This is a genomic window from Paracoccus alkenifer, assembly GCF_900108405.1.
GTDB lineage: Bacteria > Pseudomonadota > Alphaproteobacteria > Rhodobacterales > Rhodobacteraceae > Paracoccus > Paracoccus alkenifer.
In genome coordinates this window covers 395,470-438,081 of sequence record NZ_FNXG01000003.1, presented here as the reverse complement: position 1 = coordinate 438,081, position 42,612 = coordinate 395,470, and the positions used below count along the sequence as shown (strand labels likewise).

General features: G+C 65.9%; 39 protein-coding genes (1 of these 39 only partly in view). 24 read left to right on the top strand and 15 right to left on the bottom strand.

Going from position 1 to position 42,612, the window contains the following annotated elements:
- Nucleotides 1-8: 8 nt before the first annotated feature.
- From BLW83_RS16090 to BLW83_RS10475, 4 genes are all read left to right on the top strand, one after another.
- Nucleotides 9-146 (top strand): polymorphic toxin type 15 domain-containing protein, encoded by a 138-nt coding sequence (locus BLW83_RS16090; protein WP_425433949.1) that lies wholly within the window; start codon nucleotides 9-11, stop codon nucleotides 144-146.
- Nucleotides 147-167: 21 nt separating this feature from the next.
- Nucleotides 168-899, top strand: coding sequence for a GAD-like domain-containing protein (locus BLW83_RS10480; protein WP_090848136.1), 732 nt, complete (start codon nucleotides 168-170; stop codon nucleotides 897-899).
- 1,077 nt (nucleotides 900-1,976) lie between these two features.
- The gene (locus BLW83_RS15835; protein WP_218139114.1) at nucleotides 1,977-2,243 is read left to right on the top strand and encodes a hypothetical protein; all 267 of its coding nucleotides are present in this window, start codon (nucleotides 1,977-1,979) and stop codon (nucleotides 2,241-2,243) included.
- A 628-nt stretch (nucleotides 2,244-2,871) separates the two neighbouring features.
- Entirely contained in the window at nucleotides 2,872-3,675 is an 804-nt protein-coding gene (locus BLW83_RS10475) for an IclR family transcriptional regulator (protein ID WP_090848135.1), read from the top strand.
- Nucleotides 3,676-3,702: 27 nt separating this feature from the next.
- Here the strand turns inward: BLW83_RS10475 and BLW83_RS10470 are convergent, their stop codons facing one another.
- Nucleotides 3,703-5,097 (bottom strand): FAD-binding oxidoreductase, encoded by a 1,395-nt coding sequence (locus tag BLW83_RS10470; protein WP_177172547.1) that lies wholly within the window; start codon nucleotides 5,095-5,097, stop codon nucleotides 3,703-3,705.
- A 207-nt stretch (nucleotides 5,098-5,304) separates the two neighbouring features.
- Here BLW83_RS10470 and BLW83_RS10465 point away from each other — a divergent pair, with 207 nt between their 5' ends.
- From BLW83_RS10465 to dmpG, 5 genes are all read left to right on the top strand, one after another.
- Entirely contained in the window at nucleotides 5,305-6,309 is a 1,005-nt protein-coding gene (locus BLW83_RS10465) for a DctP family TRAP transporter solute-binding subunit (protein WP_090848194.1), read from the top strand.
- 72 nt (nucleotides 6,310-6,381) lie between these two features.
- Entirely contained in the window at nucleotides 6,382-6,864 is a 483-nt protein-coding gene (locus BLW83_RS10460; protein ID WP_090848133.1) for a TRAP transporter small permease, read from the top strand.
- Nucleotides 6,861-8,144, top strand: a complete 1,284-nt coding sequence (locus BLW83_RS10455) for a TRAP transporter large permease (RefSeq protein ID WP_090848132.1) — start codon at nucleotides 6,861-6,863, stop codon at nucleotides 8,142-8,144. Before BLW83_RS10460 ends, BLW83_RS10455 begins: the two co-directional genes overlap by 4 nt.
- 16 nt (nucleotides 8,145-8,160) lie before the next feature.
- Complete coding sequence (locus BLW83_RS10450; RefSeq protein WP_090848131.1) at nucleotides 8,161-9,072, top strand: acetaldehyde dehydrogenase (acetylating); 912 nt, start codon at nucleotides 8,161-8,163, stop codon at nucleotides 9,070-9,072.
- 12 nt (nucleotides 9,073-9,084) lie between these two features.
- Nucleotides 9,085-10,113 (top strand): 4-hydroxy-2-oxovalerate aldolase, encoded by a 1,029-nt coding sequence (dmpG, locus tag BLW83_RS10445; protein ID WP_090848193.1) that lies wholly within the window; start codon nucleotides 9,085-9,087, stop codon nucleotides 10,111-10,113.
- A gap of 223 nt (nucleotides 10,114-10,336) precedes the next feature.
- On the opposite strand, the gene BLW83_RS10440 is transcribed toward dmpG, so the two are convergent.
- Nucleotides 10,337-11,068 (bottom strand): substrate-binding domain-containing protein, encoded by a 732-nt coding sequence (locus tag BLW83_RS10440; RefSeq protein ID WP_177172546.1) that lies wholly within the window; start codon nucleotides 11,066-11,068, stop codon nucleotides 10,337-10,339.
- 101 nt (nucleotides 11,069-11,169) lie between these two features.
- Here BLW83_RS10440 and BLW83_RS10435 point away from each other — a divergent pair, with 101 nt between their 5' ends.
- Genes BLW83_RS10435 through BLW83_RS10425 form a run of 3 tightly spaced genes read left to right on the top strand, consistent with a single transcriptional unit; the run spans nucleotide 11,170 to nucleotide 14,037 of the window.
- Nucleotides 11,170-12,219: an ABC transporter substrate-binding protein gene (locus BLW83_RS10435; protein WP_090848129.1), complete on the top strand. Its 1,050-nt coding sequence runs from the start codon at nucleotides 11,170-11,172 to the stop codon at nucleotides 12,217-12,219.
- Nucleotides 12,216-13,256 (top strand): FecCD family ABC transporter permease, encoded by a 1,041-nt coding sequence (locus tag BLW83_RS10430; RefSeq protein ID WP_245728779.1) that lies wholly within the window; start codon nucleotides 12,216-12,218, stop codon nucleotides 13,254-13,256. Before BLW83_RS10435 ends, BLW83_RS10430 begins: the two co-directional genes overlap by 4 nt.
- Nucleotides 13,249-14,037: an ABC transporter ATP-binding protein gene (locus BLW83_RS10425; protein WP_090848127.1), complete on the top strand. Its 789-nt coding sequence runs from the start codon at nucleotides 13,249-13,251 to the stop codon at nucleotides 14,035-14,037. The genes BLW83_RS10430 and BLW83_RS10425 overlap by 8 nt, the downstream gene beginning before the upstream one ends.
- 224 nt (nucleotides 14,038-14,261) lie before the next feature.
- Here the strand turns inward: BLW83_RS10425 and BLW83_RS10420 are convergent, their stop codons facing one another.
- The 5 genes from BLW83_RS10420 to BLW83_RS10400 form a co-directional block, all read right to left on the bottom strand.
- The gene (locus BLW83_RS10420) at nucleotides 14,262-14,855 is read right to left on the bottom strand and encodes a VOC family protein (RefSeq protein WP_090848126.1); all 594 of its coding nucleotides are present in this window, start codon (nucleotides 14,853-14,855) and stop codon (nucleotides 14,262-14,264) included.
- Between the two features lie 53 nt (nucleotides 14,856-14,908).
- On the bottom strand, nucleotides 14,909-16,588 hold the full coding sequence (lpdA, locus tag BLW83_RS10415) for a dihydrolipoyl dehydrogenase (protein WP_090848192.1): 1,680 nt from the start codon (nucleotides 16,586-16,588) through the stop codon (nucleotides 14,909-14,911).
- Between the two features lie 10 nt (nucleotides 16,589-16,598).
- On the bottom strand, nucleotides 16,599-17,876 hold the full coding sequence (locus tag BLW83_RS10410) for a 2-oxo acid dehydrogenase subunit E2 (protein ID WP_090848125.1): 1,278 nt from the start codon (nucleotides 17,874-17,876) through the stop codon (nucleotides 16,599-16,601).
- Between the two features lie 14 nt (nucleotides 17,877-17,890).
- On the bottom strand, nucleotides 17,891-20,572 hold the full coding sequence (gene mdeB / locus BLW83_RS10405) for an alpha-ketoglutarate dehydrogenase (protein ID WP_090848124.1): 2,682 nt from the start codon (nucleotides 20,570-20,572) through the stop codon (nucleotides 17,891-17,893).
- Nucleotides 20,573-20,762: 190 nt separating this feature from the next.
- Nucleotides 20,763-21,230 carry an Lrp/AsnC family transcriptional regulator gene (locus tag BLW83_RS10400; protein WP_090848123.1) on the bottom strand — a complete coding sequence of 156 codons (468 nt, stop codon included), beginning with the start codon at nucleotides 21,228-21,230 and terminating at the stop codon, nucleotides 20,763-20,765.
- 214 nt (nucleotides 21,231-21,444) lie between these two features.
- On the opposite strand from BLW83_RS10400, the gene BLW83_RS10395 reads away from it, so the two are divergent.
- Nucleotides 21,445-21,825, top strand: a complete 381-nt coding sequence (locus BLW83_RS10395; RefSeq protein ID WP_090848122.1) for a nuclear transport factor 2 family protein — start codon at nucleotides 21,445-21,447, stop codon at nucleotides 21,823-21,825.
- Nucleotides 21,826-21,850: 25 nt separating this feature from the next.
- Nucleotides 21,851-22,717: a fumarylacetoacetate hydrolase family protein gene (locus BLW83_RS10390; protein WP_090848121.1), complete on the top strand. Its 867-nt coding sequence runs from the start codon at nucleotides 21,851-21,853 to the stop codon at nucleotides 22,715-22,717.
- Between the two features lie 43 nt (nucleotides 22,718-22,760).
- Here the strand turns inward: BLW83_RS10390 and BLW83_RS10385 are convergent, their stop codons facing one another.
- Nucleotides 22,761-24,470: an FAD-dependent monooxygenase gene (locus tag BLW83_RS10385; RefSeq protein WP_177172545.1), complete on the bottom strand. Its 1,710-nt coding sequence runs from the start codon at nucleotides 24,468-24,470 to the stop codon at nucleotides 22,761-22,763.
- Between the two features lie 482 nt (nucleotides 24,471-24,952).
- On the opposite strand from BLW83_RS10385, the gene BLW83_RS10380 reads away from it, so the two are divergent.
- From BLW83_RS10380 to paaZ, 9 genes are all read left to right on the top strand, one after another.
- Nucleotides 24,953-25,768: a PaaX family transcriptional regulator C-terminal domain-containing protein gene (locus BLW83_RS10380; RefSeq protein WP_245728777.1), complete on the top strand. Its 816-nt coding sequence runs from the start codon at nucleotides 24,953-24,955 to the stop codon at nucleotides 25,766-25,768.
- Between the two features lie 166 nt (nucleotides 25,769-25,934).
- Entirely contained in the window at nucleotides 25,935-27,140 is a 1,206-nt protein-coding gene (gene pcaF, locus BLW83_RS10375) for a 3-oxoadipyl-CoA thiolase (protein ID WP_090848118.1), read from the top strand.
- Nucleotides 27,141-27,157: 17 nt separating this feature from the next.
- The gene (paaA, locus tag BLW83_RS10370) at nucleotides 27,158-28,156 is read left to right on the top strand and encodes a 1,2-phenylacetyl-CoA epoxidase subunit PaaA (protein WP_090848117.1); all 999 of its coding nucleotides are present in this window, start codon (nucleotides 27,158-27,160) and stop codon (nucleotides 28,154-28,156) included.
- A gap of 79 nt (nucleotides 28,157-28,235) precedes the next feature.
- Entirely contained in the window at nucleotides 28,236-28,520 is a 285-nt protein-coding gene (gene paaB, locus BLW83_RS10365; RefSeq protein ID WP_090848116.1) for a 1,2-phenylacetyl-CoA epoxidase subunit PaaB, read from the top strand.
- An 11-nt stretch (nucleotides 28,521-28,531) separates the two neighbouring features.
- Complete coding sequence (gene paaC, locus BLW83_RS10360) at nucleotides 28,532-29,296, top strand: 1,2-phenylacetyl-CoA epoxidase subunit PaaC (protein ID WP_245728775.1); 765 nt, start codon at nucleotides 28,532-28,534, stop codon at nucleotides 29,294-29,296.
- A gap of 4 nt (nucleotides 29,297-29,300) precedes the next feature.
- On the top strand, nucleotides 29,301-29,825 hold the full coding sequence (gene paaD / locus BLW83_RS10355; RefSeq protein WP_090848114.1) for a 1,2-phenylacetyl-CoA epoxidase subunit PaaD: 525 nt from the start codon (nucleotides 29,301-29,303) through the stop codon (nucleotides 29,823-29,825).
- 28 nt (nucleotides 29,826-29,853) lie between these two features.
- Nucleotides 29,854-30,930, top strand: coding sequence for a 2Fe-2S iron-sulfur cluster-binding protein (locus BLW83_RS10350; protein WP_090848113.1), 1,077 nt, complete (start codon nucleotides 29,854-29,856; stop codon nucleotides 30,928-30,930).
- Between the two features lie 7 nt (nucleotides 30,931-30,937).
- Entirely contained in the window at nucleotides 30,938-31,687 is a 750-nt protein-coding gene (locus BLW83_RS10345; RefSeq protein ID WP_090848112.1) for a Phenylacetic acid catabolic protein, read from the top strand.
- Nucleotides 31,688-31,744: 57 nt separating this feature from the next.
- Nucleotides 31,745-33,808: a phenylacetic acid degradation bifunctional protein PaaZ gene (gene paaZ, locus BLW83_RS10340; RefSeq protein WP_090848191.1), complete on the top strand. Its 2,064-nt coding sequence runs from the start codon at nucleotides 31,745-31,747 to the stop codon at nucleotides 33,806-33,808.
- Between the two features lie 233 nt (nucleotides 33,809-34,041).
- Here the strand turns inward: paaZ and BLW83_RS10335 are convergent, their stop codons facing one another.
- The 7 genes from BLW83_RS10335 to paaN all read right to left on the bottom strand — a co-directional run bounded on the left by BLW83_RS10335 (nucleotide 34,042) and on the right by paaN (nucleotide 42,242).
- Nucleotides 34,042-35,988, bottom strand: coding sequence for a 3-hydroxyacyl-CoA dehydrogenase NAD-binding domain-containing protein (locus BLW83_RS10335; RefSeq protein ID WP_090848111.1), 1,947 nt, complete (start codon nucleotides 35,986-35,988; stop codon nucleotides 34,042-34,044).
- Nucleotide 35,989: 1 nt separating this feature from the next.
- Nucleotides 35,990-36,691 carry an ABC transporter ATP-binding protein gene (locus BLW83_RS10330; RefSeq protein ID WP_090848110.1) on the bottom strand — a complete coding sequence of 234 codons (702 nt, stop codon included), beginning with the start codon at nucleotides 36,689-36,691 and terminating at the stop codon, nucleotides 35,990-35,992.
- Nucleotides 36,685-37,482 carry an ABC transporter ATP-binding protein gene (locus BLW83_RS10325; protein ID WP_090848109.1) on the bottom strand — a complete coding sequence of 266 codons (798 nt, stop codon included), beginning with the start codon at nucleotides 37,480-37,482 and terminating at the stop codon, nucleotides 36,685-36,687. The genes BLW83_RS10330 and BLW83_RS10325 overlap by 7 nt, the downstream gene beginning before the upstream one ends.
- Complete coding sequence (locus BLW83_RS10320) at nucleotides 37,479-38,435, bottom strand: branched-chain amino acid ABC transporter permease (protein WP_090848108.1); 957 nt, start codon at nucleotides 38,433-38,435, stop codon at nucleotides 37,479-37,481. Before BLW83_RS10320 ends, BLW83_RS10325 begins: the two co-directional genes overlap by 4 nt.
- Nucleotides 38,436-38,439: 4 nt before the next feature.
- Nucleotides 38,440-39,312: a branched-chain amino acid ABC transporter permease gene (locus BLW83_RS10315; RefSeq protein WP_090848107.1), complete on the bottom strand. Its 873-nt coding sequence runs from the start codon at nucleotides 39,310-39,312 to the stop codon at nucleotides 38,440-38,442.
- Between the two features lie 96 nt (nucleotides 39,313-39,408).
- On the bottom strand, nucleotides 39,409-40,554 hold the full coding sequence (locus BLW83_RS10310; protein WP_090848106.1) for an ABC transporter substrate-binding protein: 1,146 nt from the start codon (nucleotides 40,552-40,554) through the stop codon (nucleotides 39,409-39,411).
- Nucleotides 40,555-40,592: 38 nt separating this feature from the next.
- Entirely contained in the window at nucleotides 40,593-42,242 is a 1,650-nt protein-coding gene (gene paaN, locus BLW83_RS10305) for a phenylacetic acid degradation protein PaaN (protein ID WP_090848190.1), read from the bottom strand.
- 115 nt (nucleotides 42,243-42,357) lie between these two features.
- Between paaN and paaG the strand changes: the two genes are divergently transcribed.
- Nucleotides 42,358-42,612, top strand: partial view of a 2-(1,2-epoxy-1,2-dihydrophenyl)acetyl-CoA isomerase PaaG gene (gene paaG, locus BLW83_RS10300; RefSeq protein WP_090848105.1) — the start only. The gene runs 534 nt beyond the window's last position; only the first 255 of its 789 coding nucleotides appear in the window; it begins with the start codon at nucleotides 42,358-42,360; its stop codon lies off the right edge, out of view.

The following is a 42,612-nucleotide window of genomic DNA, read 5'->3' as shown; positions in this document are numbered from 1 at the left end:
TATCCGGCATGGGCGGTGCGGTTGAGAACAGTTCGATCGGCCCGCAATGGACGGCGGATCGCCGCAGTGGGGCGCTGGATCGCCATGCAGCGGAACTGGCCCGAAACGGCTGCCCGATGATGCGGGTCGATCTGGTGGCACAATAGCACAATAAGGGGAACTGGTTTATGAGACCGAAGCGCTACCCGTTGCAGGAAGTTCTGGATGAATTCGGACCGCCGCAGGGCGATGGCCCGATCAGCCAGGCCGAGGCCGAACGTTACCGGGGCCGGATCCCGGATGCCATGATCGAGTTCTGGCTGAACCACGGACGCGGCAGCTGGCGCAATGGGCTTTACTGGTTGTGTGATCCTGAACAGTTGAGGCCGGTCATGGAAACCCTGTTCAAGGACGATCCCGAAATCCGTCCGGGCGAAGTGATCCCCTATCTGCGGGATGCATTCGGATATATCAAGGCCTGGCATCCCAGGTTGAAACTTGTCTCCATCGCGACGAATCTCGCTGAAGTATCCAATACCGATATCACGGTGCAGGTCATCAACGGTGAACGGCCGTTCGATGACGATCTGGCCGTAGCCGGTCCTGTTTACAGGGCTGTCGCCCGGGATGACAGCTGGGCCAATGCGGTGGACGGCACGCCGGTGTTTGACGCGGTTCTGGCGCGGCTTGGGCCAATCCGCGAGGATCAGGTCTATGTCATGACCCCGCATTTCCTTTTGGGCGGCGATGGCGTCGCCGAAGATTTCTCGATCGGCGGGCTGGTCGAATATCTGGGCTTCCTGATCCAGACCCAACCCTTCACACGGACACGCTACATTTCCCCCGACGAGGGCGGACGCAAACCATTTGGTCAGCTCGAGCCGGTTCGGACAATCGGCCATGACCGGCTGATCGAGTGAAGCCGAAGCCCCTCACCGGAAACCTGGCGGAAAGCGCATAAGACGCAGCGAGTTTCGCAGGAAGTCGCAAACAGGGTGTTTGTCGCTGTGGCGGGGATGGGTGGAGTTGATTAATAGCCCCGCTGGGGATTGCGGTGCGTATATTTGCGGAAAATTTCTCGACAGGTGTAGCGGGTATTGAATTGAATATTATTTTAAATTGTTCACGGTTCTTGTTGTGGTTGATAGATTGATGCGAAAATGCGACGCCGTCGCGGTCATGCGCAGCCCCGGCATGATCTCGGGCGGGGCGGGGGCTCGCAAGGGCTGAAAAATTACGCCAGAGAGCAATAGTGTAATGGTTGCCCTTTGGTGCGGGTTAGTCTTGAGATTTACGTCGATCCCGCGCCCAAAAGGGAATAAAGGTGCCTGAATGCAGGAAGATGAGCATTTTAACTAGTTAGTCGCAAAGCAAGCGGCACCGTCTTATCCGAACTATCCGACGGGAGGGCAACTTATCCGCTGGCGTACCTCTTGTCGGGTTTTCTTCTGAGCTACTGGACTGAGCAAGGTAGAGGGTCGTTCAGCGGTGGTTAGGATTGAGTTTTAGATCTCGGCCAGTTGCGTCTGGTTATGGCGGCGGTTTCACTAACGGTCTTAGCTATAAAGTGAATGACCTGATTCCATTCGCCTACAATGCCGTGGCATGGTCGCCGTGTTCCTGGGTGGGTGCATGGCCGTGACGATTAGCCTGTTTTGGGGGCGGTAGTTTGACGCTGCTCGGGCCGAGGGCGGTATTTACAATTTGTCGCGCCAGAAATGGCATCAGGAAAGGGTCGAAGGATGGGCGCAGCTAATTTGGATTGTAAGCTCTACAGGCGGGTGCTGACTCTGAAACAGATCCACAAGTTCCTGTATGTAATTGGAGGATGAATTTATCTCATTTGGGGGGCGTAAAAAAGAGGATTTTTGAAGGCTTCCCTGCTGCTTGATCCAGAAATGGAAAGCAAACGGAAACCAGATGCAGAAGGGCTTCTTTCGCAGGATTGGATAGAGTGGGCGACGTAGACGGTCGCCTGCCGTGCATGTCGCAACATCATGTTCCACGACATACCGAGCCCGTCCCGAGACGCCCTCTACACCTGCGGCGAGGCCGGGCCGGGCACAGGTTCGGTGCTGTGCTACTGGAATGGTCAGGCCCCAGAGGAACTCAACTTGCCCGTCGAAGAAGCCGCCCTGACCCGCATCTATGTCGAAAATCGTAAAAGCGTCTGGATCTGTGGCCGCGTAGGGGGCTGCTGCAAGGCAGTCAAGCGCACTTCGGCTTGCCTCTGCAACGGCCGCTTCGTTTCCTGTGGCGCTTGACCAGGGGCGTCGCGCCGGCGGGATCAGGGGGCCGCGACGCATGGGCCAGCCTGCTGATCTTTCCGCCCCGGCGCTGCGCGGTGCCGCGGGCGTCCTAAACCGAAACCGAGGCCGGGTTGCGCAGGGTCCGGGTCGGCTGGCCGTTGGCTGTCAGCCCCCTTTGGCGGGAAGGATCCCGAGCGGCACAGTGATGGCGCGGTGGCAAATGTCATGCACCGCCTTGTCTGTGTCCCGCGTCCCGCAGGGGCTTTGGTGCTCCCCGAGGCGTGGCAAGTCGTCGAATCGTTACTTGGCCATTCGACCCCCAAGGCCGTTCAACGGGATGGCTGATCGAGCGGCTGCAACCTCTTGCAGTATGGTGGCCTGCCTCTGCCTGGCAAGGCATATATGATTGAAATCATATGAATACCTGATGGGCTTTCGTTCGGGTCATCAGAACGGACCGGGTATTCGGGATGCAGCCCCCTGGCGCCAAGGCAGGCGAAAACAGACCCGCCGCCGGAAAGAGGATCAGCTTTGCGACCCTCAACGGGCAGGCCGATGCAGGCCGGACATCGGCCGGCATCGGCGCGGGTCTTGGAACTTTCTGGCCGAGTGCCTAGGATATGCTGAGTTCGCCGAGGCCATCATGCAGCATACCGCGCCCCGCCATGGATCCCTTGAAAAGGGCGCGACGGCCAAAGAGCCGCAGCGCAGCCAGACCCTTGTGCGCGGGCTTCAGATCATCGACGCCGTGGCCGATGGGCCGGCGACAATCGCGGATATCGCCAGCGCGACGCGGCTGACCTATTCGACGGTCCACCGGCTGGTGTCGGTCCTGGTCGAGCGCCGTTACCTCAAGCTGACCGACATGCGCAGCGTCGCGCTTGGGCCGCGCCTGATCGAGCTGGGCTTTGCCGCCCATTCCCGCATCGACCTGGTCCGCCATGCCCGGCCCTGGCTTGAGGAACTGTCGGGCAAGACCGGGGACACGGTCCATCTGGCGCGGATGGAAAACGGCGAGGTCAGCTATCTCGACAAGCTGCGCGGCAACCGCGCGGTCGAGATTTCATCGCGCGTGGGCGGACGCAAGCCGGTGGTCTCGACGGGGGTGGGCAAGGCGCTGATCCTCGACTGGGGGAAGGCACGGCTTGCCGAGCTGTATCGCAGCGACCATCACCTGATGAACTACCCCGTGCCCGAAAGCCTGTGGCTTGAACGGCAAGAGCAATATCAAAAGGGCGATTTCACCTTTGATCTGGGCGAAGACGAGGCGTCGATCCGCTGCGTGGCGGCCCCCCTGCGCGACGCGACCGGACAGATCATTGCGGCGATCTCGGTTTCCTCGACCATCGAACACATGAGCGAGCAGCGGATGCAGGATCTGATCGAGGTCGTGAAATCCGCCGCGCTGCAAATTTCCACGGGCCTGGGCTACAGGCCGGGAAAATAGGGCAGGCCGCGTGGCTCGCCCCGTTGTTCAAATCACCTTGCCGGGGTTCAGGATCCCCTTGGGATCCAGCAGCCCTTTCATGTGGCGCAGCAGATCCAGCTCTGCGTCGCTGCGGGAATAGGACAGCCAGGGCTTTTTGTGCAGCCCGATCCCGTGTTCCGCTGAAACCGATCCGCCATAGCTGCGGATCAGGTCATAGACGGTGCTTTCGATGCCGTGGCCGGTCGGATCCACGGTCTCGATCGGGCCGGCTACCAGATGGATGTTGCCGTCGCCGGCGTGACCAAAGAACATGAATTGCAGGGCCGGAAAGCGATCCTTCAGGGCGGCGCGGATGTCATCGACGCAATCTCCGATCCGGGCCAGGGGGACCGAGACATCGAAATTGATCGTGGTCGCCCAATGCGGCAGGATTTCGGCCACCCCGTCGCGCAGCGCCCAGAAATCATCGACCTCGCGCTGCGACATGGCGATGGCGGCATCCTGGATCAGCCCGGCCTCGAATGCCTGTTCCATCATGGCCTGAAAGTCGTCGCGTTCCCGGTCGGGATCCGCGCCCTGCATCTCGATCAGCGCATAGACCGGATGCCCCCTGGTCACGGGCGGCCGGCGGCCGGTCACCGCTAGGACGGCGTCATAGTAGTCGGCCCACATCAGTTCGAACGCCGTCACCCGCCCGGACAGCGTCTTTTGTGCATGGGCCAGCAATCCCGCAGCCTCGGCAAAGCCTGAAATCGCCACCAGGGCGGCATTGGCGCCTGCAACGCGGGGATGCAGCCGCAGGACCGCCCGCGTGATGATCCCCATCGTGCCTTCGGATCCGATGAACAGATGCTTGAGATCCAGTGCCGCGTTGTTCTTGGGCATCCGGTTCATCATCGGCAGCACGGTTCCGTCAGCCAGCACGACCTCCAGCCCCAGAACAAGTTCGCGCGCCATGCCATAGCGGATAACCCGGTTTCCACCGGCATTGGTGGCGATATTTCCGCCGATCTGCGCCGATCCCCGCGCGCCAAGATCAAGCTGCAAGCTGCGTCCGGCGGCCTCGGCAGCCTCTTGCAAGACCTGAAGAACGCAACCGGCCTGCACCACCATCAACCCCGAGGCCGCGTCGATTTCTTCGATGCGGTTCATCGCTGCCAGCGACAGAAGCACCGCCCCCTCGCTGGGCACGGCGCCCCCGGCAAGCCCCGTCCGTCCGCCCTGCGGCACGACCGGCACGCCCGCGTCATGGCAGATGCGCAGGACGGCAGATACCTGATTCGTATTTTCCGGGGTTGCGAGGGCCAGCGGCATTCCGCCGCGTTCGGCGCTCCAATCGCGCAGGCAGGCATCGGGAATCGCCGGCGCGGTTTTCAGCCCGTCCTTACCGAGGGCTGCGACAAGTCTTTCAATAACAATACGCTTGTGGCTTTGCGGCATCGTTCCAGTCCCACCCGTTGATGGCGTCTGCTCACATGATTTCTCATATATTGCAAACGCGTTGTAGAAGTTGACATTTATGCGAAGTTTCGGCATTGCCGATGGCAAGAGACGCTGCGGGCGCGGAGGAGCCGGGCATTTGCGATGTCTCGCAACAAGGGTTTCGGGACGGCGGAAGGGAACCGCACCCCGATCAGGGAGAACAACATGTCGCTTCATACTTCTCGGATTGCCCCGGCATTCCTGTCCGCCGCACTGGTCTGCGCGATCACCGCCGCCCCCGCCCTGGCCGAGCCCGAGGTGCTGTTCCGTGCAGCCCATGCGTCGGCCACCACCTCGACCGGCCACAAGGCGCTGGAATTGCTGGACAAGGAATTGCGCGAAAAGACCGAGGGTCGGGTGGGGCTGGAAATCTTCCCCTCGGCGCAGCTTGGCGGCGAACGCGAGGCGGTCGAGAATATCCAGTTCGGCAATATCGACCTGACCTTTGTGTCATCGGCCCCGGTTGCGGCATTCTCGCCTGCGTTCTTTGCCTTTGACATCCCGTTCCTGTTCGACAACCGCCAGCAAGCCTATGAGGTGCTGGACGGAGAGATCGGCAAGGAAATCCTGGCGGGCCTGGACAGCTCGGGCATCGTCGGGCTGGGCTATTGGGAAAACGGCTTTCGCCAGCTGACCACCGCCAGCAAGGAAGTGCATTCGCCCGAGGATCTGGCGGGCGTCAAGATGCGCACCATGGAAAACGAGGTTCATATCGCGACCTGGCGCGAAATCGGTGCAAATCCTGCGCCGCTGGCCTTCAACGAGCTGTTCACCGCGTTGCAGCAGGGCACCTTTGATGCGCAGGAAGGGCCGATCAACCTGTTCTACGACATGAAGTTCAACGAAGTTCAGAACTATATCGTCAAGACCAACCACATCTATTCGCCCTGGCCGCTGCTTGCCAGCCCCGAAAAACTGTCGGCGCTGTCGGATGAGGACCGGGCAATCTTCGATCAGGCCGTGATCAACGCCACCGCCTATCAGCGTCAACTGGCCGCCGAGGCCGATGATACCGCCGAAGCCGCCATGACCACCGTGACCTTTGTCGAGCTGGAGCCGGCGCAGAAAGAAGCCTTTGCCGCCAAGGTCGCACCCATTGTCGATCTGGTCCGCCAGAAGGCGGGTGCCGAGCTGGTCGACCGCCTGCTGGCAGCCACCGGCAAGAACTGATGCTTCAAGGCTCCGGTCCTGCCGGAGCCTTTCTTCTGCCGCCCGGCGGGGCCAGGGACATCGGGACACAACATGATCAAGCTCATCAACGAGCATTTCGAGGAGGCGATCATCGTCCTTCTCATGGCGGCGATGTCGCTTCTGATCGGACTGCAAATCTTCATGCGCTATGTCATGGGGGCGTCGCTGTCGTGGTCCGAGGAACTGGCGCGCTATCTGTTCATCTGGGCGACCTATCTGGGCATCGCCTATGGCGTGCAAAAGGGCGCGCATATCCGGGTCACCATGGTGACCGACCTGCTGTCGCAGCACAGCCAGGTTGCGGTGCGGATCCTGACCCATCTCATCTTTGGCGCCTTCGCGCTTTATGTGATGTATCAAGGCTGGTTCATGGTCGAAAAGACCTTTCGCTTTGGCCAGAAATCGGCCTCGCTGGGGATTCCCATGGGCTATGTCTATCTGGCGCCGCTGACAGGCTTCAGCCTGACCGTGCTGCGGTTGATCCAGCGCATCTTCCTTGATTTGCGGACCATGCGCGCAGAGGGCCGGGCATGATCTCATTCATCCTTTTCGGCCTGCTGGCCGTCCTGCTGCTGCTGTCGGTCCCCATCGCCATCTCTCTGGGCATCGCCTCGACGGTGGCGCTGCTCGTTTCGGGCAAGGTCTCGGGGTCGTATGTCCCGCAGGGGCTTGTCACCTCGATCGACAGCTTCCCGTTGATGGCCGTGCCGTTCTTCATTCTCGCCGGCGACCTGATGGGCCAGGGCGGGCTGTCCAAGCGCCTGGTCGACGTGGGCCGGATGTTCTTTGGCCGCTATACCGGCGGGCTTGCGATCATTGCGGTCGTGACCTGCATGTTCTTTGCGGCGATCTCGGGTTCGGGTCCGGCGACTGTGGCAGCCGTGGGCACCATCCTGCTGCCGGCCATGGTCAAGGACGGCTATCGCCCGGGCAGTTCGGCCGGCCTTGTGGCCAGTGCCGGCTCGCTGGGGGTCATCATCCCGCCGTCGATCCCCATGGTGATCTATGCGACCTCGGCCAACGTCTCGGTGTCAAAGATGTTCATGGCCGGGGCGATCCCCGGCCTGATGATCGGTGCGGCGCTGATCCTCTATGCGTGGTATGACGCCCGCCGCCAGGGCCTGACACCCTCGGACGAGCGGCTGAGCGGACGCCAGAAACTGGCGATCCTGAACGAGGCAAAATGGGCGCTGCTGGTCCCGGTCATCATTCTGGGCGGCATCTATGGCGGCATCTTCACCCCGACCGAGGCCGCTGCCGTCGGCGTCATCTACGGCTTCGTCGTCGGCGCCTTTGTCTATCGCGAGATCTCGGTCGCCTCGCTTTATCGCATCATCGCAGGCTCGGCGCTGACCTCGGCCACGATCATGCTGATCGTCGGCACCGCCACCATCTTTGGCCGCGCGCTGGCCATCGAAGGGGTGCCGATGGCGCTGTCGAATGCCATCACCTCGACCATCGACCAGGCATGGCTGCTGCTGCTGGCGGTCAACGTGATCCTGCTGATCGTCGGCACATTCATGGAAACGATTGCCGCGATCATCATCCTGACGCCGATCCTGCTGCCGCTGGCCACGGCCCTTGGCATCAGCGCCGAACATTTCGGCATCGTCATGATCGTCAACCTTGCCATCGGCATGGTCACGCCGCCGGTGGGGGTGAACCTGTTCGTCGCCTCGCGGATCTCGGGTCATCCGCTTGAATCCGTGGTCAAGGGGGCGGTCGGCCCGCTGGTGGTCATGATCCTGCTGCTGCTGCTGATCACCTATGTCCCCGCGCTGTCGCTGGGCCTGCCCGCATTGTTCGGAATGTAATGAAAGGGAAACGCCAATGAGCAGGAAACTCAGGGCTGTCATCATCGGTCCGGGCAATATCGGCACCGATCTGCTGATGAAGATGAAGCGGTCCGACTGGATCGAGCCGGTCTGGATGGTAGGGATCGACCCCACGTCCGAGGGGCTGAAGCGCGCCGAAGCCATGGGTATCAAGACCTGCGCGACGGGCGTGGACGGAGTTCTGGACCATGTGCTGGCCGACGACATCCGCGTCGCCTTTGACGCGACATCGGCCTATGTCCACGCCGAGAATTCCAGAAAGCTGAACGATCTGGGCGTGATCATGATCGACCTGACGCCCGCTGCCATCGGGCCGTTCTGCGTCCCGCCCGTCAACCTTGCGCAACACGCGCGCGAGGTAGAGATGAACGTGAACATGGTCACCTGCGGCGGCCAGGCCACCATCCCGATGGTCGCCGCCGTCAGTCAGGTCCAGCCGGTCGCCTACGGTGAAATCGTCGCCTCGGTTTCGTCGAAATCGGTCGGTCCGGGCACCCGCCAGAACATCGACGAATTCACCCGCACCACGGCCAACGCCATCGAGGCGGTGGGCGGCGCGAAACAAGGCAAGGCGATCATCATCGTCAACCCGGCCGAGCCGCCGCTGCTGATGCGCGACACCGTCCACGTCCTGACCGAGGACGAACCCGATCAGGACAAGATCACCGCCAGCGTTCATGCGATGCTGGAGCAGGTGCAGAAATACGTCCCCGGCTACAAGCTGGTGAACGGGCCGGTCTTTGACGGAAACCGGGTCTCGATCTTTCTCGAGGTCGAGGGGCTGGGGGATTTCCTGCCGAAATACGCGGGCAACCTGGACATCATGACGGCGGCCGCACTGCGGACGGCCGAGCTGTTCGCGCAAGAGGCGGACAAGGGTAATTTCGTGCTGCCGGCGCGAAGCTGAAGGATGGCTGACATGTCGAATATCAAAGGCCGCAAGGTCACCTTGCACGAGATGAGCCTGCGCGACGGGATGCACCCGGTCCGCCACCAGATGTCGCTGGACCAGATGGTGGCAGTGGCGACGGCCGCCGACGATGCGGGCGTTCCCTGGATCGAGGTCAGCCACGGCGACGGGATCGGCGGGTCGTCGGTCAACTATGGCTTCGCCGCCCACAGCGACATGGATTATCTGCGCGCCGTGGTGCCGCAGATGAAACAGGCCCGGATCTCGGCCCTGCTGCTGCCGGGGATCGGCACCGTGGATACGCTGAAAGAGGCGATGGATTGCGGCATCTCGGGCGTGCGGGTCGCCACCCACTGCACCGAGGCCGACTGCGCCGAGCAGCACATCACCTATGCGGCCAAGACCGGGCTTGATACCGTGGGCTTCCTGATGATGGCCCATCGCGCCGAACCGGCCCAGCTGGTCGAACAGGCGCTGCTGATGGAAAGCTACGGCGCACGGACGGTCTATTGCACCGATTCCGCCGGCTATCTGCTGCCCGACGGCGTGACCGCCCGGATCTCGGCCATGCGCGAGGCGTTGCAGCCGGAAACCGAGCTTGGCTTTCACGGCCACCACAACCTGGGCATGGGCATCGCGAACTCGGTGGCTGCGGTTGCTGCCGGTGCGAACCGCATCGACGGCGCGCTGGCGGGTCTTGGCGCGGGTGCGGGAAATGCCGCGACCGAACAGCTTGTCGCCGTTTTCAACCGCATGGGCGTCGAGACGGGGATCGACCTGTTCAAGGTTCTGGATGCCGCCGAGGATCTGGTGGTGCCGATGATGGAGCGCCCGATCCGCGTTGACCGCAGCTCGCTGATCCTGGGCTATGCGGGGGTCTATTCTTCCTTCCTGCTGTTCGCCGAGCGTGCGGAAAAGCGTTACGGCATTCCCGCTCGCGATCTGCTGTTGGAAATGGGCAAGCGCGGCATGGTCGGCGGGCAGGAAGACATGATCGAGGATCTGGCGCTTACATGGTCCAGGGCTGCCTCGCAGTAGCCCCTTGGCATCACCTTGCCGTTGCGGCGGCCGGGTCCGTGCGGATCTTTTGGTCGGGGCCGGCCGGGTTCTTTCGTCATGTATCGCCAGGCCTCGCGGAAAGCCGGGGGTCTTGCGGCATCGCTGGCTAATCCCTGTCGGTGGGCCAACCGCCACGGCCAAGCCTGGCTGCCCCTGACCGGCCCGCCCGCCTGTTTCAGCCGGCGCTGGGCGGTGGCCGGGATCAAGGGGCCAGAAATCCGTGGCTGTGCAGCAGGGCGGCCACCTCTGGGCCCTGCAATTCGTCAAGCAGCCGGCGAGCGGGCGCGTTGGGCCCGCATCGCACGCAGGCACAGATTTCGGTCAGGGGTGCCAGCTCCAGCGGCAGCGGCAGGATCCGTGTTCCGGGAAGGGCCTTCGCGATCCGGTCGGCCGTGGTCGCATAGACGATCAGCATGTCGGCGCGGCCTTTGGACAGCGCCGCAAGCGCCGGGCTGCGGGGCGGCCCGTCCGGGACCGGCAGCACGGCGCCGTAAAGGCCGGTGCAGCGGTCGCGCAGGTCGCGCCAGCGCCCCGGATCGGTCGCGACCAGCCGGTCGAGAAAGGCCGCGGCATAATCGCCGCCGGGATCCGCGCGGGGCGTCGACATGCCGATGCGCCAGCGCGGGTCGGCCAGCAGCGCCAGCGCATCCCCCGCGGGTGCATCCAGTCCGGGACGGGCTGCCAGCACCATGCGGTTCCGGGCGATGATGCGGTGCGGACCGAACAGGCCCGACCGATGCAGCGCTTGCGGCCCCTCAGGGCTGGCCGAGACGAAGACATCGACCGGCAGACCCTCTTGAATCGCCTTGGTCAGCAGGCCGGCGGGACCATGGTGAATGTCAACGCTATCCCGGGTCCGCACGGCAAAGCCATGGGCGAAACCCGTCAGTGCCCCGGCCAGGCTGCCCGCCACGGCAAAAGTGATTTTCGGCATTCCCATCCTGCCCTGCTTCGCGCGATATGCTTAACTGGATATATCGAATCGCCTGTGCATGACAGGCCGGAGGGACATCGATGACATGTTTTGATCGCCGGATGGCGTCGCGGCTTACGCTTGGCCTGGGCTTGTCGCTGGTCTTGGGGGGGCTTTCGCCCGCGCTTGCCGACCGCACCGTCACGGACCAGATCGGGCGCGAGGTGACCATTCCCGACACCGTCGGGCGTGCCGTCGTGCTTCAGCACCAGACGCTGAACATCGCCGTGCAGCTTGATGCGCAAGGCCAGATCGTCGGCGTGCTGGACGAATGGCAAAAGCAGCTCGGCCCCGGTTTCGCGCGGCTGGCGCCGGGCATCGAGGATCTCGGCACGCCCGGCGGCCTGACCAGCGTGAACATCGAGGAACTGCTGGCGCTGGATCCCGATGTGGTCTTCGTCACCAATTACGCCCCGGCCGAGATGCGCGAGCAGATCGAATCCGTCGGTCTGCCGGTGGTGGTGATCTCGCTTCTTGAGGTGTCGCCCGACGAGGCGGTCAAGCAAAGCCCCGTGGTCGGCGGTGACGAGGCCGCGGCCTATGACGCCGGCTTTCGCAACGGCGTGCGGCTGATCGCCGAGGTCTTCGGCAAGGCGGAGGCCGGCGAGGAACTGATTGCGGCCGCCACCGAGTCGCGGGCGCTGGTCGCCGAACGGCTTGCCGACGTGTCCGATGGGGATCGCGTTCGCGCCTATATGGCGAACCCGGACCTGACCACCTATGGCACCGGCAAATATACCGGGCTGATGATGGCCCATGCGGGGGCAAGGAACGTCGCGGCACAGTCCATCCAAGGCTACAAGCAGGTCACGATGGAGGAAATCCTGGGCTGGAACCCGCAGGTCATCTTTGTGCAGGACCGCTATCCGCAGGTGGTGGACGAGATCAGGTCCGGCGCGGCCTGGCAGCCCATCGACGCGGTCGCGGCAGGCCGGGTCTGGCTGATGCCGGAATACGCCAAGGCCTGGGGCTATCCGATGCCCGAGGCCATGGCCCTGGGCGAGCTTTGGATGGCCAAGGCGCTTTATCCCGAACGCTTCGAGGATATCGACATGGATGCCCGCGCCGACGACTATTACCGCCGCTTCTACCGCGCGCCCTATCAGCCGTGACCGTTGTGCTGTCCGTCGCAGCCTCGCGGCGCGAAACCCGGGTATTATGGGCGATGGCGGCAGTGCTGGCCGCCATCGCCATCGCTTCGCTCGGCGTCGGGCGGATCGACATTCCGCCGGGGCGGGTGATGCGGATCCTGCTGTCGCCCTGGCTTGCGCCGGCCGAGCCGGTGACGCCCCTGGAATGGAGCGTGGTCGTCGTGGTCCGCCTGCCGCGTGTCGTCATGGCCGTGCTGGCCGGGGCGGGGCTGGCGCTGGCGGGGGCCTCGCTGCAAGGGCTGTTTCGCAATCCGCTGGTCGGCCCGCAGGTGGTGGGCGTCTCGTCTGGCGCGGCCTTTGGCGGGACGCTGGCGATCCTGCTGGGGTGGCAGCATCTGGGGCTGGTGGGCGCCGCCTTTGCCTTTGGGCTGTCGGCGCTGGTGCTGGTCTGGCTGTTCGCCTCGGTCGTGTCGCGCAGCAATATCCTGGTGCTGGTGCTTGCAGGGGTCGTGGTTTCGGGCTTTTTCGGGGCGCTGGTCAGCCTGGTGCAGTTCACCGCCGACAGCCACGACAAGCTGCCGGTGATCGTGTTCTGGCTGCTGGGCAGCTTTGCCACCGCCGATGTGGACAAGGTCATGCTGCTGGCAGGGCCGCTGCTGCCCTGCGCGGCAGGGCTGCTGGCGCTGCGCTGGCGGATCAATATCCTGTCGATGGGCGACGAGGATGCCCGCGCCCTGGGGCTGCCGGTCGCGGGGCTGCGCTGGCTGCTGCTGGCGCTGACCGCGATGATCGTTTCGGCGCAGGTGGCGGTGTCCGGCATCGTCGGCTGGGTCGGGCTGGTGGTGCCGCATCTGGCGCGGATGCTGGTCGGCCCCGATCACCGGGTGCTGCTGCCGGCCTCGGCGCTGCTCGGCGGCTCGTTCCTGCTGCTGGTGGACGATGTCGCGCGCAGCATGAGCGCGTCGGAAATCCCGCTGGGCATCCTGACCGCGCTGATCGGCACACCGATGTTCGCCGTGCTGCTGTGGCGGACGCGGGAAAGGCGGATGGATGGCTGAGCCGCTGATCCGCGCCGAAGGGGCCGCGCATTCCTGGGACGGCACCCGCTGGCAGTTCCGCGACCTGGATTTCGCGGTCGCGGCGGGCCAGGTCACCGCAGTGCTGGGCGCCAATGGCTGCGGCAAATCCACGCTGCTGCGGGTCGCGACCGGGCTGCGTGCACCGACCCGGGGACGGATCGCGGTTGCCGGCACCGCGGCGCTGGTGCCGCAGGATTTCTCTCGCGCTTTTCCCTATCGCGTGATCGACATGGTGCTGATGGGCCGCGCCCGCCATATCGGGTTGCTGCGGATGCCGGGCAACAGCGATCGCAAGGCGGCGATGGAGGCGCTGGCGGTCATCGGCCTTGCCGACAAGGCGGCCGAGCGTTTCGACGCCTTGTCCGGCGGGCAGCGCCAGATGGTGCTGATCGCGCGCGCCATCGCGGCCGAACCTGCGGCGCTGTTTCTGGACGAGCCTGCCTCGGCGCTGGATCTTGGCAACCAGGACCGGGTGCTGCGCCTCGTGCGGATGCTGGCCGACCGCGGGCTGGCGGTGGTCATGACCACGCATCAGCCCAACCACGCGCTCGCCGTAGCGGACACGGCGCTGCTGATGCTGCCAGAGGGGGCGGTTTTCGGACCCGCTGGCGAAACGCTGACCGAGGCGAGGGTCGAGAATCTCTATGGCTTGCCGGTAAAGATCCTGAAGGTGCAGGCCGGGGACCGCGGGTTCCGCTCGGTGGTGCCGCTCTATGCAGCAGGGCGGCAGCTTTCTGCGCGGCCCTGTTGCGATGACTGAGATCGGCGCAGGGGGCGTCCAGATCTTTCAGGCGCCCGCGGGCCAAGCGGTCCCACCCCTGCTCAAAGCCCGGCGAGGGCGGGGCATTCCGCCTTGACGCGGTGTCTTGCAGGGGGTGCGGGTCTTGCTGCCTGCGGGGCGGCATGATCGACCCGCGGGGGCGGGTCATCACCGCATGACAGGCCCCGCAGCGACTGCGGGGCGCCGTCACGTCGTTTTCGACCTTATGCCGGCAGCCGGATGTCGCCCGGGGTTTCCGGCAGATACGCCCCCTCGCGCGAGCGTTTGAGCAGGTCGGATAGCGGCACTCCTTCCTTCAGCGCGGCGATCAGCCTGGGCGGGTCCACCTCGACCCCGATCGGCTCGCGCGCAAATTCCGGCGAGGTCTGCATCCAATGGGCCGAATGGATCCAGTTGCCGAAATTGTCGCTTTGCAGCTCGACCGAATTGCCGTCCGGATCGACATAATAGAACGACATGGTCAGCCCGTGGTCCAGGCAGATATGGGGCAGGATGCCGACCTCGGCCAGCCGCTCGTAATTGTCCAAAAGCGCCTGAAGCGTGCCGAATTCAAAGGCCGTGTGGTGGATGCCGCTATGGGCGACCTTGTCGGGGTCGTCCTTGATGCCCGGCGTGGTCAGAAAGGCGATGCGGTGGTTTGCGGTGTCGTTGGTGGTCCAGGCGGCGCCCTCAAAGGCAAAGTTCGGCGTGCAGCCGACCACGGCCTCATACCAGTCGATCATCTCCTGCAACCGCGTCGTCTTGAAGGTCACATGGTGCAGAACGGGTTTCTGCGCGATGGGTCTGGGTTTGATCATGACTTTCTCCTCGTAAGTCTGGGTTGTCGTTGTCCGGCTCATGCTGCCTTAGCCTAAAGATCGGTCAAGGTTCCCTCGTATGCCTCGGCGGTAAAGCCAAGGGTTTCGGACAGGGTCGGGTGCGGGTGGATGGTCAGTGCCAGATCGGCGGCATCGGCGGCCATCTCGATGGCCAGCACTGCCTCGGCCAGCAGCTCGCCCGCGTTGGGGCCGGTGATGGCCGCGCCCAGCACCCGGCCGGTGTCGGGGTCGAACAGCATCTTGGTCAGCCCCTCGCCGCGGCCCATCGACAGCGCCCGCCCCGAGGCCGCCCAGGGGAAGCGTTCGATGCGGATCCTGCGGCCCTCGGCGCTGGCCTGCGCCTCGGTCAGCCCGGCCCAGGCGATCTCGGGGTCGGTATAGGCGACCGAGGGGATCGCCACGGGATCAAAACCCGCCTTGTGGCCGCAGGCGGTCTCGGCCGCCACCTTGGCCTCGTGCGTGGCCTTGTGCGCCAGCATCGGCTGGCCCACCACGTCGCCGATGGCGTAGATATGCGGCTGGCCGGTGCGCATCTGCGCGTCGACCGGAATGAAGCCCTGGTCGGTGACGGTCACGCCCGCAGCCTCGGCCCCCAGCCGGTCGCCGTTCGGGCGGCGGCCCACCGCGACCAGGATGGCATCGTAATCGGCCTGCCAGTTGCCGGCCTTGCCCTCGAAGCTGACGGTCAGCGCCTTCCCCGCCGCGACGGCGGTCACGCTGGTGCCAAGATGCACGGCGTCATAGCGGGCCGAAATACGGGCCGTCAGCGGCTTGACGACATCCTTGTCGGCGCCGGGGATGATCTGATCCAGCCGCTCGACGATGGTGATGCGCGAGCCGAGCGCGTGATAGATCTGCGCCATTTCCAGCCCGATGATGCCGCCGCCCAGCACCAGCAGCCGCGGCGGCACCTGCGCAAGGTCCAGCGCGCCGGTGCTGTCGATGATGCGCGGATCGTCCGGCAGGAACGGCAGCCGCACCGGGCTTGATCCCGCGGCAATGATCGCCTGGTCAAAGCGGATGCGGCGCGGGCCGTCGGGGGTTGTCACCTCGACCTCGTGCGGGCCGGTAAAGCGGGCGGTGCCTTGCAGCGTCGCAACCTTGCGCCGCCGTGCAAGACCGGCCAGCCCGCCGGTCAGCTTGCCCACCACGCTGTTTTTCCAGCCGCGCACCGCATCCAGGTCGATCCGCGGGGCGCCAAAGCTGACGCCATGGGCCGCGCCCCCGGCGGCATCGTCGATCAGCTTGGCGACATGCAGCAGCGCCTTGGAGGGGATGCAGCCGACATTCAGGCAAACCCCGCCAAGCGTGGGGCGGGCGTCGACCAGCATCACCTTGCGGCCCAGATCGGCGGCGCGAAAGGCGGCGGTATAGCCGCCCGGCCCGGCGCCGATCACCAGCAGCTCGGCGTGATCGCCCGATGCCTCGGCCGGCGCTGCGGGGGCCGGCGCCGCCGGCGTGCCGGCTTGGACTTGGGCCCCGGTCTCGACCCGCATCACCCTGGTGCCGGCGCTGACCCGGTCGCCCTCGGCCACCAGCAGTTCGGCGACAGTTCCCGCAAAGGGCGCTGGAATGTCCATCGTCGCCTTGTCGCTTTCCAGCATCAGGATGGTCTGCTCGGCCACGATGGTCTCGCCCGGTTTCACGCTGATCTCGACGATGGCGACGTCCTTGAAGTCGCCGATATCGGGGATGGAGACGTCCTTGATCATCGCGCGCACCTCACAGGCTGATCCGGCGGAAATCGCCCAGCACATCCTTGAGGAACCCAAGGAAGCGCGCCGCCGCGACGCCATCGACGGCGCGGTGGTCCCAGGACAGCGACAGCGGCTGGATCAGGCGCGGCTGGAACGCCTGCCCGTCCCAGACCGGCTTGATTGCGGATCGGGTCATGCCCAGGATCGCGACCTCGGGGGCGTTGATGATCGGAGTGAAATTCGTCCCCCCCACACCGCCCAGAGACGAGATGGTAAAGGTCGCCCCCTGCATGTCGGCGGGCTTCAGCCGCCCGGCGCGGGCATCGGCGGCCAGTTCGGCCATCTCGGCGGCGATCTCGCGCAGCCCCTTGCGGTCGGCGTCCTTGACCACGGGCACGACCAGCCCTTCGGGCGTGTCGGCGGCGACGCCGATGTTCCAGTATTTCTTCAGCACCATATGCTCGCCATCCAGCGAGGAATTGAATGCCGGATAGACCTTGAGCGCCGCCACCGCCGCCTTGACCACAAAAGGCAGGATCGACAGTTTCGGCGCGTCCTTGTCGGCATTGGCGGCTTGGCGAAAGGATTCCAGCTCGGTCACGTCGGCTTCGTCAAAGTTGGTGACATGCGGGATCACGACGGCGTTGCGCGCCAGCGACGGCCCCGAGATGCGGACGATCCGCGACAGCGGCTTGCGCTCGATCTCGCCGAATTTGGCGAAATCGACCCGGGGCCAGTCGGGCAGGCCAAGGCCGATGCCCCCGCCGGCGGCGGGCGCCTGCAACGCGGCCTTGACAAAGCCCTGCACATCCTCGCGCGTGATGCGGCCCTTGGGTCCGCTGCCCGCGATGCGCGCCAGATCGACGCCCAGCTCGCGCGCAAGCTTGCGGATCGAGGGCGAGGCATGGGGCGGCAGGCCATCCGCCGGCGCCGGCACAGTGGCGGGTGACGCGGCCGTGGGCGGCGGGGGCGCAGCCGCGGGCAGCGCAGTCGCCGCGGGGGCGGCCGCAGGCTGGGCGGCGGGCTGGGCGGCGGTCGTGTCCTGCCCGGTCGCGTCGCTCTTGGCGGTCTCGATCTCGGCCAGCAGCGTGCCGTGACTGACCTTGTCGCCCATGCCGACATGCAGCGCCGTGATGCGGCCGGCGAGTTCGGCGGGCACGTCCAGCGTCGCCTTGTCGGATTCGACCACCAGGATGGTGTCACCCGCAGCGATCACGTCGCCGACCGACACCGGGATCTCGACCACCGGCACATCGCGGAAATCGCCCAGATCGGGGACCGTGATCTTAACGATATTGCTCATCTCGACCCCCTCTTTCACACGGTCCACGGCGCGGGCGCGCCGGGATCGGCGCCCAGCTCGGCCAGCGCGCCCACCAGCACGGCGCGGCCCAGATGCCCGTCGTGGACCAGCGCCTCGATGGCGGCCAGCGCGATATTCGCGGCGTCCACTTCGAAAAAGGCGCGCAGGGCGGTGCGGGTGTCGCTGCGACCGAAGCCGTCGGTGCCCAGCGCTATGAGCCGCGCGTCCAGATAGGGCGCAATCATCTGCGGCAGGGCGCGGACATAATCGGTGGCGGCGACCACCGGCATCTTTCCGGCCAGCAGAAGCGCGGCGTGGGAAACCTGCGGCGGCTCGGCTGCGGTCAGACGGTTGCGGCGTTCGACCTCGCGCGCGTCGCGGGCCAGTTCGGTAAAGCTGGTGGCGCTGTAGACGTCGCTGGCGATGCCGAAGCGGCCGGCCAGCAGGTCGGCGGCCGCGATCACCTGTTGCAGGATCGTGCCCGAACCCAGCAGCCGCACCCGGATTTGCGACGCCCCATCGCCGCGGCTGTCCAGCTTGTAGAGTCCCTTGACGATATCCGTCTCGGTGCCCGGTTGCAGCGACGGCTGGGCGTAATTTTCGTTCATCACCGTGATATAATAGAACTCGTCCGCCTGGTCATGCATCATCCGACGCATGCCGTGATCCATGATGACGGCCAGTTCGCCCGCAAAGGCCGGGTCATAGGCGCGGCAGTTCGGGATGGTCGAGGCGATCAGCTGGCTGGTGCCGTCCTGGTGCTGCAAGCCCTCGCCCGACAGCGTCGTGCGCCCCGCCGTCGCCCCCAGCAGGAAACCACGCGCCCGCTGGTCGGCCGCCGCCCAGATCAGATCGCCGATGCGCTGAAAGCCGAACATCGAGTAATAGATGTAGAAAGGCAGCGTGGGCGTGCCATGCACGCTGTAGGACGTGGCGGCCGCCGCCCAGCTGGAAATCGCGCCGGCCTCGGTGATGCCTTCCTCAAGCAGCTGGCCGTCCTTGGCCTCTCGGTAGAACATCATCGAACTGGCGTCTTCGGGCTCGTAAAGCTGGCCCTTGGGGGAATAGATGCCGACCTGCCGGAACAGGTTGTCCATGCCAAAGGTGCGCGCCTCGTCGGCGACGATGGGCACGATGCGCGGGCCGAAGCTCTTGTCCTTGAGCAGCCCGCCCATCATGCGCACGGCGGCCATGGTGGTGGACATTTCCTTGCCGTCGGCGGCCAGGGCGAATTTGGCGTAGCTGTCGGGGGCGGGAACCGTGATCCCGGTAGTGCTGCCGGGCGCGCGTTCCGGCATCGAGCCGCCCAGCGCCGCGCGCCGTTCGCGCAGATAGGTCATCTCGGGGCTGTCCTCGGCCGGGCGATAGAATTTCAGTGCTTCGAGATCGGCCTCGGACAGCGGCAGCTTGAAGCGGTCGCGAAAGGCGACCAGCGCCTCCATGTCCAGCTTTTTCGACTGATGCGCGGTCATGCGGCTTTCGCCGGCATTGCCCATGCCGTAGCCCTTCTTGGTCTTGGCAAGGATCACGGTCGGCCGGCCCTTGTGCGCCTTGGCGGCGGCAAAGGCGGCGTGCAGCTTGCGGAAATCATGGCCGCCGCGCCTCAGGGCGTGGATCTCGGCGTCGGTCATATGGGCGACCAGATCGCGGGTGGCCGGATCGGCGTCGAAGAACTTGGCGCGGTTGTAGTCGCCGTCCTTGCTGCCCAGATCCTGATACTGGCCGTCCACCGTTTCGGCAAAGCGGCGCAGCAGCACCAGATCCTTGTCGCGGGCGAACAGCCCGTCCCATTCGCTGCCCCACAGCACCTTGATGACGTTCCAGCCGGCGCCGATGAACAGGCTTTCCAGTTCCTGGATGATCTGGCCGTTGCCGCGCACCGGCCCGTCCAGCCGTTGCAGGTTGCAGTTCACGATGAAGGTCAGGTTGTCGAGATTCTCGCGCGCCGCCAGCGTCAGCCCGGCGATGGATTCGGGTTCGTCCATCTCTCCGTCGCCGAACACGCCCCAGACATGGCGCCCGGCGGTGTCGGCCAGCCCGCGCCCTTCCAGATAGCGCATGTAGCGCGCCTGATAGACGGCGCTGATCGGCCCCAGCCCCATCGAGCCGGTGGGGAACTGCCAGAAATCCGGCATCAGCCACGGATGCGGATAGGAACAAAGCCCGTTGCCGCCGACCTCTTGGCGATAGTTGGCAAGCTGTTCTTCGCTCAGCCGGCCCTCAAGATAGGCGCGGGCATAGACGCCGGGCGCGGAATGGGGCTGGAAATAGACCAGGTCGCCGCCGAAATCCGCGGTCCGGGCGCGAAAGAAATGGTTAAAGCCGGTCTCGAAGATCTCGGCCGCGCTGGCATAGCTGGCGATATGGCCGCCCAATTCGCCATAGGCCTGGTTGGCGCGCACCACCATCGCCAGCGCGTTCCAGCGGATGATCGAGGTGATGCGTTCCTCCATCTCGAGATCGCCCGGATAGCTGCCCTGCTGCGCGACGGGGATGGTGTTGCGATAGGAGGAATAGGGCTGGCCGGTCAGAAAGACGCCGTGGCGGCGGGCGACATCATCGAGCTGGCGCAGCAGGAACTGCGCGCGCGCGCCGCCCGAACTGGTCGCGACCGCCGCCAGCGCCTCGATCCATTCCTGCGTTTCGACGGGATCGGGATCGGCGGGGCCGGCCCCTTGTGGATGAAACTGGGTCATGGTTGCTCGTCCTGTCCTTGATTTCCGAAAGACTAGGGCGGCCGGCGCCGAATATGTTGCCGAAGGCTGCGGCCGGGGCGAGAAATTCGGCTATATCTGCCGTTATTCTGGAAATACTCGGCATGACGTGCCTGTTTTCATGCCGATGCAGGGTTATATTGCCGGAGGCACGGCTGGTCCGGCGCATGGGCTAGACCGGCAGCGCCGTCTTGTATTTCACCTGCTTGAGCGCAAAGCTCGACCGGATGTTGGACACGCCCGGAATGGTCGTCAGCTCCTTGACGATGAACCGCTCCAGCGCCTGGATGTCGGGGACGATCACGCGCACCAGATAGTCGCTGTCGCCGGTCATCAGGTAACATTCCATCACTTCGGGGAATGCGTTCATCTTTTGCTCAAAGACTTGCAGCGCGCGCTCGACCTGCTTTTCCAGCGTGACGCGGATGAACACGTTGATCGACAGGTCCACCGATTCCGGGTCCAGCAATGCGACATAGCCGCGGATGAACCCGTCCTTTTCCAGCTGCTTTACCCGGCTGAGGCAGGGCGAGGGTGACAGGCCGACCCGTGCGGACAGTTCGACATTGGTCTGCTTGCTGTCCCTTTGCAGCTGATTGAGGATACGGCGGTCAGTAGCATCAAGCGGGCGGCGCGGCATAACAAGCTCCTGTTCATGAAATAAGGCATATGTTATGCTGATTTACTGGGCTTTATCGCTGTTATCCGCAAGAAATTTTCGCCCACCCGGCATAGGTTCCACCCGTGCAGCATGGCTGTATGCGCGTAGTCGCCCGGCGCGGCCGGTTGCGCCGCTTTACATCGGGACGTGACGCGACAGGCTTTCACGCGGCCAGACCAAGGAGAGATGAACCATGACCACCGGCGACCACGAGACCCTGCGCGAACTGGAAAGCAGACGCTGCGCCGCCCTGATGGACGCGGACGAGGCGACGCTGGCGGCCATGCTGACCGAGGATCTGGTCCATATCCACCTGAACGGCCATGTCGACGACAAGCCCGGCTATCTGGCCGGGTTCCGCGACAAATACGTCTTTCGCAACATCGAGCGCGGCGCCCTGACCATCCGCGTTTTCGGCGATGCGGCGGTGATGACCGGGCCACTGATCCAGACCATCGTGGTGCGCGACGGCGGTCAGGTCATCGACGTGCGTGCGATCACCACTCAGGTCTGGTCCCGCAGCAGCGACGGCTGGCGGCTGAACACCTGCCACAATGCCCCCGTGGCCGCATAAACATCATCACAGCAGAGGTTTTCCCATGCCATTGGCAGCTTATTCCACCACGGGCGAGATCCGCCTGGGCAAGGTTTTCGGCGACCACCTGATCGACATCGCCGCCATCGACCCGGCGTTTCCCGGAACGATCAAGGCGTTCCTTGAGGCCGGGGAATCCGCGCGGGCGGCCTTTGACCGCATCACGAAAGCCGACGGCACGCCGATCCCGCTGCGCGACGTGACCCTGCACGCGCCGATCCCGGACCCCGAGAAATATCTGGCCATCGGGCTGAACTACGCCGACCACGGGGCCGAGGCCGGCAAGCTGGGCATGGCGACGCCCGAATATCAGATCTGGTTCAACAAGCAGGTCTCTTGCATCACCGGACCCTATAGCGATGTCGTGGCGCCCAGGGTCTCGGACAAGGTGGATTACGAGGGCGAGCTGGCCGTGGTCATCGGCAAGACCTGCCGCAACGTGCCGGCGGACAGGGCGCGCGAGGTGATCGGCGGCTATATGGTGGCGAATGACGTGTCGGCCCGCGACTGGCAGTTCCGCACCACCACGATCACGCTTGGCAAATCCTTTGACACGCATGGTCCCACCGGCCCATGGCTGACGCTGGATCACGAGATCGCGGATCCGCACGCCCTGAACCTGCGCACTCATGTAAATGGCGAGGAACGCCAGCACGGCTCGACCGCCGAGCTGATCCACGACATCTACGAACAGATCGCCTATCTGTCGCAGGTCATGACGCTCAAGCCCGGCGACATCCTGGCCACGGGAACCCCTGCCGGCGTCGGCGTGGCGCGCGATCCGCAGGTCTTTTTGCAACCCGGCGACGTGGTCCGGGTCGAGATCGACGGGCTGGGGCATATCGAAAACACCATCACCGCCGAAGGCTGACCCAAGCGCGTGGCGGCGCCGGTTGCGCCGCCAAGCCTGCGCCTCAGGCCGTTCCGGTGCAAAGCCGCACGGCGTCGGCCAGCGTCCGGGGCGCCCGCCCCTCGGCATCGCGCCACAGCACATGGCCGTCGGGCCGCACCGCCACGGCCCCGTTCGGACCGATGCCCAGCAATTCGGCCGCATGCGGGCCGAAATCCACCCCCTCGGCCCCAAGGCGCCGCAGCACCACCGCAAAGCCGGCCCCTGCCGCCGCCTCGGCCACCCCTTGCCACTGGTCGCCCTGCGCAAACAGCGTGATCGCATCGGGCGCCACATGTCCCAGAGTCGAGGCCGCAAAACTGCCATCGGGCGAGCTGAAGGGCAGGCGCGCGCCGGGATGCGCATCGGGCCGGTATTCCGTCGTCGCCGATGACGGCGGGGCCGAGCCGTCGGCCACCACAACCCCTTCGGCATAGGCAAAGCCCAGGTCGATCCCGGCCCCTTGCGCGAAATGCTCGGCCTGATCGTCCACCGCGGCCTGCACCGCCGCGCGCCTGACTGTCGCCGCGGCGCTGTCCCCGTCGATGCCAAGCGTCGCGCCGTCGTGAATGCGGATCGGCCCCTTGCCGGCATCGGGCGCGATGGGGGCCAGCGTGGGCACGCCAAGCGCTTCGTCGATGGCGGCCATCTTCATCAGGTTCCTGACGCTCTGGTCGGTGTTGCGCTGCGCGATGGGGCGGCGTTCCTGCTGGTAGCTGTCCAGCAGCGCGGGCGCCGCCCGGCCGGACATCACCGCATCCAGTTTCCAGACCAGGTTATGCGCGTCCTGAACGCCGGTATTCATCCCCAGCCCGCCCGTGGGCGGAAAGCGGTGGCAGGCATCCCCGGCCAGCAGCACATGGCCCTCGCGATAGCGGTTGGCGACCTGCGCGCTCATGTTCCAGCTGCTGACGGCGTCCAGGTCGACCTGCACGTCAAAGGTGCCGATGGCCTTGTTGATGATCGCGGTCGCGTCCTCGTCGGTGAATTCCTCGACCTTTGCGTCGCCGATGGGGACCAGCATCGCCCAGCTGCGGCCGATCTCGTCAAAGCTGATGAACACGCCGCGGACCTCGGGCCCGCCGATCCAGTAAAGCAGCGCCCGCCGCCCTTTGCGAAGATGGTCGAAATCGGCATGGAAATAGATCGTCATGAAGCGCGCGATCGAGGGCGGCCCCTCCATCTCGATGCCCACGGACCGCCGCACCGTGCTGCCAGCGCCGTCGCAGCCCAACAGCCAGTCGCAGTCCAGCACCTGCGTGGCGCCGTCGGTCTCGACCGTGACCTCGGCGCCGGTTGCGGTATTGCGGACATCCGTCACGCGATGGCCGAACCGGACCGAGCCGCCCAGCTCGATCAGCCGGTCGTGCAGGATCTGTTCCATATGCGTCTGGGCGATGTTCACGGAACGGAACCGGCTCAGCGGCGCGCGCGTATCCTGCGCAGCGCCCTGGATCGGCAGGACACCATATTCCCGCCCCGCCATGCTTTCGACCCAGACCACGCGGCTGCTCAGCGCCGTGGTGTCGCCCTCGGCCCAGATCCGTTCGCCCACGCCCATCTCGGCCATGATCTCCATCGTGCGGGTATTGGCGACATGGGCGGCGGGATAGCCCTTGAGACTGGGCCGCCGGTCCAGCACCACCGGATCATGGCCGCGCTGCCGCAGCAGGATGGCGGCTGAAAGCCCGGTGGGACCGGCGCCGACGATGACGATGCGGTTTGATGTGGCCATGATATATTGCTCCCCTTGATGACGATGCCTGAGCCGGCTTGGGCACGGCTGCGCGCCTCTCCTCTGGCTGGCAAAACTAGGCGAGGGAAGGCAGTATTTATCCCCAGATTTCTCTGCTGGCTTGCTGACATGCGGTATATTGCACCGCTGCGGGGCGTATTCCCGGCATATCGCGCCGTTCGTCCCCTGGCCGCGGGCCGGCATCCGGGCGGGACGGGGCCGGTTTCGGCCGCCTGGGTCGGGCTGAAAGCGGAATTTCCCGGCCCGCTGATTTCCCCATGGCCCTGCCATTGTGCTTTCGACGATTTTGCTGCCGAAGGGAGTGGTCGGCGCAGACCGGATCGGCGAGACATGGTCCCGACACAAGATGTAGCCATGGGTGTCTGGACCTGCCCCGCGGCGTTCCTCGTTCAAGGGGAACCCGCGGGGTCAGGATCGGCAGTCGGGTCGGGGCTGGAAATTCTTCGATGCTGAAAACGGATGTGACCGCATATCTCCTGCAAGGGCTGGGCCTGAATTCGGCCTCGTTCATCGTCACGGTTTACGGTGATGTGGTGGTGCCGCGCGGAGGGGTGTTGTGGACGGGAACCCTGATCGGGATCTGTGAGCGGGTCGGGCTGAATGAATCGCTGGTGCGCACCGCCGTTTCGCGGCTGGTCGCGGCGCAGCGCCTGCGGGGCGAGCGGGCGGGGCGGCGCAGCTATTACCGGCTGGACGCCTCGGCCCGGCGCGAGTTCGACCAGGCGGCGGCGCTGCTTTTCGCCCCCGATATTGCCCCTCGGGGCTGGCAGATCCTGCATGTTCCCGGCCTGACCGCCGAAAAGGCGCGCCAGATGCGCATGGGCCATATGGGGGGGCAGGTCTTTCTGCGCCCCGACCGCGGCCAGCCGCCCCCCGATGGCGCGCTGGTCTTTCACGCCGCCGATCCGGCCGCCCCCGCGGAACTGGCGCAGTTCTGGGATCTCTCGGCGCTACAGGCGGGTTACCGGGCGGTGATCGCGCGCTTCGCCCCGCTTGAAAGCCTGCGCTGCGAGGCATTGTCGGATGGCGATGCGCTGGTGGCGCGGCTGCTGCTGGTCGATGTTTATCGCAACGTGGTGCTGCGCGACCCGCGCCTGCCGCAGGCGGTGCTGCCGTCGGACTGGCAGGGCCATGCCGCGCGGGCGCTGTTCCGCCGGCTCTATCGCCGCCTTTCTCCCGCCGCCGAGCGTCACGTCGCCGCCCGGTTCGAGGGGGTGGACGGCCGCCTTCCGGCAACAACCCCTGAAAGCGAGGCGCGGCTGGCCGGACTCGGCTAGCGGCAGCGCCTTGATTTACAACGATTGTTTTCGCGGATCACAAAACATTACGCCGAATCATGGATTTTCCCTTTTCATGTGACACGTCGCGACGTATAAGTTGACCAATCGGTCGGCGAATTGGGAGAATCGCCGTCTGTCAGCGAACTGGATGAAAGGGGATCGGATGCGCGAGGCATTCATCTGCGATGCGGTCAGAACGCCGGTCGGGCGTTATGGCGGGGCGCTGGCCCAGGTCCGTGCCGACGATCTGGCCGCGCTGCCGCTCAGGGCGCTGATGCAGCGCAATCCGCACGTGGACTGGGCGGATGTCGATGATCTGATCTTCGGCTGCGCCAACCAGGCGGGCGAGGACAACCGCAACGTCGGCCGCATGGCGGTGCTGCTGGCGGGAATGCCGGTGGAGGTTCCGGGCACGACGGTGAACCGGCTGTGCGGATCGGGGATGGATGCGGTCGGTATGGCGGCGCGCGCGATCAAGGCGGGCGATTGCGATTTTGTCATCGCCGGCGGGGTCGAAAGCATGACCCGCGCCCCCTTTGTGATGCCCAAGGCCGAAAGCGCCTTTTCCCGCGCCAACGCGGTCCATGACACCACCATCGGCTGGCGGTTCGTGAACCCGGCGCTGCAAAGCCGGTTCGGCGTCGATTCCATGCCGCAGACCGCCGACAATGTGGCGGCCGACTTTGGCATCAGCCGCGCCGACCAGGATGCTTTTGCCGCCCGCAGCCAGGCCCGGTGGGAGGCTTCGCAGAAGGCCGGCGTTTTCGCCGCCGAGATCGTTCCGGTGACGATCCCGCAGAAGAAGGGCGATCCCATCGTCTTTGCGGTCGATGAACACCCGCGCCCCGGCACCACGTCCGAAACGCTGTCGCGGCTCAGGGGCGTGAATGGGCCGGAGCTTTCGGTGACGGCCGGCAATGCCTCGGGCGTCAATGACGGGGCGGCGGCGTTGGCGATCCTGTCGGGCGAAGCGGCCGAAGCCCAGGGTCTGACCCCGAAAGCCCGCATCGTCGCCATGGCGGCGGCGGGGGTCGAGCCGCGGATCATGGGCATCGGCCCTGCCCCTGCGGCCAGAAAGGTGCTGGCCCGCGCCGGTCTGAGCATCGGCCAGATGGACGTGATCGAGTTGAACGAGGCTTTCGCCAGCCAGGCGCTGGCCACTCTGCGCGACCTCGGCCTGCCCGACGACGCAGCGCATGTGAACCCCAATGGCGGCGCGATCGCCATCGGCCATCCGCTGGGCATGTCGGGGGCCCGGCTTGTCACCACGGCGATGTATCAGCTTCACCGCTCGGGCGGGCGCTATGCGCTTTGCACCATGTGCATCGGGGTGGGGCAGGGCATCGCGATCATCATCGAACGCGTCTGAAACGGGGGGATTCAGCCATGTATGCACAGATTGTCAAATCCGAAGGCGCGAAATCGCGCGACGAGATGTCGCCCGAGGAAATCGCCTTTCAGGAACGCATCGACCGCGGCGAAAAGATCGAGCCCAAGGAATGGATGCCCGAGGGCTATCGCAAGACGCTGGTGCGCCAGATCGGCCAGCACGCCCATTCAGAAATCGTCGGCCAGCTGCCCGAAGGCAACTGGATCACCCGCGCCCCCACGCTTGAACGCAAGGCGATCCTGCTGGCCAAGGTGCAGGACGAGGCGGGCCACGGGCTTTACCTCTATTCGGCCGCCGAGACGCTGGGGGTCAGCCGCGACGAGCTGCTGGAACGGCTGCACAGCGGCAACATGAAATATTCGTCGATCTTTAACTATCCGACGCTGAACTGGGCCGACATGGGCGCGGTCGGCTGGCTGGTCGACGGCGCGGCGATCATGAACCAGGTGCCGCTGCAACGCACCAGCTACGGCCCCTATTCCCGCGCGATGATCCGCATCTGCAAGGAAGAAAGCTTTCACCAGCGGCAGGGCTACGACATCATGATGAAGATGTGCGCCGGCACGCCCGAGCAGAAAGCGATGGCGCAGGATGCGCTCAACCGCTTCTGGTATCCGTCGCTGATGATGTTCGGGCCGTCCGACAAGGATTCGGTGCATTCGGCGCAGTCGATGGCCTGGAAGATCAAGATCAACACCAATGACGAGCTGCGGCAGAAATTCGTCGATCAGACGGTGCCGCAGGCGCAGTATCTGGGCCTGACCATCCCCGACGAGAACCTGGCCTGGAACGAGGAAAAGGGCGGCTGGGATTTCAGCGAACCCGACTGGTCGGAATTCTTCGAGGTCATCGCCGGCAACGGGCCGTGCAACGCCGAACGCCTTGGCGCAAGGGTCAAGGCCTGGGACGACGGCGCATGGTTCCGCGAGGGGCTGATGGCACATGCCGAAAAGGCCGAGGCCGCCCGCCGCGCGGCCGTGGTCGCCGCCGAGTAATCAACGCGCGCGCGCCCCGGTTCGCGAACGCCGGGCGCCGCGCCCCCGCACATCCAGCTTTCGAGGGAGGAGGCAAAACATGTCCAGCGAATGGCCCCTTTGGGAAATCTTCATCCGCGGCCAGCACGGCCTGAACCACCGCCATGTCGGATCGCTCCACGCGCCCGACGCGGAAATGGCGATCCGCAACGCACGGGATGTCTACACCCGCCGCAACGAGGGTGTTTCCATCTGGGTGGTGCGCTCGAACGACATCACGGCCTCGTCGCCCAGCGAAAAGGGGCCGCTGTTCGAGCCGTCGAACAGCAAGGTCTATCGCCACCCCACCTTCTTCGACATCCCCGAAGAAATCGGGCATATGTGATGGGGGCGGCGGTGGAAACGGTCGACCGGACCGCGTTTGTCGACTGGCTGCAACGGATCGGCGACAGCGCCCTGATCCTTGGCCATCGGGTTTCGGAATGGTGCGGGCATTCCCCCGCGCTGGAAGAAGACATTGCGCTGGCCAACCAGGCGCTTGACCTGATCGGCCAGTGCCAGCTGTGGCTGGGCCTTGCCGCCGAGGTCGAGGGCAAGGGCCGGACCGCCGACCAGATGGCCTATCTGCGCGACGTGGCGGCTTTTCGCAACGCCCTGCTGGTGGAACGCCCGAACGGCGATTTCGGCCAGACCTTGATGCGGCAGTTCCTGTTCGACGCCTGGCATATCGAGCTGCTGCGCGCGCTGCGAAGCTCTTTGGATCCGCGCGTGGCCGAAATCGCGGCCAAGGCGGAAAAAGAAGTGGCCTATCACCTGGAACGCTCGGCGGAACTGGTGATCCGTCTGGGCGACGGCACCGCCGAAAGCCATGAGCGGATGGAAAGGGCGCTGGCGCTGCTCTTTCCCTATACGGGCGAGCTGTTCATGGACGACGACGTTGATCGGGCCGTGGCGGCGGCGGGGATCGGCCCCTTGCCCTCGTCCCTGAAACCCGCGTGGGAACAGACGGTGCGCGCGGTTCTGGCCGAGGCGACGCTGACCTGGCCGGGCGAGGTCTATCAGCACAAGGGCGGCAAGAAAGGCGTTCATTCCGAATACCTTGGCTATATTCTTGCCGAAATGCAGTTCCTGCAACGCGCCTATCCCGGCGCGACCTGGTAGCGCGATGAACAGCACGGCCAAACCCGACGTGGATCAGGTGTGGCGCTGGTTGTCCGAGGTGCCCGACCCCGAGATTCCGGTGATCTCGCTCACCGACCTGGGGATCGTGCGCGACGTGGAATGGCAGGACGACACGCTGGTCGTCACCGTCACGCCGACCTACTCGGGCTGTCCGGCGACCACGATCATCAACCTGGACATTGAAACCGCCCTGCGCGCGCGGGGGGTGGAAAAGCTGCGGCTGGACCGCCGCCTGTCGCCGCCCTGGACAACCGACTGGCTGACCAGCGAGGGCCGCGAGAAGCTGCGCGCCTATGGCATCGCCCCGCCCGTCGACGGCACCGCGGCCGACGGGCGGCTGCTGGGACGGATCTCGCGGCTCGCGGGTGGATCGAACCTGGTGATCGCCTGCCCGCGCTGCAACTCGACCGCCACGGAAAAGATCAGCCAGTTCGGCTCGACCCCGTGCAAGGCGAGCTATCGCTGCAAGGACTGTCTGGAACCCTTCGACTATTTCAAGTGCATCTGAGGATGCCGTTTCACGAGGAACGACCCAAATGGCACGCTTCCATCCGCTGAAAGTCACAGATGTGCGCCGTGAGACGCGGGACGCCGTGGTGGTGACACTGGCGCCGCGCGACGAGGACCGGGCGCTTTTCGATTTTACCCAGGGGCAATATCTGACCTTTCGCCGCCTGTTCGACGGCGAAGAATTGCGCCGCAGCTATTCGATCTGTGCCGGGCGCGGCGAGGGCTGCCTGAAGGTCGGCATCAAGCGCGTCGATGGCGGGGCGTTCTCGACCTGGGCGAACGAGAACCTTGCCCCCGGCGACGAGATCGAGGCGATGCCGCCGATGGGCAAGTTCTTTACCCCCATCCAGCCCGACGCCAGCAGGCAGTATCTGGGATTCGCCGGCGGGTCGGGGATCACGCCGCTTTTGTCGATCATCAAGACCGTGCTCGAGGACGAGCCCAGGTCGCGATTTACGCTGGTCTACGCCAACCGCACCATCAGCAGCATCATGTTCCGCGAGGAACTTGAGGATCTGAAGAATTATTTTCTGGGCCGCTTCTCGGTCATCCATGTGCTTGAGCAGGAAGGGCAAGAGATCGACCTGTTCACCGGCCGGATCGACGCGGAAAAGATGAAGGGGCTGTTCCAGCACTGGCTGGATCCGAAAGGGATCGACACCGCCTTTATCTGCGGGCCGGAACCGATGATGCTGGCCATCGCCGGCAGCTTGCGCGACCACGGCCTGTCCGACGCGCAGATCAAGTTCGAGCTGTTCGCCAGCGGCCAGCCGGGCCGGGCAAGGGCGAAAGCGGTGTCGAAAGCGGCCGTGGCGACCGGCGCGGGCGTGCAGGCGACGGTGACGCTGGACGGCGCCACCCGCAGCTTCGAGATGCCCCGCGACGGCCAGACGATCCTCGAGGCCGCCATCGCCGCGCAGATGGACGCGCCCTATTCCTGCAAGGCCGGGGTCTGTTCCACCTGCCGCTGCAAGGTGCTGGAGGGCGAGGTCGAGATGGCCGTCAACCACGCGCTTGAGGATTACGAGGTGCGGGCGGGCTATGTGCTGTCCTGCCAGGCGACCCCGATCAGCGACCGCGTGGTCGTGACCTATGACGAGTGAGGACGCGATGACCGACTCCACTTCCGACACGATGAACATCGAGGACTATCTTGCGCAGGGCGGCGTGCTGACCGCGCCCGGCAACGTCCCCGCCCGCTATCGGGGCGAGCTGATGCGGATGATGTCCTCTTTCGTTGACAGCGAACTGGCGGCCTCGGCCGGGTTTGCGGGGTCGATCAATTTCGCCCCCGGCATCAAGGAACGTATCGCCGCCAGCCGGATCACGCTGGAAAAGGCCGATCATGCCGAGCGGGTGCTGGGCGTGATGGAAAGCTTCGGCACCGATGCGAAACGCTATCAGGCGCAGCACGACTGGGCCGCGCGCGTTGACCGCGACGCCGATCTGGGCGCGGCGCGGCAGGCGGGCGACATGCGGCTGTCGGTGTTTCACTATCCCATCACCGGCTGGGCCGATGCGGTGGCGATGAACGTGCTGCAAGGCATCGCCACCGGGGTGCAGATGACCGAACTGACCCGGGTCTCTTACGGTCCGCTGGCCGAGGTGCTGCGCGAGATCGCCCCGCGCGAGGCGCGCCATGCCGAGCTGGGGCTTGAGGGGCTGGGGCGGGTGGACCGCGACGAGGCCCGCGCCGCGCTGGCCTATTGGCACCCGCGGGTGGCCGCGGGCTTTGGCGTCGCGGGGTCGGCGCGCTTCGACACCCTGCGCCGGTTCGGGCTGCGCCACACCCCCAACGAGCAGCTGCTCGCCCGGTGGGAATCGCTGGTGGCCGAACATCTGGCCGCGCTTGGTCTTTGACCCATGGCGCGGGCGCCGGCCCGCGCCGTCAATCTGAACGAATTTGAGGAAATGCCCATGAACGCCCCGGTCCGCACTCCGCGCCGTCTTGAAAGCTATGTCTGCGGTGCGTGGACGCCCGGCCAGAACGAAGGCCCCGCCTTGCTGGATGCGGCGACTGGCGCACCGGTGGCCTTTATCGATTCCTCTGGCCTCGATTTTGCCGATATATTGGAACATGGCCGCAAGGTGGCCGGGCCAAAGCTGCGGGACATGTCGTTCCACGACCGCGCCGGAATGCTCAAGGCGCTGGGCCTGGCGCTGATGGCCCGGAAGGAAGAATTCTACACCGAAAGCTTTCGCACCGGCGCCACCCGCGCCGACGGCTGGGTGGACATCGAAGGCGGCATCGGCACCATGCTGACCTTTGCGTCGAAGGGGCGGCGGGAACTGCCCAACACCCGCGTCCTGACCGAAGGCGACATCGAGGTGCTGTCGCAGGACGGCAGCTTTCTTGCCCAGCATATTCTTACGCCGCTGCACGGGGTGGCGGTGCATATCAACGCCTTCAACTTTCCGGTGTGGGGGATGCTGGAAAAGATCGCCCCCACCCTGCTGGCCGGCGTGCCCTGCGTGGTCAAGCCCGCCAGCCAGACCGCCTATCTGACGGAGCTGGTGGTGCGCCGCATCATCGAGACGGGCATCCTGCCCGAGGGCGCGTTGCAACTGATCTGCGGATCGGTCGGCGATCTTCTGGACCATGTGACCGGGCAGGACGCGGTCACCTTTACGGGGTCGGCCGGGGTCGGGCGCAAGCTGAAATCGCACCCGGCCATCGTCACGAATTCGACCCGCTTCACCATGGAGGCCGACAGCCTGAACGCCTCGATCCTTGGTTCCGACGCGGTGGCGGGAACGCCCGAGTTCGACCTGTTCGTCAAGGAAGTCGCGCGCGAGATGACCAGCAAGGCCGGGCAGAAATGCACCGCCATCCGTCGCATCATCGCCCCCCGCGCGCAGGTTCAGGCCCTGGTCGAGGCGCTGCGCGACCGGCTGGGCAACACCGCGCTGGGCCTGCCCGCGGCCGAGGGCACCCGGATGGGGCCGCTTGCGTCGCTGGACCAGCGCCAAGAAGTGCGCGAGCGGATCCGCGACCTGCAAACCGTGGCCGAGATCGTCGCCGGCAACCCCGACGAGGTGCGCGTCAGCTCGGGCGACGGCGCGGCGGGCGCGTTCCTGAACCCGGTGCTGCTTTACGCGGACAAGCCCTTTGCGGCGGATGCGGTGCATGAGGTCGAGGCGTTCGGCCCGGTTTCCACGCTGCTTCCCTATGACAGCCTGGCCGAGGCGGTGGAGCTGGCCCGCATGGGCAAGGGGTCGCTGGTGGCCTCGGTCTTTACCGACGACAAGGCGGTGGCCGAACAGGTGGTGCTGGGCGCCGCGCCCTGGCACGGCCGGGTGCTGATCGGCAACCGGCTGACGGCGAAAACCTCGACCGGCCACGGCTCGCCGCTGGCCGGGCTGATCCACGGCGGCCCCGGACGCGCGGGCGGCGGCGAAGAGATGGGCGGCATCCGCGGCGTCAAGCATTTCATGCAGCGCACCGCCGTCCAGGGCGCGCCGCGGCTGCTGTCGGCGGTCACCGGCCGCTGGATCGAGGGGGCAGAGGTTCAGCACGGCGTCCACCCCTTCCGCAAATCCCTGGCCGAGTTGACGATCGGCGACCAGCTGATCACCGCCGCGCGCAAGGTGACGCTGGAAGATGTCGAGCATTTCGCACATTTCACCGGCGACACGTTCTACGCCCATATGGACGAAGCGGCGGCCAAGGCGAATCCGTTCTTCGACGACCGGGTGGCGCATGGCTATCTGGTCGCCTCGTTCGCCGCCGGCCTGTTCGTCGAGCCGAACCCCGGCCCGGTGCTGGCCAACTACGGGGTGGATAATCTGCGCTTTCTTACCCCGGTCTATTTCGGCGACAGCTTGCAGGTGCGGCTGACCTGCAAAGAGATCAACCCGCGCGCCAATGCCGACCATGGCGAGGTCCGCTGGGATTGTCAGGTCACCAACCAGAACGGCGCGGTGGTGGCGCAATACGACGTGCTGACCATGGTCGCCAAACAGTGGCCGGCGGCGGCCTGACGTCCAACGGGCCTGCATGAATGAACCCCGGGGCAAGCGTAACGCGCCTGCCCCGGTTCAGTCCGTGGCAGAGGTTTTCCGAAAGGATGGGCGAGCTGCGCGGCGGCCGTCGCGGTGGTGTCCACGGTCCGGGCTAATCCGGCGGCAGGCGGGCAGGGGGGCAGGGGGCAGTCAAAAGGCGGGCGGCAGGTGTTCCCGCCGCCCGCCCCAAAGCCTGCGCCTTGCCCTATGCGTTACGGGGCCGGGCGTTTGCGGGTGGCGAACATGGGACCGCCGCGCCAGCGTGGAAAGCCGTAGCCGTGGATTTTCACAAGGTCGATGTCAGAACCCTGACGGGCGATGCCCTGATTCAGGATCGCGTCGCCCTCGGCCGCCATTTCGCCCACCAGCTGGCTGGCGATGGCCGCGCGATCCATCGGCGCGGCGGCCTGGACATGACCGGCCAGCAGCCTTGCGACCATGCTAGAGGGCTGCGGCCGGCGTTCGCCCGGGGCATAGTCATACCAGCCGCCGCCGGTCTTTTGCCCCTTGCGGCCCGCCCGCACCAGAATATCGCCCAGCGTTTCCGGCAGCTGCCGACCCGCGGCCCGCGCGCCTTCGCGTTGCAGGAATGCAATATCCAGCCCGCCCAGATCCTGCGCCTCGAACGGTCCCATGGCAAAGCCGTATTCGCGCGCCGCCGCGTCGATCTCGGCGATGGCGACGCCTTGGCGGACCAGTGCCTCGGCGGCGGCGCGATAGCGTTTCAGGATGCGGTTGCCGATGAAACCTTCGCAGATGCCGGCCTGCACCGGGATCTTGCCCAGGATGCGGCCAAGGGCGAACCCCGTCGCCAGCGTTTCCGGGGTGGTGTCGGGGGTGGGGATGATTTCCAGCAGTTTCATCACATTGGCCGGGCTGAAGAAATGCAGCCCGATAAAGCGGCCGGGGTTCGGCAGCCCCTCGGCGATCAGCCGCGGGTCAAGGTAAGAGGTGTTCGTCGCCAGCACCGCGTCGGGGCGGCAGGTCCGGCCCAGCTCGGCAAAGACCGCGCGTTTCACGCCGATTTCCTCGAAAACCGCCTCGATCACCAGATCGGTGTCGGCCAGCGCGGCGTAATCGGTCGTGGCCGTGACCCCCGCCATCCGCGCCGCGGCCTGATCCTCGGTCAGCTTGCCGCGTTTGACCCCGCCGTCAAGGATCGCTTGCAGGTTGGCAAGGCCACGCGCCACCGCCTCGGCGTCGCGTTCGATCAACACCACGGGCAGGCCCGCGTCGCGCAGGGCGGCGGCGATGCCCGCGCCCATGGTCCCGCCCCCGACCACGCCCGCGCGATGCAACGGCAGCGCAGCGGCATCCTTGAGATGGGCGGGCCTGAGGGCCGCGCGCTCGGCAAAAAAGACATGCCGCAGCGCTGCCGCCTGTTCCGAGCCGCGCAGCTCTAGAAAAGTCGCCCGCTCATGTGCCAGCGCCTCGGCGAAAGATGCCTCGGCGGCCATTTTCAGGCAGGCCAGCGCGCGCAGGGGGGCGGCCGCGCCCTTTGAACGCCGGGCGACAGCGGCTTCCTGTTCGGCCCAGAAAGCCGCGTCCACCGGGGCGATCGCGCGCTGCGACACCGGCGGCGGCAGCGGCCGGGCCAGCGCCTGACGGGCAAAGGCCAGCGCCTCGGCCCGCAGATCGCCGCTGACCACGGCGTCGATCAGGCCCATGGCCCGCGCCCGCGCGGCCTTTACCGGACGGCCCGTCGTTACCAGCTCGACCGCCGCCGCAACCCCGGCCAGCCGCGGGGTGCGCACCGTGCCCGAGGCGCCGGGAACGATGCCCAGGTTCACCTCGGGCAGCCCGACCGAGGCCGCCTGATCCGCCACGCGAAAGCGGCAGCCCATGGCGATTTCAAAGCCGCCGCCCAGGGCCGAGCCGTGGATCGCGGCAATCCACGGCTTTGCCGCAGCCTCGATCCGGTCGACCAGCTCGGGCAGATGCGGCTCTACCGGCGGCTTGCCGAATTCGCTGACATCCGCCCCGGCGATGAAGGTGCGTCCCGCGCACAGCAACACCACCGCGCGCACGGCGGGGTCGGCGTCCAGCGCGGCCACCGCATCCCACAACGCCTGACGCAAAGCCTGCCCCAGCGCGTTCACCGGCGGGTTGTCGATGGTGACGGTGGCGATGTCCCCGTGGCGTGCGATGCTTGCTGTCATGTCAGATTCCCAGATAGGCGGCGCGGATGCGCGGATCGGCGATAAGTTCAGAGGCGTCGCCCTGCATGGTGATGCAGCCGGTTTCCATCACATAGCCGCGGTCGGCGATCTTGAGCGCGCCAAAGGCATTCTGCTCGACCAGCAGCACGGTCACGCCCAGCGCCTTGAGCCCGCTTACCACGTCGAAGATCTGCGCGACGATGATCGGCGCCAGACCCATCGAGGGCTCGTCGAGTAGCAGGCACGAGGGCCGCCCCATCAGCGCCCGCGCCATGGCCAGCATCTGCTGCTGCCCGCCGGACAGCCCCCCGGCCGCCAGATTGCGCTTTTGCTTCAGCACCGGGAACATCTGGAACGCGTCGTCCATGTCCTTTTCGACCCGCGCATCGCTGAACAGAAAGGCACCGAGCCGCAGGTTTTCCTCGACCGACAGGTTGGTAAAGATCTGCCGCCCCTCGGGCGAATGGGCCAGCCCGCGGCGCAGGCGCCGGTAGGCGGGAACCGGGGTCAGCGTCTCGCCCCGAAACGTGATCGCGCCGCCGGTGACCGGCTGCACCCCCGACAGGCAGCGCAGCAGCGTGGTCTTGCCCGCGCCATTCGCCCCGACCACCGTGACGATCTCGCCCGAATCGACGCGCAGGTCGATGCCGTGCAGCACCTCGATACGCCCATAGCGCGAACGCAGTCCCTCGATCGTCAGCATGTCACGGCCTCCGGTTCCTCGGCCCCCAGATAGGCGGCAATCACCGCCGGGTTCTGGCTGACCGTCGCCGGCTCGCCCTCGGCGATCTTTTCGCCGTGGTCCAGAACCACGATATGGCTGGAAATCCGCATGACCATCTTCATGTCATGCTCGACCAGCAGTATGGCCACGCCCGAGGCCGCGACCTCGGCGATCAGCAGGTCGATTTCTTCGGTTTCCACGGCGTTGCAGCCGGCGGCGGGTTCGTCCAGCAGCAGGATCTTGGGGTTCAGCGCCAGCGCCCGCGCGATTTCCAGCCGTTTGAGCGAACCGTAGGACAGGTTCCCCGCCTCGCGTTCGGCCGCGCGCTCAAGCCCCACGCGGGCCAGCAGCTTGCGCGCGCCTTCGTCCGAGGCCCGCGCCCGCCTGCGCGACGACGCCAGCCCCAGCAGATCCGCCAGCACCGGCCCGCGTTCCGCAAGGTGATAGCCGGTGACGGCGTTTTCCAGCACGGTCATCGACTGAAAGATTTGCAGGTTCTGGAACGTCCTGCTCATCCCCCGCTGCGCCAGAAGATGCGGCTCGATGCCGGTCACATCCTCGCCCGCAAGCCTCACCTTGCCCAGGCCGGGCTGGTAGATGCCCGAGATCATGTTGAACAGGGTGGTCTTGCCCGCCCCGTTCGGACCGATGACCGAGACGATCTCGCCCGGCTGCACGGTAAAGCTGACGTCATGCACGGCCTTGAGCCCGCCGAACGAGATTCCAAGCCCCTCGACCGAGAGAAGCGCCCGATTGCTGTCGCGTGTCATTCGCCCGTCCCCCTCAGCCTGCGCAGGATCGAGGGCAGCAGCCCCTCGCGCAGGAAGATCATCACCAGCATCATCACCAGGCCCAGCACGAGCTGCTCGTATTCGGCAAAGACGGTCAGCACCTGCGGCAAAAGCGTCAGGATCCCCGCGCCGAGTATCGCGCCCAGTATCGAGCCGACTCCGCCAAGGACGGCCATGGTCACCATCTCGATCGAATGCATGAACCCCGCCACATCCGGGGTGATGAACTTGTTCTGAAGCGCCAGCAGCGAGCCCGAGACCGAGGCATAGACCGCCGAGATGACGAATGCTTGCAGCTTCATCCGCGCCACGTCGACGCCCACCGTCCGCGCCGCGATCTCGGATCCGTGCAGCGCCCGCAGCGCGCGGCCGGTGGGGCTGTCATACAGGTTCAGCGCCAGCCACGCGCCCAGGATCAGGATCAGGCCGCAGAAGAAATACCAGAACTGGCCGTTGGTCATGTCCAGCCCCCAGCCCTTGAGGACGGCCCGCAGCCCCAGTTCGGGCACGTCGATTCCGTCCGGGCCGCGGGTCAGGTCGCGCTCGTTGTTGAGCACCATCGACACGAGAATGCCGAAGCCCAGCGTGGCCACGCCAAGGTAATACCCCTTGAGCCGCAGGATCGGCCGCCCCACCAGCCATGCCAGCACGGCGGAAATCGCCGCGCCCAGCACCACCGCCAGCGCCGGATGCAGCCCAAGGTGAACCGGCGCGAGGGCGCAGGCATAGGCGCCGATCCCCGCGAAACCGGCATGGCCAAGGCTGATCTGCCCCGCATAGCCGGTCAGGATCACGATGCCGGTCACGGCGATTCCGTTGACAAAGATCAGCGCGCCGACGCGGTAATAATACCCCGAAGGGAAGAAGAACGGGGTGACGGCGATCATGAGCGCCAGCACCAGCAGGGTCGCGGTTTTCGCGGAAAGTTTCATGGCGTCACACCCGATCCGTCGATTTGCGGCCGAAAAGACCCTGCGGCATGAAGAACAGCACCAGCAGGATCATGATGAACGCCGCTGCGTCCTTGTATTGCGAGGACAGATAGCCCGCCGTCATCGCCTCGATCAGGCCGATGGCAAAGCCGCCCACCAGTGCGCCCTTTGGGTTGCCCATGCCGCCCAGCATCGCGCCGGCAAAACCCTTGAGCGCAAAGCCGATGCCGACGCCATAGGATGTCAGCGTGATCGGCGTGGCCAACACCCCCGCCAGCGCGCCGATCCCGGCGGAAAGCGCAAAGGAAAGCGTCATCACGAAATTGGTGTTGATGCCCACCAGCTGCGCGGCCAGCCGGTTGTTCGAGGTCGCCAGCACCGCCCGGCCCAGCAGCGTGCGGGTGAAAAACACCCACAGCCCGACGAATGTCGCCAGTGCGCCGCCGATCACCCACAGGCTTTGCGGCAGGATGGTCGCGCCCCCGATCCGGATCGGATCGTCGCCCGAGAACGCCGGAAAGCTGTGGATCTGCTTGTCGAACACAAGCTGCGCCGCGCCCTGGATGAAGATCGAGGCGCCGATGGTGATGATGATCAGCGAAACCACCGGCGCGCCGCGTGCGGGTTCGATCGCCAGCTTGTTCATCGCCACGCCAAGCGCCGCGGTCGCCGCGATCGCGATCAGCGCGGCCAGCGGCAGCGGCAGGCCCGCGGCATGGGCGAACCAGGTGATCATGCCGCCCAGCATGACGAATTCGCCCTGGGCGAAATTCACCACGTCGGATGCGTTGTAAATGATGGTGAAGCCAAGGGCGACCAGCGCGTAGACCGCGCCGACCGTCACCCCCGAAAACAGAAATTGCAGAAGTTCCGACATGGGGCCTCCGGGCGCAGGATGCGGGACTTTAACGGATGCGGACGGCGGGTGCGGCCGCGAACGGCCCCCGCCACCGGACAGGGGCCGCAGCCGGGATCATTCGGCCAGCGTCCACTTGCCGCCGCTGATCTCGAGCATGCGAAAGGCCGACAGATCCAGCCCAAGGTGATCGGTGGCGGTAAAGCTGTAGATGCCGGTGGTGCCGGCCAGCCCCGTGGTCGCCTCGATCGCGTCGCGGATCGCCGCTGGCTCGGCCGTCCCGGCGCGGGCGATGGCGTCGGTCAGGATCATGAAGGCGTCATGGGCATAGCCCCCGAACGTGCCGACCGGGGTGCCGGTCTTGCCCTCGAACGCGGCCTTGTAGGCGGTGACGACCGGCTTTTGCGCATCGTCATCGGCCAGCAGATCCGCGACCAGCAGCGCGGTGCCCGGCAGGCGCACGCCCTCGGCCGCATCCGCGCCCGCCAGTTCGATGAACCCGTCCGAGGCCACCCCGTGCGACTGATAGAACGGCAGGCCGATGTCGAGCTGGCGATAGTTGCGCGTCACGATGGACGGGCCCTGGCCAAAGCCGGGGTTCAGCACCGCCTGCACGCCGGCGGTGTTCCTGATCTTGGTCAGCTGCGCCGTCATGTCGGCGTCTTTCGGGTCATAGGTTTCGTCGGCAACGATCTGGATGCCGAAATCGCCCGCCACGTCCTTGCACTGCGCCTGCATCGAGGCGCCGAACCCGTCGGTGCCCGAGATCAGGCCGATCCCGGTAAAGCCCTGGCCCTGCATGTGCTCGAAGATCTTCTGGCAGGCCATGCGGTCGGTATGCGGGGTCTTGAAGGTGTGGCGCTTTACCGGGTCGATGATGTCGATGGCGCCGGCCAGCGAGATAAAGGGGATTTCGGCGTCCTCGGCCACCGCGAGGATCGACATCGAGGTGCCGGTGGTGGTGCCGCCGATGATCGCCACCACCTCGTCGTCCTCGACCAGGCGGGTGGCAAAGGTGCGGGCCTTGTTCGGATCGCCCGCGTCGTCATACAGAACCAGCGCAATGTTTTCGCCGCCGATGCCGCCGGCTGCGTTCAGCTGCTCAACCAGTATTTCCAGCGTCTTCGCCTCGGGGTCGCCCAGGAACGCGGCCGGTCCGGTGGCCGAGATGCTGGCGCCCAGCCTGATGTCGGCCAGCGCGGCCGTCGTCAGGCCCAGGCTGGCCGCAAGGCCAAGTGCAACGGGAATCAGGGTCTTTTTCATTCTTGCGTCTCCTCCCAGAAACTTTGGTGAAAATCGGTTCAGGCCGCCGCCGGCCGTCGCCACATCGCCCGGTGAAAGCGGGTGGCGACAAAGGCCGTGTCGGTCAGGCTGGCATTGCCGGCGGGATTGGCGCCGGTGACGTGGAAATCGCTGAAGGCAGCCGACTGGTTGACAAAGATATTGCCGGTCAGATTGACGGACAGATTCACCCCGGCCCGCGCAAAGGCCGCGACGGCGCGGGCAATGCGCGGCTCGTCCGTGTCGTAAAGCGCGGCCGTGATCGCGCCCTTGCGCGCGGCAAGGCTTGACGCCAGCGCAGTGCTTTCGTCGGCGTCGCGGGTGGCGACCACAAACGCCACCGGGCCGAAACACTCTGCCTCGGCCACCGGATCGCCGGCAGCGACGGCCAGCAGCAGGGGCGAGGCCGTGCGCCCCTGTCCCACCGGGGCAGAATCGCGGATCACCCGGCCAAGGCCGCGGGCGGTGTCGATGCGGGCCAGCGTCGCGGGGTTGGCGATGGCGCCGCAGATCCCGGCGGCGCGCGCGGGATCGGAAAGCAGGGCGTCGATGGCCGCGGCGATGCCGCCCGCCACCTCGTCAAAGCTCTGGCGGCCCTGATCGGTGTCGATCCCGTCGCGGGGAATGTAGATGTTCTGCGGCGCAGTGCACATCTGCCCTGAATAGAGCGACAGCGAAAAGGCCAGATTGGCGCACATGCCCGAGAAATCGTCGGTGGCGGCGATGGCGATGCTGTTGACCCCCGCCTCTTCGGTAAAGATCTGCGCCTGGGCGGCATTCCCGCGCAGCCAGTCGCCGAAGGCGTTCGAGCCGGTATAGTCGATCAGCTTTACCGCCGGATCGGTGGCAAGGGGCTTGGTGATCTCGGCCCCCGGTGCATCCACGGCCAGCAGCACCGCGTCGGCGGGCAGGCCGGCCTCGGCCAGCACCTCGCGCGCGACCCGCACGGTCAGCGCAAGCGGCAGAATGGCGGCAGGATGCGGCTTGACGATCACCGGGTTGCCGGTGGCGAGGCTGGCGAACAGGCCGGGATAGCTGTTCCAGGTCGGGAAGGTGTTGCAGCCGATGGTCAGCGCGATCCCCGCAGGCACCAGCGCCCAGCGTTTTTCCAGCACGATGGGCGCGGCCTTGCCTTGCGGCTTTTCCCAGCGGGCCTCGGTCGCGAATCGGGTCATTTCATTCCAGGCCATCGCCACGGCCTCGAGCCCGCGATCCTGGGCATGGGGACCGCCGGCCTGAAACGCCATGGCGAATGCCTGCCCGGTGGTGTGCATCGTGGCATGGCCCAGCAGAAAGCTGATCCGGTTCAGCCGGGTCAGGATCTCGATGCAGACCCCCACCCGCGCCTTGGGGCCGACATCAGCCAGCGCGGGCGCGGCAGCCGTGGCCGCGGCGATCAGGGCAGGGGCATCGGCCGCCGGATAGGCAATCCCCAGCGCCGGCCCGAAAGGCGAGATTTCGGCCCCCAGGCGGTGCGATTCGGGATGGCCCGGCAGGTCGAAGTTCCCGCCCTGCAAGGCGGCGAAAGCGGCCTGACCGTCTGCCTTTGCGGTCTCGCCATAGAATTTCCCGCTGGGAATCTCGGGGAAGGGGGTCCAGTAGCCGCGCGTATGCAGCGCCTGCACGGCCGTTTCCAGCATCGCCCGATGGCGGTCGAAAAATCCGGTCATGTCGCATCCTCCCGGCCGGTTCCCCACCGGCATGGCTTTATCATTGACCGGCCGGTCGGTTTATGCAACAGAAATTTGCGAGGCCCCGTGAATTCGGGGGAGAGGGAGAGAGTCCATGTCCGAAACCATCCTGACGGCTTTTGCCGACGGTGTCCTGACACTTACACTGAATCGCCCTGACAAGCTGAATTCCTTTAACGAGGACATGCATCTTGCCCTGCGGGCGGGTTTTCAGCGCGCCCACGACGATGCGCAGGTGCGCGCGGTGCTGCTGACGGGCGCCGGACGCGGCTTTTGCGCCGGGCAGGATCTGGGCGACCGCGACCCCAGAAAGGGCGGCCCCGCCCCCGATCTGGGCGAGACGCTGGAC

What these genes read in the sequence shown, in the direction of transcription:
- BLW83_RS16090 (WP_425433949.1), top strand. Translation starts at nt 9, where the DNA reads ATGGGCGGTGCGGTTGAGAACAGTTCGATCGGCCCGCAATGGACGGCG.
- BLW83_RS10480 (WP_090848136.1), top strand. Translation starts at nt 168, where the DNA reads ATGAGACCGAAGCGCTACCCGTTGCAGGAAGTTCTGGATGAATTCGGA.
- BLW83_RS15835 (WP_218139114.1), top strand. Translation starts at nt 1,977, where the DNA reads ATGTTCCACGACATACCGAGCCCGTCCCGAGACGCCCTCTACACCTGC.
- BLW83_RS10475 (WP_090848135.1), top strand. Translation starts at nt 2,872, where the DNA reads ATGCAGCATACCGCGCCCCGCCATGGATCCCTTGAAAAGGGCGCGACG.
- BLW83_RS10470 (WP_177172547.1), bottom strand. Translation starts at nt 5,097, where the DNA reads ATGCCGCAAAGCCACAAGCGTATTGTTATTGAAAGACTTGTCGCAGCC.
- BLW83_RS10465 (WP_090848194.1), top strand. Translation starts at nt 5,305, where the DNA reads ATGTCGCTTCATACTTCTCGGATTGCCCCGGCATTCCTGTCCGCCGCA.
- BLW83_RS10460 (WP_090848133.1), top strand. Translation starts at nt 6,382, where the DNA reads ATGATCAAGCTCATCAACGAGCATTTCGAGGAGGCGATCATCGTCCTT.
- BLW83_RS10455 (WP_090848132.1), top strand. Translation starts at nt 6,861, where the DNA reads ATGATCTCATTCATCCTTTTCGGCCTGCTGGCCGTCCTGCTGCTGCTG.
- BLW83_RS10450 (WP_090848131.1), top strand. Translation starts at nt 8,161, where the DNA reads ATGAGCAGGAAACTCAGGGCTGTCATCATCGGTCCGGGCAATATCGGC.
- dmpG (WP_090848193.1), top strand. Translation starts at nt 9,085, where the DNA reads ATGTCGAATATCAAAGGCCGCAAGGTCACCTTGCACGAGATGAGCCTG.
- BLW83_RS10440 (WP_177172546.1), bottom strand. Translation starts at nt 11,068, where the DNA reads ATGCCGAAAATCACTTTTGCCGTGGCGGGCAGCCTGGCCGGGGCACTG.
- BLW83_RS10435 (WP_090848129.1), top strand. Translation starts at nt 11,170, where the DNA reads ATGGCGTCGCGGCTTACGCTTGGCCTGGGCTTGTCGCTGGTCTTGGGG.
- BLW83_RS10425 (WP_090848127.1), top strand. Translation starts at nt 13,249, where the DNA reads ATGGCTGAGCCGCTGATCCGCGCCGAAGGGGCCGCGCATTCCTGGGAC.
- BLW83_RS10420 (WP_090848126.1), bottom strand. Translation starts at nt 14,855, where the DNA reads ATGATCAAACCCAGACCCATCGCGCAGAAACCCGTTCTGCACCATGTG.
- lpdA (WP_090848192.1), bottom strand. Translation starts at nt 16,588, where the DNA reads ATGATCAAGGACGTCTCCATCCCCGATATCGGCGACTTCAAGGACGTC.
- BLW83_RS10410 (WP_090848125.1), bottom strand. Translation starts at nt 17,876, where the DNA reads ATGAGCAATATCGTTAAGATCACGGTCCCCGATCTGGGCGATTTCCGC.
- mdeB (WP_090848124.1), bottom strand. Translation starts at nt 20,572, where the DNA reads ATGACCCAGTTTCATCCACAAGGGGCCGGCCCCGCCGATCCCGATCCC.
- BLW83_RS10400 (WP_090848123.1), bottom strand. Translation starts at nt 21,230, where the DNA reads ATGCCGCGCCGCCCGCTTGATGCTACTGACCGCCGTATCCTCAATCAG.
- BLW83_RS10395 (WP_090848122.1), top strand. Translation starts at nt 21,445, where the DNA reads ATGACCACCGGCGACCACGAGACCCTGCGCGAACTGGAAAGCAGACGC.
- BLW83_RS10390 (WP_090848121.1), top strand. Translation starts at nt 21,851, where the DNA reads ATGCCATTGGCAGCTTATTCCACCACGGGCGAGATCCGCCTGGGCAAG.
- BLW83_RS10385 (WP_177172545.1), bottom strand. Translation starts at nt 24,470, where the DNA reads ATGGCCACATCAAACCGCATCGTCATCGTCGGCGCCGGTCCCACCGGG.
- pcaF (WP_090848118.1), top strand. Translation starts at nt 25,935, where the DNA reads ATGCGCGAGGCATTCATCTGCGATGCGGTCAGAACGCCGGTCGGGCGT.
- paaA (WP_090848117.1), top strand. Translation starts at nt 27,158, where the DNA reads ATGTATGCACAGATTGTCAAATCCGAAGGCGCGAAATCGCGCGACGAG.
- paaB (WP_090848116.1), top strand. Translation starts at nt 28,236, where the DNA reads ATGTCCAGCGAATGGCCCCTTTGGGAAATCTTCATCCGCGGCCAGCAC.
- paaD (WP_090848114.1), top strand. Translation starts at nt 29,301, where the DNA reads ATGAACAGCACGGCCAAACCCGACGTGGATCAGGTGTGGCGCTGGTTG.
- BLW83_RS10350 (WP_090848113.1), top strand. Translation starts at nt 29,854, where the DNA reads ATGGCACGCTTCCATCCGCTGAAAGTCACAGATGTGCGCCGTGAGACG.
- BLW83_RS10345 (WP_090848112.1), top strand. Translation starts at nt 30,938, where the DNA reads ATGACCGACTCCACTTCCGACACGATGAACATCGAGGACTATCTTGCG.
- paaZ (WP_090848191.1), top strand. Translation starts at nt 31,745, where the DNA reads ATGAACGCCCCGGTCCGCACTCCGCGCCGTCTTGAAAGCTATGTCTGC.
- BLW83_RS10335 (WP_090848111.1), bottom strand. Translation starts at nt 35,988, where the DNA reads ATGACAGCAAGCATCGCACGCCACGGGGACATCGCCACCGTCACCATC.
- BLW83_RS10330 (WP_090848110.1), bottom strand. Translation starts at nt 36,691, where the DNA reads ATGCTGACGATCGAGGGACTGCGTTCGCGCTATGGGCGTATCGAGGTG.
- BLW83_RS10325 (WP_090848109.1), bottom strand. Translation starts at nt 37,482, where the DNA reads ATGACACGCGACAGCAATCGGGCGCTTCTCTCGGTCGAGGGGCTTGGA.
- BLW83_RS10320 (WP_090848108.1), bottom strand. Translation starts at nt 38,435, where the DNA reads ATGAAACTTTCCGCGAAAACCGCGACCCTGCTGGTGCTGGCGCTCATG.
- BLW83_RS10315 (WP_090848107.1), bottom strand. Translation starts at nt 39,312, where the DNA reads ATGTCGGAACTTCTGCAATTTCTGTTTTCGGGGGTGACGGTCGGCGCG.
- BLW83_RS10310 (WP_090848106.1), bottom strand. Translation starts at nt 40,554, where the DNA reads ATGAAAAAGACCCTGATTCCCGTTGCACTTGGCCTTGCGGCCAGCCTG.
- paaN (WP_090848190.1), bottom strand. Translation starts at nt 42,242, where the DNA reads ATGACCGGATTTTTCGACCGCCATCGGGCGATGCTGGAAACGGCCGTG.